Raw genomic sequence first — 57,671 nt, 5'->3', positions numbered from 1 at the left:
ATCCACAATGGCGGCCCTGTCCACCAAGATCCAATAGCTCGCTGAGCTGCCCTCATCGTTGGCGCCGGAGGTGGTGCCGAGATGAGCACGAGCAAGGGAAGCGCACGGAGCGCACTGGGCAGGTACGGCGAGACGCTGGCCGCACGGCGGCTGGCCGAGGCCGGGATGACGGTCCTGGAGCGCAACTGGCGCTGCGGCAGGACCGGTGAGATCGACATCGTGGCGCGGGACGGCGACGTCCTGGTCGTCTGCGAGGTCAAGACCCGCAGGACGGGTGCCTTCGAGCACCCCATGGCCGCGGTGACCCCGGACAAGGCACAGCGCCTTCGGAGCCTGGCGGAGAGCTGGCTCCACACCCATGGCGGAGCCCCACCCGGAGGCGTCCGCATCGACCTGGTGGGCGTCCTCCTGCCGGAACGCGGCGCCCCGGTCGTCGAGCACGCCCGAGGGGTGGCCTGACATGGGGTTCGCTCGCACATGCTCGGTGGCCCTGGTGGGGGTCGAGGGGGTTGTGGTCGAGGTCCAGGCGGACCTGGAGCCTGGGGTGGCTGCGTTCACATTGGTGGGGTTGCCGGACAAGAGTTTGACGGAGAGCAAGGACCGGGTGCGCGCCGCGGTGGTGAACTCCGGTGCCCCATGGCCGCAGAAGAAACTGACGATCGGCCTGAGCCCGGCGTCCGTACCGAAGAGCGGCAGCGGATTCGACCTCGCCGTCGCCGCGGCCATCCTCGGGGCTGCCGAGCGGATCGACCCTCGCGTGCTCGCCGACATCGTGATGATCGGGGAGCTGGGCCTGGACGGACGGGTCCGGCCGGTTCGGGGCGTCCTTCCGGCGGTACTCGCGGCGGCGGCCGCGGGGTACGAACAGGTGGTCGTACCCGAGTGTGCGGTGCCGGAGGCGTCGCTTGTTCCGGGTGTCTCGGTGCTGGGTGTGCGGAGCCTGCGCCAGCTGATCGCGGTCTTGACGGATGAACCGGTGCCGGACGAGGAACCCGTCTCGGGCGAGATCCGCCCGGATCCCTTCCTGGCGGGTCTGGCGCTCCCGGGCACCGGGCTCGGAGCGGTGCTCGGCGGCCACACCCCGGATCTGGCGGACGTGGCAGGCCAGCGGTTGGCCAGGGTGGCACTGGAGGTGGCTGCGGCCGGGCGACATCACGTCTTCTTCAAGGGTCCCCCGGGAGCCGGTAAGACGATGCTGGCCGAACGGCTGCCGGGTCTGTTGCCCGAGCTGAGCCGACAGGAATCGCTGGAGGTCACCGCGGTGCATTCGGTGGCGGGAGTGCTGCCACCCGGCCACCCTTTGGTCGACAAGCCGCCATACTGCGCGCCGCACCACTCGGCGACCATGGCCTCGCTCGTCGGCGGTGGGAACGGCTTTCCCCGACCGGGAGCGGTGTCCCTCGCACATCACGGAGTGTTGTTCCTCGACGAGGCAGCGGAGTTCCACAGCAGCGTGCTGGACTCGCTGCGTCAGCCGCTGGAATCGGGACACGTGGTGGTCGCCCGTGCCGCCGGGATACTGCGGATGCCCGCCAAGTTCCTCATGGTCCTCGCGGCCAATCCGTGCCCCTGCGGTCGTCATGGACGGGGGGAGGACACCTGCGAGTGCAGGCCCTCCTCGATCAAGCGATACCGGGCCCGGCTGTCCGGCCCTCTCATGGACCGCGTGGACCTGCGGGTGACGGTCGAGCCGGTGGCCCGGGCCGAACTGCTCCAGCTCCACACCGGGGCGGAGACGACGGCGATGGTGGCGGAACGAGTCAAGGCCGCTCGGGAGCGGGCGGCCGCCCGCTACGAAGGGACGCCCTGGCGAACGAACAGCGAGGTGCCGGGGCATGAGCTGCGTACTCGCTGGCCCGTCCAGCCGGGAGCCCTCCGCAAGGCCGAGGATGACCTGGACCGAGGCCTGCTCACGGCGCGGGGGCTGGACCGAGTCCTCCGCGTCGCCTGGACACTGGCCGACCTCGCCGGCCGCGCCCGCCCCTCGGCGAACGACGTGAACTGGGCCCTGGAGCTACGCACCGGTGTCCGGCGCGGTGCGGTCCTGGAAGGCATCGGCACATGACGGGCAACGAGGAGCCTCGCGGCGGGCCGAGGGCAGGGGCAACAAACGGGTGGGTGACGGATCCTGGCGGCAGCCGTGCCGCGCTGTATGGCCGCGAGGGAGCAGATACCGGTGTGGATGACCCCGTCGGGCTGAGCGGAGGCGCGGCAAGCGGCCGCATGGCAGGAGACGAGGACCTTCGTGGCGGGCCGGGTGGTCACCGACCGGGGGAGCGACACGTGACGGGAGAGGGGGACCTTCGTGCCGGACCGAGCAGCCTTGGGGCGACGGAGGGGCATCCGATGGGCGACGGCCGGCATCGCGGCGGGTTCTCAGGACCGGTGAGCGATGACGAGCTGCTCGACCGGGCCTTTCTCAGTCGCGTCGTCGAACCCGGCGACGAGGTGGTCGGACGGTGGGTGCGGGAGTTCGGGGTGGGGGAAGTGGTGCGGAGGTTGCGGGAGGGGGCGGAGGTGTTGCCCGGGGTGAGTTACAAGCGGTGGGACGGGTTGCGGGCCCGGGGAGCGCGGGCCGAGCCCGGGCGGGATCTTGCCGTGGCCCGGGAGGCCGGGGTGCGGTTTCTGTGCCCGGGGGACATCGAGTGGCCGCAGCAGCTCGATGATCTGGGGGATGCCCGGCCCGTCGGGCTGTGGGTGCGCGGGCGGGCCAGTCTGCGGATGTGGGCGTTGCGGTCCGTGGCCGTCGTCGGGGCCCGGGCCTGCACGGAGTACGGCGCGCACATGGCGGCCACCCTCGCCGGCGGGCTCGCCGAGCGGGGATGGGTGGTCGTGTCCGGCGGAGCCTACGGCGTCGACGGGGCCGCCCACCGGGGCGCCCTCGGCGCCGGCGGGGCCACCGTCGCCGTACTCGCCTGCGGGGTCGACCGGCCCTACCCGCGCGGGCACACCCAGTTGATCAACAGAATCGCGGAACAGGGTCTCGTGATCGGGGAGTTGCCCCCGGGCGATCATCCGACGCCCAGCAGATTCATCGTCCGGAACCGGGTGATCGCGGCGCTGACCCGGGGCACCGTCGTCGTCGAGGCCGCCCACCGCAGCGGCTCGCTCGTCACCGCTCGGGCGGCACAGCGACTGGGGCGTCACACGATGGGGGTGCCCGGCCCGGCCACCAGCGGACTCTCCGCCGGAGTGCACGAGCTCCTGCGCGCAGACGCCGCACTGGTCACCGACGCCGCGGAGGTCGTCGAACTCGTCGGCGACATGGGAGAGCTGGCGCCCGAGCGGCGCGGGCCCGTCCTGCCACGCGATCTGCTGGAGCCGGGCGCCCGCAGAGTCCTGGCCGCGTTGCCCGGTCGGCGGGCAGCGCGGGCGGACGAGGTCGCGCGCGGCGCGCAGACCACCGAGGACGACGCGATCGCCAGACTGTACGAACTCCGCTCACTCGGTTACGTCGAACGACACGGCGACAGCTGGAAGTTGACACGCCAGGCGATTATGTCCGCTCGGGGCGGTCGGAGTCGATGCTGACGGAACGTGTTCGGCCGTACGGGGGAACACGGACACCCTTGGAAATTCGCCCAGTTGGGGTGTTCGGGTGATCACGTAGAGCGACCGCCGTGCCCCGGTAGGACGTCCAGCGGAACGTATCTGCGTACGGCTTGCGCTCCGTCCTTCGCTCACCGCGACACCGTAGTCACGCTACGCTCACGTGGATTCCTGCGCAGACCGGCCCTCGACCCCGCAACAGCATCAGAACGTCATCACACCGACAGCTCCCCCAGGCACTCCCACTTCACGGCAGAACGGCACAAGGCAACGAATGCCCCAGCACACCTCCGGGTCCGACCGGGCGGCGCTCCCCCCAGCCGCCCGTGACGGTGGCAGCGTGCGGCCGCCCGCTCCATCGACACTCGATGAGCTGTGGCGGTCGTACAAGGCGACAGGGGACGAGCGGTTGCGCGAGCAGCTGATCCTGCACTACTCGCCGCTCGTCAAGTACGTGGCGGGCCGGGTGAGCGTCGGTCTGCCGCCCAACGTGGAACAGGCGGACTTCGTGTCGTCGGGGGTGTTCGGGCTGATCGACGCGATCGAGAAGTTCGACATCGACCGGGAGATCAAGTTCGAGACATACGCGATCACGCGGATCCGGGGCGCGATGATCGACGAGCTCCGGGCACTGGACTGGATCCCCCGGTCGGTGCGGCAGAAGGCGCGGAACGTGGAGCGGGCCTACGCGACGCTGGAGGCCCGGCTGCGGCGGACGCCCACGGAGTCCGAGGTGGCCGTCGAGATGGGGATCGCGGTGGACGAACTCCACTCGGTCTTCAGCCAGTTGTCGCTGGCGAACGTGGTGGCGCTGGAGGAGCTGCTGCACGTCGGGGGCGAGGGCGGCGACGGGCTGAGCGTCATGGACACGCTGGAGGACACCGCCGCCGACAATCCGGTCGAGGTCGCCGAGGACCGGGAACTGCGGCGGTTTCTGGCGCGGGCGATCAACACGTTGCCCGAGCGGGAGAAGACCGTGGTGACGCTGTACTACTACGAAGGTCTCACCCTCGCCGAGATCGGAAACGTGCTGGGTGTGACCGAGAGCCGGGTGAGTCAGATCCACACCAAGTCGGTGCTGCAGCTGCGCGCGAAACTGGCCGGCTTCGGTCGTTGACCTGGCCGGACGTGTCGGGGGATCCGTGGAGAGGCTCCCGATCGCGGTGGCACGTCCGTAGAGTGGTTGACGTGCCAAGGATTCGAGCGGCCTCCGTGGCCGAGCACCGGTCGATGCAGCGAGCCGCCCTGCTGGACGCGGCTCGATCCCTGTTGTCCGAGGGTGGGACGGAGGCGCTGACCTTCCCGGCTCTCGCCGAGCGGACGGGGCTCGCGCGGTCGTCCGTGTACGAGTACTTCCGGTCGCGGGCCGCCGTGGTCGAGGAGTTGTGCGAGGTCGACTTCCCTGTCTGGGCCGCGGAGGTTTCGGCGGCGATGGAGCGGGAGTCGACGGCCGACGGCAAGGTCGAGGCGTATGTGCGGCAGCAGCTCGCGCTGGTCGGGGACCGGCGGCACCGGGCTGTGGTGGCGATCTCCGCGAGCGAGCTGGACGCCGGGGCTCGGGAGAAGATCCGGGCGGCCCATGGCGGGCTCGTCGCGATGATCGTCGAGGCGCTGCGGGAGATGGGGCACGCGGAGCCTCGGCTGGCGGCGATGCTGTTGCAGGGCGTCGTGGATGCGGCCGTGCGGCGGATCGAGCTGGGGGCGGCGGAGGAGCCCGCGGCGATCACGGAGGCGGCGGTCTCGATGGCGCTGAGGGGCGTTCAGGGCTGAACCCGGCGAGGGCCGGCGTGGGGTGGGCCTCGGGTACCCGTGCCGACGGGACGCAGCCAGGCCGACCGAACGTACCCGAGCCGGTTTCCCCGCGCCCGCGCCGACGGGACGCAGCCAGGCCGACCGAACGCACCCGAGCCGGTTTCCCGCACCCGCGCGACGGGACGCACCCAGGCCGCCCTACTCAGAGGGCAACGGCACCCCCAGTACCGGCAGCAGCCTCGACGGGCCCCTGTGTAGCAGCCACGGGGGCATGAGGGACAGCGGGTCCAGGTATGTCCTCCCGCTCAGCAGGCCCCAGTGCACGCACATCGCCGTGCAATGTGACCCGCCTACCTCCACCGTCCCCACCACCTCACCCGCCGCCACCGCGTCCCCCTTCTTCACGGCCGCTCGCACCGGCTCGTACGTCGTCCGCAGTGGAGGATCCCCGGTACCTGTCAGCTCCAGCGACACGACGCCCTTTCCCGCGACCCGCCCCGCGAACGACACCCGCCCCGCAGCCACCGCCCGTACCGGTGCCCCGGCCGCGGCTGCCAGGTCCACGCCGCGATGACCCCGGCCGTACGTGGTCGCCGGGGGCTCCCAGCCGCGCAGGACCGGAGGGCGTACCCCCACGGGCCAGGCCCGGCCGACCGTCGGCACCGCTGGGTCCGGGGCCGGCGCGGCGGGCATGTCTGTGGCCGACAGCGTCAGTCGTGGGACCGGGGCCAACAGGGCGGTCGCCGTCAGGAGCAGCAGTAACACCAGCCGTACGCATGTCCTTGCCGTCCTGGCAGCCCTCGTCACCCTCACGCATCGCATCTCTCGCATGCGAGAACCGTCCCGCACCCCCGCAGATCATGGCCGGGATCTGTGGATAACTCCCGGGTTGTGGACAGCGGCGTCACCCAGGGCCTCGCGGGTCCCGTACACTTCTTCTGGCGATCCGGGTCACCGGGTCGACTTCGCACGCCCCGACACGGCCACCGGAAACGGTCCGTGTCAGCGCCCCTCGGTCCTTAGTGGCACGGCGCATGTGGGCGTCAGGCGCGGGAGCCATCCGGCCCCCGCGGCACAACCGAGAACCAAGGAGAACACGGCCATGGCCGTCGTCACGATGCGGGAGCTGCTGGAGAGCGGCGTCCACTTCGGTCACCAGACCCGTCGTTGGAACCCGAAGATGAAGCGCTTCATCTTCACGGAGCGCAACGGCATCTACATCATCGACCTGCTCCAGTCGCTGTCGTACATCGACCGCGCCTACGAGTTCGTCAAGGAGACCGTCGCCCACGGCGGCACGGTCATGTTCGTCGGTACGAAGAAGCAGGCGCAGGAGGCCATCGCCGAGCAGGCCACCCGCGTCGGCATGCCCTACGTCAACCAGCGCTGGCTGGGCGGCATGCTCACCAACTTCTCGACCGTCTACAAGCGTCTGCAGCGCCTCAAGGAGCTTGAGCAGATCGACTTCGAGGACGTCGCGTCCTCCGGTCTGACCAAGAAGGAGCTTCTCGTGCTCTCGCGCGAGAAGGCCAAGCTGGAGAAGACCCTCGGCGGTATCCGCGAGATGCAGAAGGTGCCCAGCGCCGTCTGGATCGTGGACACCAAGAAGGAGCACATCGCTGTCGGTGAGGCCCGGAAGCTCAACATTCCGGTTGTCGCCATCCTCGACACCAACTGTGACCCCGACGAGGTCGACTACAAGATCCCGGGCAACGACGACGCGATCCGCTCCGTCACCCTGCTCACCCGTGTGATCGCCGACGCCGTCGCCGAGGGCCTCATCGCCCGTTCCGGCGTGGCGACGGAGGGCAAGGGCGAGAAGGCCGCCGGCGAGCCGCTCGCCGAGTGGGAGCGCGACCTGCTTGAGGGCGAGAAGAAGGCCGACGAGGCTGCCGAGAAGCCGGCCGAGGCTCCGGCCGCCGAGGCTCCGGCTGCCGAGGCTCCGGCCGCCGAGGCTCCGGCTGCCGAGGCCCCCGCTGCCGAGGCTCCGGCCGCCGAGGGCGAGCAGGCCTGACACCGTCAGCGTTGACGGCGGGAGCGGTAGTGCATCCCACTGCGCCTCCGGCGCGGTGAACTCCGCTCCCGCCGTTCACCCGTAGGTCGACGGAATGTCGGCGGCCCCGGCTATTCCAGGGCGGTAGACCCCGTAGATCTTCGATCTTCCAGACTTCGAGAAAGATTCACAGAATCATGGCGAACTACACCGCCGCCGACGTCAAGAAGCTCCGCGAGCTCACCGGCGCCGGCATGATGGACTGCAAGAAGGCGCTGGACGAGGCCGAGGGCAACGTCGAGAAGGCCGTCGAGGCGCTCCGTATCAAGGGCCAGAAGGGCGTCGCCAAGCGCGAGGGCCGCTCCGCCGAGAACGGCGCCGTGGTCTCGATCATCGCCGACGACAACTCCTCCGGCGTCATCGTCGAGCTGAAGTGCGAGACGGACTTCGTCGCCAAGGGCGAGAAGTTCCAGGCCGTCGCGAACCAGATCGCGCAGCACGTCGCCGCGACCTCCCCGGCCGACCTCGACGCCCTGCTCGCCTCCGAGATCGAGGCCGGCAAGACCGTCCAGGCGTTCGTGGACGAGGCCAACGCCAACCTCGGCGAGAAGATCGTCCTGGACCGCTTCGCGCAGTACGCCGACGGCTTCGTCCTCGCCTACATGCACCGCACGATGCCCGACCTGCCCCCGCAGATCGGTGTCCTCGTCGAGCTGGACAAGCCGAACGCCGACGTCGCCAAGGGCATCGCCCAGCACATCGCCGCCTTCGCGCCGAAGTACCTCTCCAAGGAGGACGTGCCGGCCGAGGTCGTCGAGTCCGAGCGCCGCGTCGCCGAGGAGACCACCCGCGCCGAGGGCAAGCCCGAGGCCGCCCTGCCGAAGATCGTCGAGGGTCGCCTCAACGGCTTCTTCAAGGACGCCACGCTGCTCGGTCAGCCGTACGCGCTCGACAACAAGAAGTCCGTCCAGAAGGTTCTGGACGAGGCCGGTGTCACCCTGAAGCGCTTCGCGCGCATCAAGGTCGGCATCTGAGTCCGTACCGCGATCGGCGCCCGACCCCGATAGGGTCTGGGGCAGTCGTTGGCGGACGCCGTCACCGCGCACGCGCGCGTGACGGACGACAGCAGATCTGACGAGGAGGCCATTGCCGCGCATGGGATGCGAAACACGCCCGGGCCGGCAGTGGCCTTCTTCGTATGTGCACCACGTAACAAAGGCGGGATCTCGATGACCACCAAGGCCCAGAAGAGCGACGACGGCAAAGTACGCGGCCGGTTTCTGCTGAAGCTGTCCGGAGAGGCCTTCTCCGGTGGCGGGGGCCTCGGCGTCGACCCGGACGTGGTGCACAAGATCGCCCGCGAGATCGCCGCGGTCGTACGCGACGGGGCGCAGGTCGCGGTCGTCATCGGCGGCGGCAACTTCTTCCGCGGCGCCGAACTCCAGCAGCGCGGCATGGACCGGGCCCGCTCCGACTACATGGGCATGCTCGGCACCGTGATGAACTGCCTCGCCCTCCAGGACTTCCTGGAGAAGGAGGGCATCGACAGCCGGGTCCAGACCGCCATCACCATGGGTCAGGTCGCCGAGCCCTACATCCCGCTGCGTGCCGTACGGCACCTGGAGAAGGGCCGCGTGGTCATCTTCGGCGCCGGTATGGGCATGCCGTACTTCTCCACCGACACCACCGCCGCCCAGCGCGCCCTGGAGATCGACGCCGAGGCGCTGCTCATGGGCAAGAACGGCGTGGACGGGGTCTACGACTCCGACCCGAAGACCAACCCCGACGCGGTCAAGTTCGACTCCCTCGGCTACGGCGAGGTCATCACCCGCGATCTCAAGGTCGCCGATGCCACCGCCGTCACCCTGTGCCGTGACAACAAGCTCCCGATCCTCGTCTTCGAGCTCCTGGCGGAGGGCAATATCGCACGCGCCGTCAAGGGTGAGAAGATCGGCACGCTTGTGGGTGAGCAGGGCAGCCAGGGCTGACGCCCGAGAACAACCCCGTCCGGGGGACGGACGGGACGGACCCTGACCGGGGGATGGACAATGTCCTGCCGGTCGGGAACCGTGCAGGAAGAAGACGCGACGCAGCCGGCCGCCGCCCCCACCTTGGAACCGCAGCCGGGCCTTTACTCAAGACACGCAGGAGCAAGTGGTGATCGAAGAGACCCTCCTCGAAGCCGAGGAGAAGATGGAGAAGGCCGTCGTGGTCGCCAAGGAGGACTTCGCCGCGATCCGTACCGGTCGTGCGCACCCGGCGATGTTCAACAAGATCGTGGCCGACTACTACGGCGCGCCGACGCCGATCAACCAGCTGGCTTCGTTCTCCGTGCCGGAGCCGCGCATGGCGGTCGTGACCCCGTTCGACAAGAGCGCCCTGCGCAACATCGAGCAGGCGATCCGGGACTCCGACCTCGGCGTCAACCCGAGCAACGACGGCAACATCATCCGAGTGGTGTTCCCCGAGCTCACCGAGGAGCGTCGCCGCGACTACATCAAGGTCGCCAAGGGCAAGGCCGAGGACGCGCGTGTGTCCATCCGCTCCGTGCGCCGCAAGGCCAAGGACGCCATCGACAAGCTGATCAAGGACGGCGAGATCGGTGAGGACGAGGGCCGCCGTGCGGAGAAGGAGCTCGACGACACCACGCACAAGTACGTCGCCCAGGTGGACGAGCTCCTGAAGCACAAGGAAGCGGAGCTGCTTGAGGTCTGATGAACGACTCTTCCTGGGGGGCACCGCCACAAGCCGGCGACGCCGGTCAAGCCGGGTACTGGGGGGCCGCCGCGCGTGGACCTGTCCAGGGGGCTGCCCCGGCGGGTCCCGCGTACGATGCGCCTCAGGCGCAGCAGACTCGCCCCATGCCCATCGTGCCCGACGTACCCGCGTATGGCGGAGACCAGGATGACGATCGGGGGGCCGCTCGGCTGAGCGGCCCCTTGTTCCGCGAACAGCCGCCGCATGCGCGGCCGTACGACACGCCGCAGGCGCGGCCCTTCGAGGCGGCGCAGCAGAATCCGGAGCCCATGCCCGACGCCTCGCAGCCGGCGCCCCCGCCGCAGAAGAAGAGCGCGGGGCGTGACCTGAGTGCTGCCATAGGGGTCGGTGTCGGGCTGGGCGTGGTGATCGTCGCGTCGCTGTTCGTCGTCAAGGCCGTGTTCGTCGGAGTCGTAGCGGTCGCCGTCGTCGTGGGTCTGTGGGAGCTGACCAAGCGGCTTGAGGAGCGCAAGGGCATCAAGGCGCCGCTGGTCCCGCTCGCGCTCGGCGGTGCGGCCATGGTCGTCGCCGGGTACGTCCGGGGTGCCGAGGGCGCCTGGGTGGCGATGGCGCTGACCGCGTTGGCCGTGCTGGTCTGGCGGATGACGGAGCCGCCGGAGGGCTACCTCAAGGACGTCACCGCGGGCGTCTTCGCGGCGTTCTACGTGCCGTTCCTGGCGACGTTCGTCGCGATGATGCTGACGGCCGACGACGGGGCGTGGCGTGTCCTGACGTTCCTGCTGCTGACGGTCGTCAGCGACACCGGTGCGTACGCCATCGGCTGGCGCTTCGGCAAGACCAAGCTCGCCCCGCGCATCAGCCCCGGCAAGACCCGCGAGGGCCTGCTGGGCGCGGTCAGCTTCGCGATGGTGGCGGGCGCCCTGTGCATGCACTTCCTGATCGACGACGGCACTTGGTGGCAGGGCCTGCTGCTGGGCCTCGCGGTCGCGGCCAGCGCGACGCTGGGTGACCTCGGCGAGTCGATGATCAAGCGCGACCTGGGCATCAAGGACATGGGCACGCTGCTGCCGGGTCATGGCGGGATCATGGACCGGTTGGACTCGTTGCTGCCTACCGCTCCGGTGGTGTGGCTGCTGCTGGTGCTGTTCGTGGGGTCGGGCTGACGGGTCGGGTCTGCGTCTGGTCGGCCGGCGTCTGGTCGGCCGGCGTCTGATCGGTCAGCGTCTGGTTGGTCGGTGTCCGAGGAGCCTCCGTTCTTGCAGAGCGGAGGCTCCTTGGTGTGTGGGACGATTCCCGTGTACGCCGTCAAAGGCACTCGAAGGGGGTCATCATGGCCATCATCCGAGAGAGCGTCGACGTCGATCGAGCCCCGGCCGATGTCTACGCGTACGTGACGGACCCCTCTCATCTGCCGGAATGGCAGCTGAGTGCGGTCTCGGTCGAGTCGCTCGACGAGGGACCGATCCATGCCGGCTCCCGGGTCCGGGTCACCCGGCGCGTCGGGAACCGTCAGATTCCGATGACCGTGCAGTTCGACGAGCTCGACCCTCCCCACAGCTGGGATCTGCACGGGACGGACGGCCCCGTCAGGGCCCGCGCCCACGGTGAGATCGAGCCGCTCGACGACGGGCGCCGTTCTCGCGTGACGATCGACCTCGACTTCGAGGGGCACGGCGTCGGCAAGGTCCTGGTACCCCTCGTCGTCCGCCCGCAGGTCCGCAAGGAACTGCCACGCGACGAGCAACTCCTCAAGGACCGGCTGGAGGGCAAGAACGACTAGGCCGTTCCACTGTCTCCGCTGCTCAGAAGCTGCAGATGCGCCAGCAGCTCATGACGTTGGTGTGCGCTCGTAGCCTGTTCGGCCGCCATGGACTGCATGAGGTCACGCGCCTGGTCGCGGTAGGGGGCGCCGAGTTCGCTCAGGGCCGCCATTGCCGCGTACCGATCGTCGAACGCGTTGGTCCTGTCCGTCGCCAGCTTCAGCAGAACCTCAGCGACGTGCGACAGATGCTCACCGTCGAAGTCCAGTAGCGACTCCGCTGCCTGAATTCGTGTCGCAGGGTCGGCCCGGGGCGAGTTCGTGATCTCAAGCAGGTGCCGGGTCGCGTGATCGGCCCACTTGGGAGCCAAGGCGTAAAGGGTGTCGATGAGGGCCATGCGGTCCACGAGGGGCTCAAGCCCTAGATGGCACACGAGAGAACAGAACAGGTATGTGTCGTCACCCGGATCCGGTTCGTCGTTACAACCGAGCGTGCCGAGCAGCGATCTGATGACCGATTGCTCGCGGATGGACAGAGGCTCGTCCGCGATCGGGTAGTGGGCGACCGACTCTGCGTGGGCGAGGGTCTTCGACGCGGGGACTTGATGCGCGAGGTATGCCTGGGCCAGGGGGTCCGACAGCTGACTGGCGACGCGCCGGCTCGCCGCGGGCAGACGAGGCAGGGCCGACAAGAACGTCTGCAACTGGGCCGGCGTGTACGGGCTGCCCTCAGCCATCAGAAGTCCCGCGACATGCTGATGCCCCGCGCTGCCCTCCAGCAGCCAGGTCAGCAGGGCCTCCGCCGCCAAAGGGTGCCGATGGGCGTAGTGAACGAGTGCGGTGCGGTGGTCGCGCCCTTTGCGCCCTGAGAGACGTGCGGCCTCGAATGTGAACCTCTGCCAGTCCTTGGAGCTTCCGTCGAAATGATCGGGGAGATCCATGGAGCGAGCCTCGGCCGCCAGGAATTCAGCGAAGCTGGCATGCAGGAACCGGATCGATCCCTCGGTCGCCATGAGAAGCCCACTCGATGTCAGCAGGGCGGCGACGTATTCCCCCCAACCGGGAATGCTCGTCTGAGCACGCGGACCGACGCTCGGACGCAGCCATTCCAGCGCGACCGTGAGGAGGTTGAACGGGGCCCGTTGACCGGATTCCTCGGAGTGGCCCAAGGGCTCTGAAAAGTGCCGAACCGCCTCAGTGGCGATATGCCGTAGGACGGCGTCGAGGTTCTCCTGCAGAAACCGGACGGCCTCCAGGGCCCGTGGGTCCCTGCCCGCGTGAGCACGCAACCGGCTGAACAGGCCTTCGCGCTGGGTGGCCTTCGCGCTCATGAGATAGGTCCGGTATTGGTCGAAGAGAGCGTACTGATTGTTGGGCAGGCGTTGTCCGGGCCAGGCTTCGAACACGGCGGCGGCCACGGCTGCGAGCAACGGCACTGCCACCAGATCCCGCAGTTCCGCGGCGTCGACCTGCCGCAGGAATTCCTGGGCCTGACGACGTGCGGGAACGCTCGTCCCGAACCAGCGCTCGGCGAATATCTCCAGCTGTGAGCGGTCGAAGGGCAACAGGGAGCAAACGAGGAATCCACTTTCGATGAAGCGGTCCCGTTCCACCGGGTGCAGCGGACGGCACGAATTGATGATCTTGATGTGCCCGGCTCGGCCGGCCTCGCTCCGGGCGATGGTGCTGAGGTGCAGGGCCAGGCGGTTACGTGCCTCCATGGGGATCTCGTCGAACCCGTCCACCAGAAGGAGCCAGGAGTATCCGTCCGGCAGCAGTCCTTTTGAGGCGTCGAGAAATCGTCGTTCATAGCGCTCGGTCGTGGCGAAGACGAGCCGGGACAACTCCTGATCCACTGCGCCCGGGCCGCTCGTCAGTTGTTCGGCAGTCGCCCAGACCGGGACGCAGGTGTGGTGCGTGACTGTCGCGTCGAGGATTTCGGCGGACAGGCGCCCGGCGAGTCTGGCGAGCAAGGTCGACTTCCCGCTGCCCGGGCCGGACTCCAGTAGGAGATGACAGCCGGCGGGATCATCGAGAAAGTCCTCGACAGGTCCCCGCTTCGCTTCTGTCCCGGCTTCATCGGCTGACGGCGATTCGTCGAGCCGTTGCTGAACGTGTACGGCCGACAGCGGCCGTCGCGCACCGGTGCCACCGTGGACGACATAGGGCCAGTCCTCTCCCCGCTCCATCTGGTCCACCAGCAGCGGGAGCAGGAAGGACGGAATCGGTGGCGAAGCCCCGACGGTGCGTCGGACGGGCTGGGCCGATTCGAGGAGTTCGTTGAGATGTCGTCGGTCGGGCTGCTCCCCGGCCCAACGCGACCAGAGTCGTACCAGGGCCCAGAGCTTCGGCTCATTGGACGGGGTGGGTGCCTGGCGGCTCTGCGGGTCGTCGGTCAGCCAGTTGCTCAGCCTGCGGGCATCCAGATCGACCTCGAATTCCTTGCCGAGGATCTTCGCTGTCTCGCGACGGGAGTACACCGCTCCCTGCCGGATCCGGTTCGCCCTGGCCCTGCCCTCCAAGCCCCGCAGGTACTCGTGGAGTGCGTGGTCCGGATGCTCCACGTCCTCCCGTCCCCTCCTGACGACCCTTCCGCTGCCCGCTGCGGGCACCGCCGGGCAGCCCGTGAACTGCAGAGTAAGAGCGTTGCCGCCCGGTTCGCCCGTGCTTCCTCCGGATTCGATCTGCGAGCACGCACCGTTTGGAGGCGAAACACCCGACGCCATCAGGGAGGGACAATGAGGCGCGACAACCGCCCCACCATCAAGCGCCTGTACCGCGCCGCGCTGTTTGCGGCAGTTCGCGGAGCGGCCGCCGCAGCGGGGTCGTCCGTGGTGGCCCTCGCGGTGTGGGCATGGCAACGCTGACAGTCGTGCGGCTTCGACCAGATCAAGACGGTTCGGGCGACTGCGCTGCCGTGGGGGCGACGTCCCGCCACTGTGCGAAAGTGCCGCCCATCCTTCGTCTCAACCCTTGCCTTACCTATCGAATATCGATAGATTCTCATCGTGATTCGATGGAAGGGTGGGTCATGGGCAAGTTGACCGTGCATGCGCTGCGCGCCGTGCTCGTGGTGGTGCTCGCCGGCACCGTGTTCGTGCAGTCGTTGATGGTGTGGACGCTGGTCAGCGGGAGTGACCCGGAGGACGGGTCGCTCCCGCTGACCGCGCTGCGCGTGATCACGGTCCTGGGCATGGTGTCGGCCCAGGTCGCCCTGGTCTGTGTAGGGCGGCTGGTGACGATGGTGCGACGCGGAACCGTGTTCTCCCACGCCGCCTTCCGGTACGTGGACGGCGTGATCGGCGCGATCGTGGCGGCTGCCCTCCTGTGGTTCGCGGTCACCGCCGTCAACGCACCCGGCCAGCGGGACGACCCGGGCGTCACCGTCATCATGGGCGGGGTCGGCGTGGCCATCCTGGGGGTCGCGCTCATCGTGCTCGTGCTGCGGATGCTGCTCGCCCAGGCCGTCGCGCGCGACGTCGAAGCGGCGCAGATGCAGGCCGAGTTGGACGAGGTGATCTGATGCCGATCGCCGTCGACATCGACGTGATGCTGGCCAGGCGGAAGATGTCCGTGGGCGAGCTCGCGGACCGCGTGGGGATCACGCCCGCCAACCTGGCGGTACTCAAGAACGGCCGCGCCAAGGCGGTGCGCTTCGCGACGCTCGCCGCGCTCTGCGAGGTGCTCAAGTGCCAGCCGGGAGACCTGCTGCGCTGGGAGGCCGAGGACGCCGCAGGCGAATGACGTGCCCTTCCGAGATCATGGAGTGCTCGACGTCCTCGCGATCCGCGCGGCGTACGGCACGCTCGCTCAGTGGCGACCGGCTACGACTACTAACGACAGCCGTAGCCACGGCAGCCACAGGTCACCCGAGTGGATCTGCGACACTGGGAGAGTTATGCCTGCACCCGGAGAACTCACTTTCGTCGCCCCGCGCGGAGCCAAGAAGCCGCCGCGGCATCTTGCCGATCTCACGCCCGGTGAGCGTAAGGACGCTGTCGCTGCGATCGGTGAGAAGCCGTTTCGTGCCAAGCAGCTGTCGCAGCACTACTTCGCGCGGTACACGCACGACCCGGAGCAGTGGACCGACATCCCCGCCGGGTCGCGTGCCAAGTTGCGGGAGGAGCTCTTTCCCGAGCTCATGACCGTCGTACGGCACCTGTCGACCGACCAGGGCGACACGCGCAAGACACTGTGGCGGCTGTTCGACGGGACGCTCGTCGAGTCGGTGCTGATGCGGTACCCGGACCGGGTGACCATGTGCATCAGCTCACAGGCCGGGTGCGGGATGAACTGTCCCTTCTGCGCCACCGGGCAGGCCGGGCTGGACCGTAATCTGTCCACCGCCGAGATCGTGCATCAGATCGTGGACGGGATGCGGGCGCTCAGGGACGGGGATGTGCCCGGCGGGCCCGCTCGGCTGTCCAACATCGTCTTCATGGGGATGGGGGAGCCGCTCGCCAACTACAACCGGGTCGTGGGCGCCATCCGGCGGCTCACCGACCCCGAGCCCGACGGGCTGGGGCTGTCGCAGCGTGGGATCACCGTGTCGACGGTCGGGCTCGTCCCGGCCATCCACCGGTTCTCCGACGAGGGCTTCAAGTGCCGGCTCGCGATCTCGCTGCACGCGCCCGACGACGAGCTGCGCGACACCCTCGTGCCCGTGAACACGCGGTGGAAGGTGCGCGAGGTGCTGGAGGCCGGGTTCGACTACGTCGCGAAGTCCGGGCGCCGGCTGTCCATCGAGTACGCGCTGATCCGGGACATCAACGATCAGGCCTGGCGCGGTGACCGGCTCGGGCGGCTGCTCAAGGGCAAGCCGGTGCATGTGAACCTGATTCCGCTGAACCCGACCCCGGGCTCGAAGTGGACCGCGTCCCGGCCCGAGGACGAGAAGGCGTTCGTCGAGGCCATCGCCGCCCATGGGGTGCCGGTGACCATTCGGGACACCCGTGGTCAGGAGATCGACGGGGCGTGTGGGCAGCTCGCCGCGACCGAGCGGTAGTCTGGCCACCGTAAGGTCGCCGTAAGCACATCTTCATATTCCGACAGGGGAGCGCCACAGCGCTGAGAGTGCGGCACCGGCCGCAGACCCTCTGAACCTTGCCCAGGTCATTCTGGGTAGGAAGTTCGGTCATCACTCAAGCTGTTGCGCCCTGCCCGGGAGTCGAAAGCGGACTTCCGGGCAGGGCCGCGTCTCTTCCTGGTCAACCCCAGGAGGAATTCAGTGAGCATCACCAAGAAGGCCACGGTCTTCGCCGTCGGGCTCGGTCTCGTCACGCTGTCCGCGTGCGGTTCGTCCGACTCGGGCGGCGGCGATGGCGGGGCCAGGAGCAAGACCGTGACGCTTGTCAGTCACAACTCGTGGTCCGTCTCGAAGGGTGTCCTCGCCGCGTTCGAGAAGCAGTCCGGCTACAAGGTCAAGGTCCTGGAGGACGGCGACGCCGGGCAGGCCGTCAACAAGGCGATCCTGACCAAGGACAACCCCCAGGGCGACGTCTTCTTCGGCGTCGACAACACCCTGCTCTCGCGGGCGCTCGACAACGGGCTGTTCCAGTCGTACGAGCCCAAGGGCTCCGACCTGATCCTGCCCGAGTACCGGGTCGACCAGGACAAGCACCGGGTCACCCCCATCGACACCGGCGACATCTGCGTCAACTACGACAAGGCGTACTTCAGCGAGCACAAGCTGACCCCGCCCAGCTCGTTCGACGATCTGATCAAGCCCGCGTACAAGAACCTCCTGGTCACCGAGAACGCCTCCACCTCCTCGCCCGGCCTCGGCTTCCTGCTCGGCACCGCCGCCCAGTACGGCGACGACGGCTGGCAGGACTACTGGAAGAAGCTGAAGGCCAACGGCGTGAAGGTGGTCGACGGCTGGGAGCAGGCCTACAACAACGAGTTCTCCGGGTCCGCCGGCGGCAAGAAGGCGGGGGCCGACCGGCCGCTCGTCGTGTCGTACGCCTCCTCGCCGCCCGCCGAGGTGATCTACGCCAAGCCCAAGCCGACCAGCGCGCCGACGGGCGTCGCGACGGGTACGTGCTTCCGGCAGGTCGAGTACGCGGGCCTGCTCAGCAACGCCAGGAACACCGAGGGCGGCAAGGCGCTCCTCGACTTCCTGCTGACCAAGACGTTCCAGGACGACATGCCGCTGAACATGTTCGTCTACCCGGTGCGGGAGGCCGCCCAGGTCCCGCCGGAGTTCGTGAAGTACGGCCCGCAGGCCAAGAACCCCGAGACCATGGACCCGGCGAAGATCGCCGACAATCGTGACGACTGGGTCAAGTCGTGGACCTCGCTCGTACTGAAGTAGCCCCGCGCAAGGGCCGTACAAGAGCCTCCAAGGGCGGCGCGGCGGCGCGGCTCGGCCTCATCGCCGTGCCCGTCGCGTTCTTCGCGGTCTTCTTCGCCTACCCCGTCGCCGCGATCGTCGCGCGCGGTCTGAAGGTCGACGGGGTGTGGCGGTTCGGGCGGCTCTGGGACGTGCTCGGGGAGTCGGACATCCGGCACGTCCTGTGGTTCACCACCTGGCAGGCGCTCGCCTCCACCGCGCTCACCCTGCTGATCGCGCTGCCGGGCGCCTACGTCTTCGCCCGCTTCGACTTCCCCGGCAAGCAGGTCCTGCGGGCTGTGGTGACGGTGCCCTTCGTGCTGCCGACGGTCGTCGTCGGCACGGCGTTCCTCGCGCTCGTCGGGCGCGGCGGACTCCTCGACGAGCTGTGGGGCGTACGGCTCGACACCACCGTGTGGGCCATCCTGCTCGCGCACGTCTTCTTCAACTACGCCGTCGTCGTACGGACGGTGGGCGGACTGTGGTCCCAGCTCGACCCGCGGCAGGAGGAGGCCGCGCGGATGCTCGGGGCGTCGCCCCTGAAGGCCTGGCGGCAGGTCACCCTCCCGGCGCTCGGGCCCGCCGTGGCCGCCGCCGCGCTCATGGTCTTCCTGTTCACCTTCACCTCTTTCGGGGTGGTGCAGATCCTCGGCGGGCCGACCTTCTCGACCCTCGAAGTGGAGATCTACCGGCAGACCTCCGAGATCTTCGACCTGTCCACCGCCGCCGTCCTGACGATCATCCAGTTCCTGGCCGTGTCCGCGATCCTCGCCGTGCACGCCTGGACGGTACGGCGGCGGGAGAGCGCCCTGCGCCTGGTGGACGCCTCGGTGACCGCCCGGCGGCCGCGCGGCGCGGGGCAGTGGGCGCTGCTGGCCGGTGTCCTGGCCGTCATCGTCGTACTCCTGCTGCTGCCGCTCGCCGTGCTGGTGCAGCGATCGTTCGACGCCCCCGACCTCGGCTACTACCGGGCGCTGACCAGCGCCGACGGCGGGGTCTTCCTCGTCGCGCCGATCGAGGCGATCGGGAATTCGCTCCAGTACGCCGTCGTCGCGACCCTCATCGCCGTGCTGATCGGCGGTCTGGCCGCCGCCGCGCTGACCCGGCGGGACGCGGGCAGGTTCGTCCGCGGCTTCGACGCGCTGTTGATGCTGCCGCTCGGGGTGTCGGCGGTGACCGTCGGGTTCGGGTTCCTGATCGCCCTGGACGAGCCGCCGCTCGATCTGCGGTCCTCCTGGATCCTCGTGCCGCTGGCGCAGGCGCTGGTCGGGGTGCCGTTCGTCGTACGGACCATGCTGCCGGTGCTGCGGGCCGTGGACCAGCGGCTGCGCGAGGCGGCGTCGGTGCTGGGTGCTTCGCCCTGGCGGGTCTGGCGCGAGGTCGATCTGCCGATGGTGCGGCGGGCCCTGCTGGTCGCGGCCGGTTTCGCCTTCGCGGTGTCGCTGGGGGAGTTCGGGGCGACGGTGTTCATCGCCCGGCCCGACAACCCGACCCTGCCGGTGGCCGTGGCGCGGCTGCTGGGGCGGGCCGGTGAGCTCAACTACGGCCAGGCGATGGCCCTTTCGACGGTACTGATGGTGGTGTGCGCGGTGGCGTTGCTGGTGCTGGAGCGGCTTCGCACGGATCGGACGGGGGAGTTCTGAGATGACGCCGGGTGTGCTGAGTGTGCCGCGTACGCCGAGTACGCCGAGTCTGCTGGGTCTGGAAGGCGCGACCGTACGGTTCGGCGGTCGGCCCGTGCTCGACGCCGTCGACCTCGATGTCGCCGAGCACGAGATCGTGTGCGTGCTCGGGCCGAGCGGCAGTGGCAAGTCGACGCTGCTGCGAGCCGTGGCGGGGCTGCAGCCGCTCGACGCCGGGCGGGTCTCGCTCGACGGGCGGGACCAGACCGGGGTGCCGGCGCACAAGCGGGGTGTCGGGCTGATGTTCCAGGATCATCAGCTGTTCCCGCAGCGGGACGTCGGCGGCAACGTCGCCTTCGGGGCGCGGATGCGCGGCGCCTCGAAGCGTGAACAGGCTGAACGGGTGCGGGAGTTGCTCGAACTCGTCGGACTGCCGGGCGCCGCTCACCGTGCCGTCGCCTCCCTCTCCGGCGGGGAGCAGCAGCGGGTCGCGCTGGCCCGTGCGCTCGCGCCCCGCCCCCGGCTGCTGATGCTGGACGAGCCGTTGGGCCAGCTCGACCGCTCGCTGCGGGAGCGGCTCGTGGTCGAACTCCGGGAGCTGTTCGGGCGGTTGGGCACCACCGTGCTGGCCGTGACGCACGACCAGGGGGAGGCCTTCGCGCTCGCCGACCGGGTCGTGGTGATGCGGGACGGGCGGATCGCCCAGACCGGGACGCCGCTTGAGGTGTGGCAGCGGCCGGTGGACGAGTTCGTGGCCCGCTTCCTCGGCTTCGACAACGTGGTCGAGGGCACTGTCGCCGGGGAGGCCGCGGACACGCCCTGGGGCAAGCTCCCGGTCGGTGAGGGCGCGGCACAGGGCACGCGGACGCTGCTCGTACGGCCGGCCGGGGTGCGGCTCGTGGCACCGGACGCGGGCCTGCGCTGCACGGTCGCCGCGCGGACGTTCAAGGGCACGCATGTCGCCGTGCACGTCCAGCCGGAGGATGCGCCGCGCCTGGAGGCGGCGTGTGCGCTGCGGGACGCGCCCGGCGTCGGGGACGAGGTCGGTGTGGAGTTCGACGCGGCCGAAATTGTCGTCCTGGGCTGATCGCGCGGCCCGTAGGGTGCGGAGCATGACGCTGCTCGCACATGATCGTTACTGCGACGAAATCGCCCACCAGGTAGGCCTGTTGAGGTCCGTGGTGACCTCCGGCGCCGATCTGTCGGCCACCGTGCCGACCTGCCCGGAATGGTCGCTGGAACAGCTCGTACGGCACACCGGCGGCGCCCTGCGCTGGGTGGAGCTGATGGTGCGGACGCGGGCGCAGGAGGAGGTCCCGGAGGAGAGGGTCCCGCTGCACGGCGGGCCGGAGGAGCGAGGTGACCCCGCCGCCCTGGACGCCTGGCTCGCGGAGACCGGCGAGGCGATCGTCGCCGCACTGCGGGAGGCCGGTCCCGACGCGAAGGTGTGGGGCTGGACAGGGGTTCTCACCGCCGGGTTCTGGGCCCGCCGTATGACTCACGAGATCACGGTCCACCGGGCGGACGCCACGCTCGCGGCCGGGCTGCCGTACGAGGTCGCGCCGGACGTGGCCGCCGACGCGATCGACGAGTGGCTGGAGATCGTGGAGTGGGCGCAGCGGACGCTGCCGGACGACCCGGCGAGGGATCTGCGCCGGCCGGGCAGCAGCATCCATCTGCACGCGACGGATGACACCGGGGCGGTCGACGCAGGGCGAAGCGAGATGGAGGTTCCGCCGCCCGAAGGGTGGGGGAGGGTCATCGAACTGGGCGAGGACGTCATCGCGTGGCGGCACGGCCATGAGAGGGCGACCGTCGAGCTCCGCGGGCCTCTCACCGCCGTACTCCTCGCTTTCTACCGTCGACTGCCGCTGGACAGCCCGGAGTTGGAGGTCCTCGGCGAGCGGGAACTGCTGGAGTTCTGGCTGGAGCGGGCGACGTTCGGCTGACACGGGTGTGGCCCGCCTCCGGAGAAGAGGGCGGGCCACAAGGATGTTGCGGTGCGGGCGGGTCAGCGGTCGCTGCTCGCCCCGCGGCGGCGCAGGCCGAAGAAGACGGCACCGCCACCGATCGCCACGAGCGCGACCGCGATGCCGGCGATCAGGCCGGTGTTGGAGTTCGCACCGGTCTCGGCGAGGTTGGAGTCGTCGTTCGCCGGGGACGGAGCGTTGCTCTCGGTGCCCGCGGGAGGCGTGCTCGCGCTGTCCGACGGCGTCGGGCTCGGGCTGTCGGTCTCCTCGGCCGGGGTCGAGACGGAGGCCGAGGGGGTCGGGGGCTCGGACGGAGCCGGCGGCTCCTCTTCCTTCTTGCAGGAGGTGGACGGCGTCGTCAGGTTCGGCTTGATGTCTGTGTCGACATAGCCCGCGGCCTTGACGTGGACGCGGTACTCCGCGTCCGGCTTCCAGTTCTCGGCGAAGGTGATGGTGACACCCTCGCGCGAGCCCTTGACCACCTGCTCGCCGATCTTCTTCAGGTCGGCGCCGTTGTTCTGCAGGAACACGCTGACGGTCGCCGGGACCCCGCTCGGGTCCACGTCGGTGACGGTGATGACGCCCTTGTCGCCGTCGCACTTGGCTTCGGCGGAGAATTCACTGATGTCGCACGCGAGTGCGTTGCCCGCGAGCCCGAGCGCGAGCGCGGCCGAGGCGGAGGCAACACCCAGGGCACGCACGGAACGTGCGACGGTACGGCGGTTTATGGACACGTTTGTCCTTACGAGTTGCACCACTGAGGGGGGTTTGACGAGGTCGGTGACGTGAGATCACCGTCCCCAGGAGTCTCACAGGTTTATAAGCGTGACATAAGTACTGTCAACGTGTATGCGGCTCATGGGCGTTGGCTTTGCCCTCTTATTAACTGCCGAGACGTTTCAACGCCTCCGGCGCCTCCTCGATCCGGTCAACCAGGGCGATACGGGACTCCATCGAGCGGTCCCGCGCGAGCGACTGGAGCAGGGGCCAAGTCGGCAGTTTCTCCGTCCAGTGCGTGCGATCGACCAGGACCATGGGCGTGGGCTCACCGCGCGACTCGTAGTAGTTCGGCGTCGCGTTGTCGAAGATCTCCTGTACGGTCCCGGCGGCGCCCGGCAGGAAGACGACGCCCGCGCCGGAGCGGGCCAGGAGGCCGTCCTCGCGGGTGGCGTTGGCGAAGTACTTGGCGATGTGGGAGGCGAAGGGGTTCGGCGGCTCGTGGCCGTAGAACCAGGTCGGGATGCCGACGGAACGGCCGCCCTTCGGCCAGCGGGCGCGCACCTCGAAGGCGGCCGTCGCCCACGCGGTGACGGAGGGCGTGAACCCGGGTGCCTTCGCCAGCAGCCGGAGGGCGTCGGTGAGCATCTCGTCGTCGTACGGGGCGGCGTACGCACCGAGGTTGGCCGCCTCCATCGCACCCGGGCCGCCGCCGGTGGCGACCGTGAGACCGGCGCGGGCCAGCTCCCGGCCGAGCCGTGCGGCACCCTCGTAGGCCTGCGTGCCGCGCCGCATCGCGTGGCCGCCCATGACGCCCACCACCCGGGCGCCGGACAGGAGTTCGTCGAGGGCGTCGGAGACGGAGTCGTCGTGCACCGCGCGGAGCATGGAGGCGTAGATGTCGCCGTCCGCCTTGGTCCGCTGGAACCAGGCGTACGCGCGGGCGTCGGGCGTGTTCTCGTAGCCGTCCGGGCCGTCCGTCAGGGAGGCGAAGAGTTCGTCGGGGGAGTAGACCAGGCCGCGGTAAGGGTCGAAGGGGAGGCCGGGGACCGGCGGGAAGACCAGGGCGCCGTCGGTGCGTATCTTCGCGGCGGCCTCCTCGCGCATCGGGCAGCCGAGGAAGACGGCGCCCGCCGTGTCCGTGCCGAGCAGTTCGCGCGTACGGTCCGTCAGATCGACGGCCTGGACGCGGAATCCGGTGAGGGTGCCGCGCGCGGAGACCGTCGCGTCGAACTCCTCCAGCGTCTCTATCTCACGGTCGTTGTGGTGGGCCGCATGGGCGGGCATCGTCTGCACCCGCCCATGCTAGGCACCGCGTGCCGCACGGCTGTTGTCAGCCCCCGATGGCCGCCGGGTCCATCCACACGACCTCCCAGGTGTGGCCGTCGAGGTCGTCGAAGGCGCGGCCGTACATGAAGCCCATGTCCTGGATCTTGGCCGAGGCCGTACCGCCGGCGGCGACGGCCTTCTCGACCAGCTCGTCGACCTTGTCGCGGCTCTCGGCGCTCAGACAGACCAGCACCTCGCTGGTCTTCGTGGCGTCCGCGATCTCCTTGTCGGTGAAGGTCGCGTAGAAGGGCTTGGTGAGCAGCATCGCGACGATGGTGTCGCTGATCACGACGGACGCCGCGTTGTCGTCGCTGAACTGCGGGTTGATCGAGTAGCCCAGCTCCGTGAAGAACTTCTTCGAGGCGTCGAGGTCGTTCACGGGCAGGTTCACGAAGATCATCTGCTGGTAGGCGGGGGCGGTCATCGCGGTCTCTCCCATCGGGGTGGTTGCTGTTCGGTGGGGTAGACCGGGGGTCCGGGCGGAACTCATCGCCGAACGGAGATTTTTTCGTACGGGATTTTCGGCGCGGTTCCGCGACGGCCTCAGCGCGCCAGCGGCAGCGCCGCCAGCTCGGCCACGATCAGGGTGAGCGGGCCGAAGAAGGCGACCAGGACGCCGGCGCGCAGGGCGGCCGCGCTGCGCAGCATCGAGGTGGGGGCGCCGAGGCGGAGCAGTGCGGCGGTGGTGTCGGCGCGGGCCTGCTTGGCCTCCACGGCGGCCGTGAGAAGCGTGGCCGTGGTGCAGCCGGTGACCAGACCGACCCCGACCGGGGTGAGCGGACCGAAGGCGGAGGCGGCGTCCGGGGCGGAGAGCATGGCCATGGCGTACGCGCCGGATACCGCGGCGCAGACGATGCCGAGGGGGCGTCCGATGCGGACGGCCTCCGCCATGAGCACCCGGCCCGCCAGGAGGCGCAGCGCTCCGGGGCGTACGGCCTGGAGCAGCCGGCCGCAGAGGTGGGCGAGGCCGGGGGCGGCCAGGGTGAGCCCGAGGGCGGTGAGCAGCCAGCCGAACAGGATGCCGGCGGAGCCGGTGGGGAGGGCGGCGGGCAGGGTGAGGGTGGTGCCGTTCGCCGCGCGGACCGCGTAGGCCTCGACGGTCAGGCCCGCGGCGATCACCGTGATGCCCCAGGGGAGGCCGGCCGGGGGCTTGCGGGGGACCGGGGGGAGGGTGAGGTCCGGGGCGGCGGGGTCGGCAACCGCTTCGGTCCAGTCGGTCGTCGGGTGGTCCGGGGCGGGGCCGGGCGTGAGGGCCGGATCGCCCGGCCGAGCGGACGGCGCCTTGTGAACGGGCGTGGGCTGCTCGGCTCTGCCGCTCTCCGCACGCGCTGCGGCACCCGTGCCGTCCGCCGCCGTGTCCGACGCACCCTCACCGCCGCGTCCACCCCGCCTCAAGTGGGCCCCGAACCTGCCGTACGTCCCGAACGTCTCCCGGGCCACCGCCCTGCCGTACGCGCCGAAGCGGCGGTACGCCCGTGCCGTGCCCCGGTTCTCGGCGCGGTGCGCCTTCGGGCGCAGTGCCAGTGCCACCGTCAGGGAGGCGATCGCCGGTGCGGCTGCCAGGAGGGTCAGGGTGGCCGGGAGCGGCAGGGAGGCGTCCGCGGCGAGGAAGTCCGCTGCCGCGCCGTCGAAGGGCATGCCGGTCAGGTCGCCCCGCAGATGGAGGAAGAACAGCAGGGCGACCATCGAGCCGAGGGTGCAGGACAGGGCGGTGGTCGTCGCCGAGACGGCCATCAGACGGAGCGGGCCCAGACCGATCGCGGAGAGGCCGGGGCGGGGCTTGGTGCCGGGGTCGGTGCGGGCCACGGCCAGCGCGAAGTGGACCGTCGCGGCCAGCGGGGGTGCGCACCAGACCAGGCGCAGGAGGGACGAGCCGGTGGAGTCCGGGTGGGACAGGGCGTACCCCAGGGCACACAGCAGCAGGAAGCCCGTGCCCGCGGAGGCCGTCGCCACCAGCAGGCGGCGCAGCTGTACGGCGGATCGGGCGCTGCGCGTCAGGCGGAGAGCGAGCACGCGGCCCGGCCTTCCGACTCGGTGACCGGGGGCAGCTGCACGGTGTTCACCCGCCGGCCGTCGAGAAGGGTGATCCTGCGGTCGGCGAGGGGCGCCGCGTCCGGGTCGTAGGTGGCCAGGACGACCGTGATGCCGTGCGAGCGGGCCGCCGTCGTCAGGGTGCGCAGAACCTGTGTGCGGTCGCTGCGGTGCAGGGGCGCCGTCGGCTCGTCCGCGAACAGGACCGTGGGCGAGGGGGCCAACGCCCGGGCGATGCAGACGCGCTGGCGTTCGGCCTGGACCAGCTGGTGCGGGCGCTTGCGGGCCACCTCGCCGACGTCCAGGCGCTCCAGCCACTCCAGCGCGACCGCCTTGGCGCGCCGGCGGCTGGTGCCGCGCAGCATCAACGGCAGGGCGGCGTTCTCCCAGACGTTCAGCTCGGGGACGAGAGTCGGGGTCGGGTCGATCCACCCGAAGCGGTCGCGGCGGAGCTGCTCACGGGCCATCGGGCCCATCTTGTGCACCGGCACGCTGTTGAACCAGACTTCGCCGCGCCGCACCGGGAGCAGACCGAACAGACAGTGCAGGAGGGTCGTCTTGCCGCTGCCGCGCGCACCGATGACCGCGAGGACCTCGCCCTCCTGGACCCCGAGAGAGACACCGCTGAGCGCGGGCGAGCCGTCCTTGTACGTGAAGTGCAGGGCGCGCGCCCAGAGCACGTCGTTGTCCGGCGGGGCCACCATGACGTACACCTCGCTTCTGATCCGTTTCCGTACCTGATCCCCCGTGCGGGGGAACGAAGGCTCGGCCGATCGGTCACTTGCACGCTAGGCAGACGTCGCCCCGGAGCCCGGACAGCACACGGCCCCGGGCCGCCGTTTCTCACTCGAACGGGCGGCACCGGGGCCGGTGTTGATCATCCAGACGGAAGATCAACTTCCGCCTGTCGGAGGGGGTGCCGGAAACGCCGGTGGCGTCACAGCTTGGTCCACGCCTCCGAGAGCGTCGCGCGCAGGATCTGCTCGATCTCGTCGAACGTCTCCTGGTTGGAGATCAGCGGCGGGGCCAGCTGCACGACCGGGTCACCACGGTCGTCGGCACGGCAGTACAGGCCGTTGTCGAAGAGCGCCTTGGAGAGGAAGCCGTACAGGACGCGCTCGGTCTCCTCCTCGTTGAAGGACTCCTTGGTGTGCTTGTCCTTCACCAGCTCGATGCCGTAGAAGAAGCCGTTGCCACGGACGTCGCCGACGATCGGGAGGTCGTACAGCTTCTCCAGCGTCGCGCGGAACGCGGCCTCGTTGTCGAGGACGTGCTGGTTGAGACCCTCGCGCTCGAACAGGTCGAGGTTGGCCAGGCCCACCGCGGCCGACACGGGGTGGCCGCCGAAGGTGTAGCCGTGCAGGAAGGTGTTGTCGCCCTTGTAGAAGGGCTCGGCGAGGCGGTCGGAGATGATGCAGGCGCCGATGGGGGAGTAGCCGGACGTCATGCCCTTGGCGCAGGTGATCATGTCCGGGACGTAGCCGAACTTGTCGCAGGCGAACATCGTGCCCAGGCGGCCGAAGGCGCAGATGACCTCGTCGGAGACCAGGAGTACGTCGTACTTGTCGCAGATCTCGCGCACGCGCTGGAAGTAGCCGGGCGGGGGCGGGAAGCAGCCGCCCGCGTTCTGCACCGGCTCCAGGAAGACCGCGGCGACCGTGTCCGGGCCCTCGAAGAGGATCTGCTGCTCGATCTGGTCGGCGGCCCAGCGGCCGAAGGCCTCCGGGTCGTCGCCGAAGATCGGGGCGCGGTAGATGTTGGTGTTCGGGACCTTGTGGGCACCGGGGACGAGCGGCTCGAACGGCGCCTTCAGGGCCGGCAGGCCCGTGATGGACAGGGCGCCCTGCGGGGTGCCGTGGTAGGCGACCGCGCGCGAGATGACCTTGTGCTTGGTGGGCTTGCCGACCAGCTTGAAGTACTGCTTGGCGAGCTTCCAGGCGGTCTCCACCGCCTCACCGCCGCCGGTGGTGAAGAAGACCTTGTTGAGGTCGCCCGGAGCGTGGTCCGCGAGACGCTCGGCGAGTTCGACGGCCGCCGGGTGCGCGTAGGACCAGATCGGGAAGAACGCCAGCTCCTGCGCCTGCTTGGACGCGGTCTCGGCCAGCTCCACGCGGCCGTGCCCGGCCTGGACCACGAACAGGCCGGCGAGACCGTCGAGGTACCGCTTGCCCTTGTCGTCGTAGATGTAGGTGCCCTCGCCCCGGACGATGGTGGGGACAGGGGCCTTCTCGTACGAGGACATGCGCGTGAAGTGCATCCACAGGTGGTCGTACGCGGTCCTGCTGAGGTCCTGAGGGGTGTCGGTGCTCACGGTTATCGGGTCCTCACGGTTATCGGGTTCCCCACATGTAGGTCTGCTTCTTGAGCTTGAGGTAGACGAAGCTCTCGGTGGAGCGCACTCCGGGGACGGCCCGGATGCGTCGGTTGATGACGTCCAGGAGGTGGTCGTCGTCCTCGCAGACGATTTCCACCATCAGGTCGAAGGACCCGGCTGTCATCACCACGTACTCGCATTCGGACATGGCGGTCAGGGCGTCGGCCACGGACTCCACGTCGCCCTCGACGTTGACCCCGACCATCGCCTGACGCCGGAAGCCCACGGTGAGTGGGTCCGTGACGGCGACGATCTGCATCACGCCCTGGTCGAGCAGCTTCTGGACGCGCTGGCGCACGGCCGCCTCGGACAGGCCCACGGCCTTGCCGATCGCGGCGTACGGCCGGCGGCCGTCCTCTTGAAGTTGTTCGATGATGGCGAGGGAGACGGCGTCCAGCTGGGGACCGCCGTTCCTGGACTCGCGGGAGTCCCTGTGCTCTGCGCTTCGACTGGCCACGACGTCACTGTGCACGACGTCTCGACAGTTCCGCAAGGTCGCGGCGATGAAATTCGTCGTTTACGTGACTGAGACCTGCGGATTTCGCAGATGTGGCCCCAGTGGGGGTGTTGAAAACGTGGGCCAGCCGATTAGGGTGTGTGTCTCAGAGAGTGGACAGTCACAAACAGTGAAGACCTGACAGGAGGCCGGCAGTGAGCACCGAGCTGCGTCGTCTGCGCAACTACATCAACGGTGAGTTCCGGGACGCCGCCGACGGACGCACCACCGAGGTGGTCAACCCCGCGACGGGCGAGGCGTATGCGACCGCGCCGCTGTCCGGGCAGGCGGACGTGGACGCCGCCATGGAGGCCGCCGCAGCGGCCTTCCCCGCCTGGCGTGACACGACCCCCGCCGAGCGCCAGAAGGCTCTGCTGAAGATCGCGGACGCCTTCGAGGAGCGCGCCGAGGAACTGATCGCCGCCGAGGTGGAGAACACCGGCAAGCCGACCGGGCTCACCCGGTCGGAGGAGATCCCTCCCATGGTCGACCAGATCCGCTTCTTCGCGGGCGCGGCGCGCATGCTGGAGGGCCGCTCGGCCGGCGAGTACATGGAGGGCCTGACCTCGATCGTCCGCCGTGAGCCGATCGGCGTCTGCGCGCAGGTCGCGCCCTGGAACTACCCGATGATGATGGCCGTGTGGAAGTTCGCCCCGGCCCTCGCGGCGGGCAACACCGTCGTGCTGAAGCCGTCGGACACCACCCCGGCGTCGACCGTCCTGATCGCCGACATCATCGGCTCGATCCTGCCCAAGGGCGTCTTCAACGTCATCACCGGTGACCGCGAGACCGGCCGGATGATGGTCGAGCACGACACCCCGGCCATGGCGTCCATCACCGGTTCGGTGCGGGCGGGCATGCAGGTCGCCGAGTCGGCGTCCAAGGACCTCAAGCGGGTCCACCTGGAGCTGGGCGGCAAGGCGCCGGTCGTCGTCTTCGAGGACACCGACATCGCCAAGGCCGTCGAGGACATCTCGGTCGCGGGCTTCTTCAACGCCGGGCAGGACTGTACGGCCGCCTGCCGCGTCCTCGTCCACGAGGCCATCCACGACGAGTTCGTGGCGGCGCTGGCGAAGGCCGCCGCCGACACCAAGACCGGTCAGCCGGACGACGAGGACGTCCTCTTCGGCCCGCTGAACAATCCCAACCAGCTCAAGCAGGTCGAGGGCTTCATCGAGCGGCTGCCGGCGCACGCGCGCGTGGAGGCCGGTGGCAAGCGGGTCGGTGAGAAGGGCTACTTCTTCGCGCCGACCGTCGTGTCCGGGCTGAAGCAGGACGACGAGATCATCCAGAAGGAGGTCTTCGGCCCGGTCATCACCGTGCAGTCCTTCTCCGACGAGGCGCAGGCCGTGAAGTGGGCGAACGGCGTCGAGTACGCGCTGGCGTCCTCGGTGTGGACCAAGGACCACGGGCGTGCGATGCGGATGTCCAAGGCGCTGGACTTCGGGTGTGTGTGGATCAACACGCACATCCCGCTGGTCGCGGAGATGCCGCACGGCGGGTTCAAGAAGTCGGGCTACGGCAAGGACCTTTCGGCCTACGGCTTCGACGACTACACGCGGATCAAGCACGTGATGACTTCGCTGGATTCGTAGTTTCTTGCCTGCGGGTGCGTGGGGGGCTGGTCGCGCAGTTCCCCGCGCCCCTTCACCGGCGTGATCGACAGGGTGTCTGGTGGGGGCCCTTTCGTTCGACGGGGCGTCCATTGCCCGGCCCTCGGCAGCGGCGGCATGCTTCCGCAATGGCCCTCCCCCCGATGAACTCCCAGCCGTCCCGTCGGACCCTGTTGCGCGCCGTCGGTGGGGGCGCGTTGGCCGGCGGGCTCGCCGGATGCGGTGTGCGGCCCGCCTATGTGTCGCCCGGCGACCGGGCCGCCGCCGATCTCTCCGCCACCGACAAGCGGCTGACCTGGGCGAACTGGCCGCTGTACATCGACACCGATGACGAGGACGCGCGGCGGCGGCCGACGCTGGAGGCGTTCGAGAAGCGCACCGGCATCGCCGTCGACTACGTCGAGGAGATCAACGACAACGACGAGTTCTTCGGCAAGATCAGCCCCGCCCTGATGAACCATCAGGGCACCGGTCGCGACCTCATCGTCATCAGCGACTGGATGTGCGCCCGGTTCGTACGGCTGGGCTGGGTGCAGGAGATGGACCGCGCACGTCAGCCGAACGTGACCAAATACCTGGACCCACAGCTGCGGTCACCGGCCTTCGACCCCGGACGCAAGTACACCGTGCCGTGGCAGTCCGGCATCACCGGCATCGCGTACAACCACCGCAGGCTCGGCCGCGAGATACGCCATGTCTCCGACCTGTGGGCGAGCGACCTCAAGGGCCGGGTGACCCTGCTCTCCGGCCTGGACGAGGCCTTCGCGCTGCTCATGCAGGGCAACGGCGTCGACATCACGCGCTGGACCGCGGACGACTTCCACACCGTGTGCGACCAGGTCGAGAAGCAGGTGGGCAAGGGCCAGATCCGCCGCTTCACCGGCAACGACTACATCAAGGACCTGTCGAGCGGCGACGTACTGGCCTGCCAGGCCTACTCGGGCGACGTCATCCAGCTCCAGGCCGACGACCCCGACATCCGCTTCGTCGTCCCCGAGGAGGGCGCCGAGCTCTGGTCGGAATCCCTGATGATCCCCAATCTGGCCCGCCACAAGACCAACGCCGAGCGGCTGATCGACTGTTACTACGAGCCCGAGGTCGCAGCGGAGTTGGCCGCCTGGGTCAATTACGTCTGCCCGGTCCCGGCTGCCCAGGACGTCCTCGCCTCCGCCAAGGACGAGGAGACGGCCGCCCTGGCCGAGGACCCGCTGGTCTTCCCGGACACGGCGATGCGCGAGCGGCTGGCGATCGCGCGGGACATCACTTCCGGGGAGCGGGCGGAGTTCGCGAAGCGGTGGAACGCGATCGCGGGGTTGTAGGGGCGCGGGGTCGTCAGCCTGACCGGCTTGCACGAATGCACCAGGACCGACCTGGTCAAGCTCGTCTCGCACTTGGTGGACATGATCTGGCACCACGAACGCCGCTCATCCGCTCTGCGCTGCACCAGGCCGCCGAGCGAGCCGTCGCCGAGGTCGCCGCACGGCTCGCCCAGACCCCGCTGAAACCGCAGCACGAACAGCTCAGCCTCGACGCAACGGCTCCGGTTACTTCCGGACGATGGAGTAGTAGTTCGTGGCGGGGAAGGTGAGTTTGAACACCATCCCGTACTCGCGGCGCAGGTCCGCGACACTGGTGGCGGCCGGCTCACGCAGGCACCGCCGCATCGGAGGATCGCTGGGGGAGCACGGACGTAATTCCTCGATCAGTTGGCGAGTACCGCTCTGACGCACCTGATCCCAGTTGAGCGTGACCGTACCGGCGCTGAACAACTCCTTCGGTTCGCCGGCCCCCGGCCCTTGCGGGTCGCCTGTCTTGCCCCGGTAGTAATCGACGACTTTGCGCGCGTATATGAAGTCATGGCCGAAGGGGATGGGCGACACCTCGGGGTCGCCTGCGGCGAGGATGCCGTCGATCGTGTCGGCCACACCTTTGGGGTCGGCACCGAAGTACGCGGTGACGTACATCGTGCAGCGGATCTTGTACGTGTCGTCGCCGGTGGGGAAGAACCACTCCTTGTCCTTCCCTCCGCCGCACGCGTCCTCCAGGGCGACCACACCGAGCGTGAGCGGAGTGTGAGCATCCCAGTAGGCGATGGCGTTCCGGATATCTTCTTCGACCTGCTGTCTGGCCCTGACGGCCTCAGGGCTGTCCGCCAGCTTGCGGACGGACTTCTCGCTGGGCGCACGCCCACAGCTGGCGAGGGCGAGGACCAGGATGATGGTCACAGGGAAGAAGAGCACGCGGCGTACGCGGGATCTCGACCGTGGGCGCAGCGATAACGAGCCGGGCCACGCTGCGACGACAGATGCCGGCACAACAGCCGCCGCCAGTGTCACGGTCCACGAGGTGGTCGCCATGGCGGCCATCCTCTTCCGAGTGCGTGAACTGCTGCTATCCGTACAGAAACTCAAAGAGCGCGGGGGCTGTTCCATGGCCTCAGGGAACAGCCCCGCGCGTTGACGGGGGGGGGCAGCCTTGGTCAGCTCTTGGGCCATGCCCCCAGCGCAGCCTCAAGGGTGTCGGCGTACAGGCGTGCTCCGGCGATCTTGGGATGGAACGCTGCGGAAACTCCGGATACTCGCCGTCCGCCACCAAGCTACCGTCCTCATCGCAGCCATCAACGAGTAGCTGTGACCAGCACCTTCGTGATCAGCCTGGGGCCCTTCACTGATCCTGCGCCTCGAATGCCTGGGCGACGGCGAGGCTGTCCTCGTAGACATGGTGCCGGGTGACAAGGCCGTCTTCAACGGTGAGGTGCAGGGCGAACCGCGCGCGATACGCACGTCTGGTGGACCGGGCGGTCTGGCGGATCTCGCCGAGCACGACCGCGTCGCTTCCGTCGATGAGGATGCGCTCGACCTGGGTCGCCACATGCTCCGGCATGTGGTGCTCGGCAATCTCACGATAGTGAGCAGCCGCGTCGGCCCGGGTTAACCGGTGACGGATCCATGGCGTGGCAGCACGACCATGCTCAGCCTCCGGCCAGTCCAGCTTCCAATCGCCGTGCTCGGCATACAACTCGGCAATGCGCTCGGCGTCACCTTCACCGATCCTGCGCAGCAGCTCTTCAACCACGGTGCGCGTGTTCGTAGGTGCGGCTATGGACATGGCTGACCTCTCCATCCTGGCCCGCGTCCTGTCGACGCAGAGAGATCGCCCAGCTTGCCAACGCAGCCAGGCTGAGGCCATTACCTCTGAAGTAAGGCGAGCGAGCACATCACCAAGATCCACTTTCGATACACGCCCTGGTGCCAAACCATCGATCCTGGTCACACAGGGCCACGGGGCCGCAGGAGCCGCGGAGTTGTAGGGATTTCGGACGGAGACGGGCAGGAGAGGCTGCGCTGTCATGCTGACGCACGCCCGCCGTGCCAGGTGGGCCCATGCGGTCACATGCCCACGCTGTGGGCATGATCTCCTGAAAGAGACAGGAAGTTGAGACGCAGACGCAGCATGTCGTATGCGCGAGTTCCGGTGACCATGGCCGTCGCGCTGGCGGTGGCCTTCGGCGTCGGGACGACGCAGGCCTACGCCAATCCCCTGCCCCGTACGGCCAACGAGGAGCCCACTCCCCGGGCCTCCTCCGAGAAGAAGACGAACCCGACACCCCGACCCGACGCCATCCCCGAGAAGAAGCGCGCCGCGATCCTCGGCAAGGACTACCGGACCTCCACGGACCGGGCGTTCACCACCTCCGGCGACGGCACGGGCTTCCATGTGATGGTGGCCGACGAGAGATACGGCTACCAGTGGAAGACGGCCGCCTCGCTGTCCGAGCCCGGGTTCGAGGCCGACACCTGGATCGGCAACGCCTGTGTGACCGAGTCCGGCAAGTACGCCGCCGTGGCGTACGCGCCGCGCACGTTCACCAACAAGCCGGAGCTGATGAGCCGCGGTGCCTTCACTGCCCTGGTGAACCTCACCAACGGCGAGGTGCGCAAACTGCCGTACACGGCCACGCTCGGCTACTTCTCGCCGGGCTGCGGCACCGGTGACCAGGCAGTGTTCACCCAACTCACCGACGAGAACACCTCCGAGAAGGTGGAGACCCGCCTGGTCACCACCGACGCCCGCACGGGCAGGGCCGAGAAATCGACAGTGGCCGGCCAGGTCACCTCGGCCGTCCCGGCCGGCGACCACATCGTGGCGGCCCGCGGCAAGGCGATCGTACGGATCGACGGGGCGAGCGTGAAGACCGTCGCTCCCACGCACGCCGTGCCGTTCCAGCTCAAGCCGGACGCCGACGGCGGGGTCACCTTCATCGACCGACTGCCCGTCGTGAACGAGGCGGGCAAGAAGGCGGGCAAGCAGTCCCCGGCCGCCGACCAGGCCGCCGTCTCGCGCGTCACCGAGCAGGCCGTCGAGACGGCCGACGGCAAGGCGCGCGCCGCACAGCTCGCCCAGGGTCCGCTGACCCGCTTCGACCTCGACCGGACCCCGCAGGGCGCGGTCTACGTCACCGGTGAGGCGAAGAACAAGGGCGCCTTGCCGCGTGCCGTGCACAACCCGGGCGGCCTCGCCAAGGACGCCCGTATCTCCAGCCGCGGCGCGGCCGCGCTGACCACGGCCTGGGCCGACGGCAAGGACTCGCGGATCTCGCAGAAGGACGCCTTCTCGGCGCGCGGCGCCCGCATCACCATGAAGGCCCTGGACACCGGGAAGACGACGGTGCTGGACGCGGCTCCGGGCAACCGGATCGGCAGCGCCGGCGCGCAGCGGGCCGCCACCGCGCAGAGCCCGGCGCTGACCGGCAAGGCCGCCGCTGCCTCCTCCTCCGCCTCCGGTAAAGCATCGACGCTGGCGTCTCCCGTCGACGACGACCGCACCTGCTCCGTCCCCCGCAACGACCCGAAGAAGCAGGCGTTCCAGCCGACCCCGCGGCAGATCGAGTGGGCCGTGGACCAGGCGATCGTCGGCAACCTCAACGCGTCCGCGAGCCGGCCGGCGAACTGGAAGAACACCGGCATGTCGGCCTACGCGCCGCAGAGCCTGTTCCCGCTGACCTCCCTGAACGGCGGCAGCGGAGCCGACTGGCACGTTCCGGCCCAGGTGATGCTCGGCATCACCGCCCAGGAGTCGAACATGTGGCAGGCGACCCGGTTCGCCGTGCCCGGTGTCACCGCCAACCCGCTGATCGGCAACTTCTACGGCATCGAGTACGCCTCCGACGGCCAGCAGACCGACCCCTGGGCGATCAACTGGTCCAAGTCGGACTGCGGTTACGGCGTCACCCAGGTCACCGACGGCATGCGGCTGCCCGGCCACGGACAGCCCACGAAGACCGTCGTCCAGCAGGAGGCGATCGCCCTCGACTACGCGGCGAACATCGCCGCCGGCGTGAACATCCTGATCGAGAAGTGGAACCAGACCCGCGCCGACGGCATGCTCGTCAACGACGGTGCGCCCAAGTACATCGAGAACTGGTTCTACGCACTGTGGGCCTACAACAGCGGCTACTACCCGAAGTCCAACTCCGGGAACACCTCCGGCAAGTGGGGCGTGGGCTGGACGAACAACCCGGCCAACCCGCTGTGGAAGGAGAACCGCACCCCCTTCCTGGAGGACGCGGCCGGCGCGGACGACTACAGCCACGCCGCGCACCCGCAGGACTGGCCCTACGAGGAGAAGGTGATCGGCTGGGCGGCACGGCCGATCTCGGCGATGTTCAAGCCCGGTGACTTCCAGCCCGGCTACCGCCCCGCCTGGTGGAACACCAACGCCTACCGCACCAGCGCCAAGCCGCCGATCGGCCTGTTCTGCGACAGCAGCAACGACTGCGACGCCTCGAAGATCGGCGAGGGCGCGAACAACAACACCGGCGGCGGCCCCTGCCTGCTGCCGGGCGACCCGAACGAATCCGACCCGCTCTACCTCAAGTGCTGGTACCACCAGCCCGCCACCTGGAAGAATTGCACGTCCAGCGCCCAGTGCGGCAACCCCATCCACCGGTTCGACACCACCTATCCGGAACAGGCGGACGCCAACTCCTATCCGCCGCAGTGCTCGGCCGACGTGCCCTCCGGCACGTACATCGTCGAGGACCTGGCCAACGGCATCACACCCGCCGGGTCCAGTTCCCGCTCGTGCAGTTCGGTCTCGTCCGCCGGCTCGTTCAACTTCGACTTCGGTTCGGCGTCGGCCCGCATCGACCTGCACCAGATCGGCGCGGGATACGGCAACCACTTCTGGTTCTCGCACACCAACAAGCAGGGCACGACGGACGCGAGCCGGCTGCAGACCACCGGCACCTGGACGCTGAACAAGTCCGACCGCGGCTGGATGCGCGTGTGGGTGCAACTGCCCGACCACGGCGCGCACACCCGACAGGCCGTGTACCGGGTGGGCGGCACCGACTCCACCGGCCCGAACCGGGCCCTGCCGCAACGCGTGGGGGCCAACAAGTGGGTGCCGATCGGCGTGTTCAACTTCACCGGCACGCCCACCGTCTCCCTGTCGAACGTGACCCAGGACGGCAAGGGCACCGAGGACGTCGCCTGGGACGCGGTGGGCTTCCAGCCGCTGGCGAACAAACCCACCCACCAGATCGTCGCGATGGGCGACTCCTACTCCTCGGGTGAGGGCGCCTCGGAGAACGGCGGTGACGACTACTACCCCGAGTCCGACTACTACGACGAGCAGCAGCCGGACACCGAGAACAAATGTCACCGCTCCACGAAGGCCTGGTCGCGTCAGGCCGTGCTGCCGGGGGCGTCGAAGTCCATCGGGGCCATGGCGGACGACCGTGACTCCTCCATGGACTTCCAGTTCATCGCCTGCTCCGGCGCCCGCCACTACAACATCCTGCGCAGCGGCCAGTACGGCGAGCTGGGGCAGCTCGACAAGGGCTACCTGGACCAGAACACCACGATGGTCATGCTGTCGATCGGCGGCAACGACGCCCGGTTCACCGACATCTTCATCCACTGCATCACGGCCCTGACCGTGTGCAACGACGACTCCATCGAGAACAAGGACCCCGACACCGGAGGGACGGTGGACGGGGAGACCGGCCCGATGGACCAGTGGGCGCCGAAGTGGCTCCATGACCAGGTCCGGCCGCGTCTCGTCACCACGCTCAACGAGATCCACAAGCGGGCGCCGAAGGCGAGGATCGTCCTGATGGGCTATCCGGTGCTGCTTGAGGGCAACGGCCAGTGCATCCCGGGTGTCGGCACCGAGGAGGCGCCCTGGCTGAACGAGATGGCGAACGTCATGGTCGGCGAGATGCAGGGCGCCGTCAACGACGCCAACGGCCAGTACAACACCAACGCGGTCTTCTCCGACCCGCGCGACGAGTTCGCCGGGAAGGCGATCTGTGGTGACCCCGAGTCGGTCCACGGCATCGTCCTGTCCGGTCACTCGAAGGCGGACAACCGCGACTGGGACTGGCTGCCGGGCAATGTGGCACCGTCCATGAAGTCCTTCCACCCGAAGGTCTCCGGCGCCGGCCTGTACGCCGACGCACTGGAGCACACGCTCGGCTGATCACCGGCCGGCAAGGATCGAACGGGGTCTGAGCGCGCGTGCTCAGGCCCCGTTCACCGCATCGTGAAACGGTGAGGGCATGACGAGGACCAGGGTCCCGCGCTGGCTCAAGGGCCTGCTGGTGTCGGCGGCGGCCGCCGCCCTCTGCTACTGGATCTGGACATCGGCACGGGAGTGGGCCGATCGCGCGCAGGCCGGGCCCGACTCCAACTTCGGTACCGGATTCCTGGAGGCAGTGCTGGCGCAGATCGCCGGCGTGGCGTCGATGCCGCTGCTGCTGTGGGCGGGGATGCGCGCGGTGCGCGAGCGGGGCAACCATCTGCTCGTGTTCGGCGGCGCGCTGGCCTGGCCGTTCATCGGCGGCCACATCATCGAGGACGCGGGCGTCCCAGCCACCGAAACCGTCCTGTACTGCGCCCTGTTCGCCGTGCTCGGGGGCCTGCTCTCCCTCGCCGAGGTACCGAAGAACTGAACGGGGCACACGGCAGGCCGGGCGGCGGCGTTGGACGAACGGCGTACATGGCAGGCCGAGTTGCGGCGTCAGATGAACGGGGCGCGCGGCAGGCCGAGTTGCGGCGTCAGATGAACGGCGTACACGGCAGGCCGGGCGGTGGTGTCAGATGAACGGCCCTCGGCGATGCACCGCCGTGCGACCCACCGTCGCGGCCAGTTTGCGCAGGCGGCGCCAGTCCAGCCGCGGTGCGCGCGGCGGGACGCCGGGGCGTTTGCGGGGTACCCGGACGCGCAGGGCGCCGGGGGTGATGCGGCAGTGGACGGGGGCGGGCAGCACGAGGGCCTCGCCGTCGATACCGGCCTCGATCTCCTCGCGGTCGGCCTCGATGACCACCTCGGTCGCGGTCAGGATGGTCAGGCCGCTCGGGGCGGGGTCCAGAAGCAGTGCGGCGGCCTCGGCCGCGCTGTCCACCCTGATGCCCAGGACGCCCAGGACGGCCGCGTCGAGGCGGTCGCGCCGCCCCAGCCCGAAGGGGTCGTCCGTGCGGTAGGGGTTGTTGCTGACCAGCACGGCATGCGGGGCGTCGAGCGTCGTGCCCGACGCACGGGCCGTCAGTCGCGCTCCCTGCTGGCGGGTGAGCAGGTCGGGGAGCAGCTCCAGGCTGGTGCCGATCTTGTCGTCGCGATAGCCGGGGCTCTGCACGATGGCCGCGTACGCCCCGAAGGAGGCGTTGTTGACGAAGGGCCGGCCGCTCGCGAACCCGAGGTCGACGCGCAGCTCCACGCCGTCGGTGAGGGCGTCGAGGCAGGCGGCGGGGTCCTCGCGGTCGAGGCCGAGGTCCATGGCGAAGTGGTTGCGGGTCCCGGCGCTGATCACCAGGAACGGGATGTCGTACGCGGCGGCCACGGCCGCGACCCGCGCCTGGGTGCCGTCCCCGCCCGCGACGCCCAGCAGGTCCGCACCGTCCGCCACGGCCTTGCGGGCCAGGGCGGTGACGTCCTGATGATGATCGGGGTCGAGGAGGATCACCTCGGCGCCGAGCCGCTCGGCCTTCTCCTTGAGCGCGAAGCGGTCCACCTTCCCGCCGCCCGAGCGGGGGTTCATGATCAGGACCGCCCGCTGCGGTGGCGCCGCCCTGCGCTCCCGCATCACCCGCACCCGCGTGCCGCCCGCGCCCCGCAGCGCGTACCGGCCGCTCCACACGGCCAGCGTCCACAACGCCACGGACATCAGCAGCGCCCAGAACAGGGTGGCCGCGAACAGCGCGATGAGGGCCGCCGGCAGGGCCACGGCCAGCACGGCCGCCGCCCAGCGCACCGGACCGCGCAGGGTCAGCGTCCACCACACCGCGACCGCGCTGAGCCCCAGGCCCGCAGCCCCAGCCACCAGCAGCAGGACGCCGCCGACACCGCCATAGGCGAGCGGTACGAGCACCGCGAGCCCTGCCGCGGCGAGCGCCGTCCGCGCCGCCCACCGCTGGGCCCGGTAGGCCCGCCCGCTCAAGTCCAGGCCCATGCGTCCTCCCTCGTCGGCGGACATCGTAGGTCCGGAGGGGCGTGGGCCGCACGGCAGCGGGCGGGAAAGGGGCCGGCTCTGCGGGGCCCTCTTTTGAACGCGTTCAACTCCAGGCGTACGCTACGGCCATGAGCGACAGAGCCGCCCTGCTGAAGGGCATCCGTGTCTGGCTGGCCTTCTTCGTCGTCTGCCTGGTGCTCAGCGGCGCCACGGCCTTCCCCCTCGTCCATGAACTGCGCTGGACCGAGGACCTGTTGCGCGCCCTGTCCGTGCCGGAGCACCTGCCCGGCCTCATGGACTGGATCGAGCGCGTCCGGCACGGGCTCGACACCGCCGACGCCGACCACCCCTTCCTCCTCTACGGCACGGACTGGCTGGCCTTCGCCCACCTCGTCATCGCGGTCGCCTTCTACGGCCCGTACCGCGACCCCGTCCGCAACGTCTGGGTCGTCGAGTTCGGGATGATCGCCTGCGCCGGCATCATTCCGCTCGCCCTGATCTGCGGCCCGATCCGCGGCATCCCCTTCTGGTGGACGGTGATCGACATGTCCTTCGGCGTCTTCGGGGTGATCCCGCTGTACGCCGTACGGAAGAGGATCAAGCGGCTGGAGGCGCTGACCGGATCGCCGGCGCCCCAGGCCGCTGCCGCCGCCGTCAGCGGTTGAACGCCGGGAACGCGAAACGCTGGGCGATGGCCAGGCCGTCGCCCTTCGCGTCGGTGGAGTTGACCGAGTAGACCACCGTCCGGGACAGGTCGGGGGTGGCCGCGACCACGGTGTGATAGCCGGGGCGGGCGCCGGTCTTGCCCCAGATCACCTTGCCGCCCAGCTCGTAGCGCTCCAGCGCGGCACCCATGGTGGCCCCCTCGATGTCCGGGACCGTGAACATCTCCTTCAGCTGCGGCTCGGGTACCACCTGCCCCCGGAAAAGGGCGAAGACCAGCCGCTCCAGGTCGGCCGTCGTCGAGATCATGTCGCCGGCCGCGAACCGGTCGGACATGTTCCACTCGGTCACGTCGACCAGCTTGCCGTCGATCCAGTCGTAGCCGCGGTTGTGCGGCCCGTGGATCCGGGGGTCCGGGCCGGCCGGGAACGAGGTGTGCCGCATGCCGAGCGGGCGGAAGATCCGTACGGCCGCCTGGTGCGCGTAGGAGTCGCCGGTGACCTTCTCGACCAGCATGCCGAGCACGGTGTAGTGGATGTTGCCGTACCGCTGGTGCTCGCCGGGTGCGTGGTCCGGGTCCGGGCCGTTGGCGACCGATGCGGCCACCACCTCCTCGGGGGGCAGCGTCTCGAAGCGGTGCGGATAGCCGTCGTCGACGTCCTCGCCGAGGGACGCCCCGGGCTGCAGCCCGCTGGTGAAGTTCAGCAACTGCCGTACGGTGATGGGCGCGAAGTCCTTCGTGAGCAGGCCCGGCAGGTACTGCTGCACCGTGCCGTCCAGCGAGATCCGCCCCTCGGCGGCGAGTTGCAGCACCATCGCCGCGGTCACGATCTTCGTCGTCGAACCGGCCCGGAAGCGGGCGTTCTCCAGTGCCGGCGCCCCGCTTCTCATGTCCCGCACCCCGGCCACCCCGTGCCAGCTCCCCTTGCCGCCGACGCGGATCAGCGCGGCCGTCGCGTCCTTGTCGGGCAGCCCGGCAAGCGCGGCGCACAGGGCCTTGACGTCGGGGCCGTCCGGGGTGGCGGCCTCGATCGCCTCCGCGGAGCACGACGATGCGGCCGACGAAGAGGGCGACGCGGACGACGACGCAGACGACGACGCGGGTCGCGCGGACGCCGTCCCGGCCAGCGGCAGCGCGGTCAGGGTCAGGGCGAGCGCGGAGGTGAGGAGGGCGGGAAGCGGGCGTACGGGCATGGGCTGCTCCTGAGGTCGACGGGGTGTGCGGTGAAGGTGCGTGATCATCGTCCGGCGACAGGGGTCCGGCCGGATCGTCGCTGAGGAGGGGCCCGCACCCTGAAGAGGCCCGGAGCAAGTGCCGCACAGAACAGGGGAGTTGTCGGGGATCGCCCTTACGGGCCCCGCCCGCCGAAAAAGTGTTATCGCCGCCCCCTTCACCGCGTCTCCACTCGCGTCCCTCCGTCCCCCACACCCGGGAGCGCCCCCATGCCTCGCCCGCACCGGAAGCGGAATGTGATCTCCGACATAGCCGACAGTGCAGGTCAGGCTGAGAAGGTGCGTACGGGCAGCAAGTGACCCTGGAGAGGACGTACGTGGACGAGGCAGCCGGCCGGCAGTGGCACCCCACCATCGCGGCGGCGCAGGCCGGTGACCGGCAGGCGCTGGACGAGCTGGTCGAGGGCTGGCTGCCGCTGGTCTACAACGTGGTCGGGCGCGCCCTGAACGGTCATGCCGATGTCGACGACGTCGTCCAGGAGACGATGCTGCGCGCCGTCGACCAGCTCGGCTCGCTGCGGGACCCGGACAGCTTCCGCTCCTGGCTCGTCGCCATCGCCATGCGGCAGATACGCGACCGGGCCCGCCGCAGACAGCCCGTCCACCTCGACGAATCGGCCGCGCACGAGGCCGCCGACTTCGCCGAACTCACCGTGTTGCGGCTCCAGTTGGCGGGGCAGCGGCGCGAGGTCGCGGAGGCGGTGCGCTGGCTGGACGACGAGGACCGGCAGCTGCTGTCGCTGTGGTGGCTGGAGGTCGCGGGCGAGCTGACCCGGCGCGAACTGGCCGCCGCCGCCGGGATCAGCAGGCAGCACGCTGCCGTCCGCGTCCAACGGGTCAAGGAGCGACTCGAAACCGCGCGCGGCATCGTCCGGGCCCTCGACGGCGCCTGCCCCGAGCTGCGCGATCGGACCGCCCGCTGGAACGGCCGCCCCGACTCGGTCTGGCGCAAGCGGCTGGCCCGGCACATCAGGGGCTGCGGCTACTGCGGCGACACCCGCGAGGCCGTCGTACCGGCGGAACGCCTCCTCGTCGGCATCGCGCTCGTCCCGATCCCCGTCGGCTTCACCCTCTCGCTGGCCTTCGGCGGCAAGACGGCGGTCGCGGCCACGGCCACGGCGACCTCCGTCGGCTGGTCCGCGAAGGTGATGGCCGCGATCACCCAGCCCGCCGTGGCGGTCACGGCCGGCGCGACGTTCGTGGCGGGCGGCGCCTACGTCGTCACCCAGACCCCGGACACCCCGCCACGCGCGGCCGCCCCCACGGCGGCGAGCACGGCCCGCCCGCCGTCGCCCACACCGACCGTGTCCCCGTCTGCCACGCCCTCACCATCACCGTCACCCTCACCGTCGCCGTCTCGGACACCCAAGACCGAGCTGTACGGCACGGTCGTCGACGCCGTCGACCGGGCCCCCGATCCGAACACCAAGCCCGCAGCCCTGCCGCGCCGCCCCGAGGCCGGCATCACCAGCACGGGCGGTGCGTTCGCCGTGATGAACCACCGCGGCGACAGCGTCACCCTCACCGGGCAGGGATATGTCCGCGTCCGCTGGCAGATCGCGCCGCAGTACCGGGCGGGCGGCCTCGTCATGCCGACCTGGACCGGCCTGAAGGGCAAGCTCTTCCACGTGGCCTCGGGCGGCGGCCGCCGCATGGACGACCGCGTCAGCAGCACCGACAGCTCCGCCACCGGCATGGGCAGCACGACCACCGGGTACACCGTCCTGCCGCCCGGCGCCCAGCAGATGTGGCAGAACGAGTACTTCTACCTGGATGGCAGCGTCGCCCTCACCGTCAACGAGAGCGGCGCCGACTACAACCTCAGCGTCTTCCCCTCCAGCTGGGACGCCGCGAACAAGGACATCAACCAGGGACCGCCCGACGGCGCGATCCGCTACGGCCTGGTCCGCGACACCGGCAAGGACGACACCCCCGTCCCGCAGTACCTCACGCGCACGACCCCCGCGGACGCGGCGACCGTGCCTCAGGAGTCCCGGGTGCGGCGCTCCTGAGGTCCGCCCTCACTCCGTCGCCGTGCGCAGACCCAGCAGGACGTCGAGGCGGTTCGTCGTGATCGAGTCGACGCCGGCGTCCAGGAGACGGCGCATGGAGCGGCGGGTGTCCGGGGTCCAGACGGAGAGCAGATAGCCGTCGCGATGGACGCGCTCGGCGAGGGCGTGATCGACCAGGCCGAAGCGGTAGTTGAGCCAGTGCGGGCGCACCGCGGCCAGCAGCGCGGGGCGCGGCGGCGCCAGCGTCGTCCAGGTCAGGGCGATCTCGGCGGCCGGGTCGGCGGCGCGTACGGCGAGCATGGCGGGGGCGCCCGCGCAGTAGTACACGCGGTCCTGGGCCCCGCACTCCCGCACGACGTCCACGATCCGGCGCGCCACCCGCACATCGGGGGTGCCCGGCAGATCGAGCATGACCCGGCTCCCGTCGCACACCGCCAGCGCCTCCTGGAGCGTCGGCACCCCGCCCGCCGTGAGCCCCCGCACCTCGGCCGCCGACAGCGCGAGCAGCGGACGGTCCTGCTCCCACAGCCGCTTCAGCGTGTCGTCGTGCAGCAGCACCGGCACGCCGTCCCTGGTGAGCCGTACGTCGATCTCCACCGCGTCCGCGCCGAGTTCGAGTGCGGAGCGCAGCGAGTCGAGGGTGTTCTCGCGGACACGGTAGGGGTCGCCGCGGTGGGCGACGGCGGTCACGTTCTGCATGAGGACATTCTGGGGGTGCGGTGGCGGGGCGGGGTGCTCCGGGCGCGCGGGTTGCGCGAGCTGAACAAGGCGCGCGGGGTGCGTGGGGTGCCTCGGTTGCTCAGGGGGCGAGCCACCCGGCGGTGTAGGTGTCGATCTCCTCCGCGATCCGGGCCTTGCCGGGCTCGTCGAGGAAGGACGCGGTGACGGCGTTCTTGGCGAGGTCGGCCAGACCGCGTTCGTCGAGGTCGAGGAGGCGGGCTGCGACCGCGTACTCGTTGTTGAGGTCGGTGCCGAACATCGGCGGGTCGTCGGAGTTGACGGTGACGACGACCCCGGCCTTCGCGAACTCCTTGATCGGGTGCTCGTCGATCGTGCGGACCGCGCGCGTGGCGATGTTGGAGGTCGGGCACACCTCCAGCGCGATCCGGTGCTCGGCGAGGTGCGCGAGCAGCTTCGGGTCCTGCGCCGAACTGGTGCCGTGCCCGATGCGCTCGGCGCGCAGATGAGTGAGGGCGTCCCAGACCGTCTCCGGGCCGGTGGTCTCACCGGCGTGCGGCACGGAGTGCAGCCCGGCTGCGATGGCCCGGTCGAAGTACGGCTTGAACTGCGGCCTCGGTACACCGATCTCGGGACCGCCGAGTCCGAAGGAGACCAGGCCCTCCGGGCGCAGCCGGTCGTCGGTGGCGAGCCGCGCGGTCTCCTCGGCGGACTCCAGACCGGCCTCGCCGGGGATGTCGAAGCACCAGCGCAGCACGGTCCCGAACTCGGCCTCGGCCGCCTTGCGGGCGTCCTCGATCGCCGCCATGAAGGCCTGCTCGTCGATGCCGCGGCGGGTGGAGGAGAACGGGGTGATGGTCAGCTCGGCGTAGCGCACCTGCTGTCGGGCCAGGTCGCGGGCCACCTCGAAGGTCAGCAGCCGTACGTCCTCCGGGGTGCGGATCAGGTCCACGACGGACAGGTACACGTCGATGAAGTGCGCGAAGTCCGTGAACGTGAAGTAGTCCACCAGTGCCTCCGGGTCCGTCGGGACCTTGGAGTCGGGGTGGCGGGCGGCGAGTTCCGCGACGATGCGGGGGGAGGCGGAGCCGACGTGGTGGACGTGCAGTTCGGCCTTCGGTAGTCCGGCGATGAAGGCGTGCAGATCGCGCGGGGCGCGGGCGTCGACGAGACGGTCGGTCAAGGTTCCTCCCCAGGAACGGCGTCCCCGCCGGTGTGCGTGGCGGCGGGGCGCGGGTGATCGGCTGATCGGTGACTCGGGGATCATCGTAGGCCGGGCCCGCTCCGCCGGAGCCGGGGCCCTAGCATGACGACACGTACGACAGAGGGGGGCCTGCGCATGTCCGAGGACGCGCAGCCGAGGGTGTCGTTCGACAAGAACGACGGCAGGAACGACGGCAGGAACGACGACAAGAACGACGACAAGAACGACGACAAGAACGACGACAAGAACGGCAATACGCACGACGGCAGGACCGGCGACGGGGCGTCCGTCGGACCCTCCACTTCCGAGGGCCCCGGACAGACCCTCGCCGCACAGCAGCCGCCGGCCTGGCCCGCCCCGTCCGTGCACGACCAGCGGACGGTCACGTCGATGCCTTCGACGGGGTCTTCCGCGGGGTCTCCGACAGGGGGTCCCCTGGACGCGCCGCCGGTGTCGCCCTGGACGAACCCCTCGGGCGGGCCGGGCACCGCCACGCCGCCGCACGGCTCGACGGCCGACCCCTTCGCTCCACCCGCTCCCACGCCTCCCGTACGGCATGGCTCGACGGCCGACCCCTTCGCTCCACCCGCTCCCACGCCTCCCGTACGGCATGGCTCGACGGCCGACCCCTTCGCCCCGCCCGCTCCCACGCCTCCCGCACCGCACGGCTCACACGCCCATCCCTTCACACCCCCGGCCGTGCCCGGCGGCCCCTACGCCGTGCCCGGTGAGCCCGTGCCTCCGCCACCCATCGCGCCCGACGGGCCGGGGCAGCTCCCGTACGGCTATCCCGTGGGCCACGGCTACCCTCCGGGCCCGGGGCCGGGCGCGGCGGGCTACTACGGCTGGCCCGGTGGGCATGCCATGCCGAGCAACGGGTTGGGTACGGCGGGGCTGGTGCTCGGGATCATCTCCGCCGCGATCTTCTGCCTGTGGCCGGTGGCCATCATCCTGGGTGTGCTGGCGTTGATCTTCGGCACGATCGGCCGCGGCAAGGCGCGGCGCGGCGAGGCGACGAACGGGGGGCAGGCCCTCGCCGGGATCATCTGCGGTGCGGCGGGACTGGTCCTCGGGCTGGGCATGCTGGCGCTCGTGATCGCGACGGCGTAGGCGGCGCCGGGAAGGGCTCGGCTCCACGGCTCCGGTCGGCCTGCTCCAGCCCGTCCGGCGTTTGAGGATCAGGCCCCTTCAGGGCCGAAGCGGGGTCTGGGGGCGCAGCCCCCAGCGGGGGTCCGGGGCAGCGCTCCGGGATGGGACGGGTAAGGGCGGCGGGGGCGAGGAACCGCCTACCCCCGCAGCTGCTCCCGAGCCTCCATCAGCGCGAACCCCAACAAGTTGGGCCCCTGCCACCGCTCCGGATCCTCCGCCCCGTCATCCCCCGCAGCCAGCCCGATCCCCCACACCCGGTCCACCGGACTCGCCTCCACGAGCACCCGGTCCCCGGTCCCCACCAGTAACCCCCGCAGATCCGCATGCGCGGCGAACTTGTGGACCGAGCCCTCGACCACGATCCGGAACCGCTCCCGCTGCCAAACCCCCTCGTCGAACCCCCGCACCAACCGCCCCGCCTTCTTCGCCCCCGCCGGATGCCCGGCCTCCAGCACCCCGCGCTCCGCCTCCACGTCCCCGAACAGCCGGGCCTTCCCGGCCATCATCCAGTGCTCGGCGGTCGCGTACTCCACCCCGTCCACCGTGAACGGCGACGGCCACCACTGGCTCAGACAGCTCGTGCCGACCCGCCCGTCGGGCAGCGGCTGGTGACCCCAGAAGTGCAGATACTTGACTCTCGCCCCCGCACGGACCTCCCTGACCAGGACATCCAAAGAATCGATCTTCGCCATGCCCCCGAGCATGGCACGCACCACCGACAATCCGTCCCGCGTTTATCCGGCCGACTCGACACCTGGTCGACAGATTCCGTCGCGTAACCAAAAGGCAACAACGGAATCACTTGTTGGAGTCCTCCTGCTCTGTCAGGATCGGCACTCAAATCGAGCCTGAGCCACGCTGGCCCCCTCGCGGGACACGGAGGAGAGCGACATGCAGAACCCGGGCACCTCCACCCCGGAAAGCGCCACCTCGGAACGATTCCCGGCCCAGGACCGCTTCGCGGACGGCGCGCAGTACATCGCGGGCCGCCTCGTGAAGGGGACCTCGGGACGTACCCACGCCGTGGTCGACCCCGCCACCGGTGAGGAGGTGTACACCTACGACCTGGCCGGCCCGGATGACGTCGACGCGGCCGTCGCCGCCGCACGCGAGGCGTTCCCCGCCTGGTCCGCCGCCACCCCGGGCGAGCGCTCCGACGCGCTGCACCGATTCGCCGCCGTCCTCGCCGACCGCGCCGAGGACTTCGCCCGCGCCGAGTCCCTGCAGTGCGGCAAGCCGCTGAAGCTGACCCGCGAGTTCGACGTCCCGGGCACCGTGGACAACATCGCCTTCTTCGCCGGCGCCGCCCGCCATCTCCAGGGCCAGTCCGCCGGTGAGTACTCCGGCGACCACACCTCCTACGTCCGCCGCGAACCCATCGGCGTCGTCGGCTCCATCGCCCCCTGGAACTACCCCCTCCAGATGGCCGCCTGGAAGATCCTCCCGGCGATCGCCGCGGGCAACACCATCGTGCTCAAGCCCGCCGAGCTCACCCCCCTCACCTCGCTCCTCTTCGCTCAGGCCGCGACCGACGCCGGGATCCCGGACGGTGTCATCAACATCGTCACCGGGACCGGGAAGGAGGCCGGAGAGCATCTCGTCGGCCATCCCGACGTGGCCATGACCTCCTTCACCGGCTCCACGGCCGTGGGCAGGCGCGTCGCCGAGATCGCCACCGCCACCGTCAAGCGGATCCATCTGGAGCTGGGCGGCAAGGCCCCCTTCGTCGTCTTCGACGACGCCGATCTCGAAGCCGCCGCCAACGGAGCCGTCGCGGGCGCGCTGATCAACACCGGGCAGGACTGCACGGCCGCCACGCGCGCGTACGTGCAGCGACCGCTCTACGAAGCCTTCGTGGAGCGGACCGCCGCCCTCATGGACAGCGTCCGGCTGGGCGACCCCTTCGCCCCGGGGACCGACCTGGGCCCGCTGATCTCCCATGTGCAGCGCGACCGGGTCGCCGGGTTCGTCGAGCGTGCGCGTGCCTACGCGCGCGTGGTGGCCGGCGGCGACGCTCCCCAGGGGGAGCTGAAGAACGGCGCCTACTATCGCCCCACCCTGGTCGCGGACGCCGCCCAGGACAGCGAGATCGTCCAGTCGGAGATCTTCGGACCGGTCCTGGTCGTGCTGCCCTTCGACAGCGACGACGAGGGGATCCGGCTGGCCAACGACACCCCGTACGGGCTCGCCGCCTCCGCCTGGAGCCGCGACGTCTACCGGGCGAACCGCGCCACCCGCGAGATCAAGGCGGGCTGTGTGTGGGTGAACGATCACATCCCGATCATCAGCGAGATGCCGCACGGCGGCTACAAGGCCTCCGGCTTCGGCAAGGACATGTCGGCGTACTCCTTCGAGGAATACACCCAGATCAAGCACGTCATGTTCGACAACACCGCGGTCGCCAGGAAGGACTGGCACCGCACCGTCTTCGGGGACCGCTAGCCGGATCAGTAACCGGATCAGAAAGGGGCGGCCGACGCCCGACCAGCGACCGGCCTCCCCTCCCTCCCGATCTCCCGAAAGGGCACCAAGCGCATGGAGCAGTACGAGCCCGACCGTCTTTCCCCGGCCCAAGTGGCCGCCATGCGGCGCAGCCTCCGTAACGGCCGGGCCGCCATGACCCGCCGTTCCCTGCTGCGCGCCTCCACCGGCGGCGCGCTCGCGCTGGGCGGACTGGGGACGCTCAGCGCCTGCGGGATTCCCGCGGCCGGCAAGACCGAGGGCGGCACGTCCGCCGAGGACCACTCGGCGAAGGAGAAGCAGGTCAGCTTCTCCAACTGGACCGAGTACATGGACGTCGACGACAGCGCCAAGCATCATCCGACGCTGGAGCAGTTCACCAGGCGGACCGGCATCAAGGTCAAGTACACCGAGGACATCAACGACAACAACGAGTTCTTCGGGAAGATCAAGCCGCAGCTGGCGGCCGGTCAGGACACCGGCCGGGACATCATCGTCCTCACCGACTGGCTCGCGGGGCGGCTCATCCGCCTGGGCTGGGTCCAGAAACTCGACCCGTCCAACCTGCCGCACGCCTTCGCCAACCTGTCCCAGCAGTTCCGCAGCCCCGACTGGGACCCGGGACGGGCGTACTCCTACCCCTGGCAGGGCATCTCGACGGTCATCGCCTACAACAAGAAGGCGCTCGACGGCGTCGAGGTGAAGACGGTCTCCGACCTGCTCGACAACCCCAAGCTCAAGGGCCGCGTCGGCTTCCTCACCGAGATGCGCGACACGATCGGGATGACCCTGCTCGACATGGGCAAGGACCCGGCGAAGTTCACGGACGACGACTACGACGCCGCGGTCGCCCGCCTGCAGAAGGCCGTCGACAAGAAGCAGATCCGCCGCTTCACCGGCAACGACTACACCTCCGACCTCACCAGCGGAGACTTCGCGGCCTGTCTCGCCTGGGCCGGTGACGTCGTACAGCTGAAGGCCGACAGCCCGGACATCGACTTCCTGATCCCGGACAGCGGCTACATGACGTCCAGCGACAACCTGCTGATCCCCAACAAGGCCCGTCACAAGACGAACGCCGAGCGGCTCATCGACTACTACTACGAGCCGAAGGCCGCCGCCGAGCTCGCCGCCTACATCAACTACGTCTGTCCCGTGGACGGCGTGAAGGAAGAGCTCGCGAAGATCGACGAGGACGCGGCGAACAACCCGCTGATCCTCCCCGACAAGGCCATGCAGGCCCAGTCCCACGCCTTCCGCTCACTGAGCTCGAAGGAAGAGACGGCCTACGAAGAGAAGTTCGCGAAGCTCACAGGGGCGTGACCACACCATGACGAACGACACCAGCGGCGACGTCCGCCTCTCCGGCATCAGCAAGACCTACGGCTCCTTCACCGCCGTCCACCCGCTCGACCTGACCGTGCCCCAGGGCTCCTTCTTCGCCCTGCTCGGCGCCTCCGGCTGCGGCAAGACCACCACCCTGCGCATGATCGCCGGCCTGGAGGAGCCCAGCGGCGGCACCGTCCACCTCGGCGCGCAGGACGTGACCGCGCTCCCGCCGTACAAGCGGCCGGTGAACACGGTCTTCCAGTCGTACGCCCTTTTCCCGCACCTCGACATATTTGAGAACGTCGCCTTCGGCCTGCGCCGGCGCGGCATCAAGTCGGTGAAGAAGCAGGTCGAGGAGATGCTCGACCTCGTGCAGCTCGGCGAGCAGGCGCGCAAGAAGCCGCACCAGCTCTCGGGCGGCCAGCAGCAGCGCGTCGCCGTCGCCAGAGCGCTGATCAACCACCCCAAGGTGCTCCTGCTCGACGAGCCCCTCGGCGCCCTCGACCTGAAGCTGCGCCGCCAGATGCAGCTGGAGCTCAAGCGCATCCAGACCGAGGTCGGCATCACCTTCGTCCATGTCACGCACGACCAGGAGGAGGCCATGACCATGGCCGACACGGTCGCGGTGATGAACGCGGGCCGAGTCGAGCAGCTCGGTTCGCCGACCGATCTGTACGAGAACCCGAACACGACCTTCGTCGCCAACTTCCTCGGCACCTCGAACTTCATCGAGGCCGAGGTCGACACGAAGAACGGCGACGACATCGTGCTGAAGGCGGGCGGCGGCAAGCTCGTGCTCCCCGAGGCGCGATGTTCCGCCCCCACGACGACCGGCGGCAAGGTCCTGGTCGGCGTACGCCCCGAGAAGATCTCCCTCACGCACGCGGACGAGGCCGGCGAGATACCCGAGGGCCGCAACCGGATCACCGGCAGGATCGCGGACTCCTCGTTCATCGGCGTCTCCACGCAGTACGTCGTCGACAGCCCCGTCTGCCCCGAGTTCGAGGTCTACGCCCAGAACATCGACCGCGACGCCCGGCTCGTGCCCGGCGCCGAGGTCGTCCTGCACTGGAACCCGGCGCACACCTTCGGCCTCGACGCCGCCCAGGACATCGACGCGGGCATCCAGGAAGAGGCGGCGGTCTGATGGCGACTCTGACCGAGGCGCCACCGCCTCTCTCCCCGACGGCTCCCGAGAAGAAGCCCCCGCGCAAACGCGGCCGCCTCGTCCCGTACTGGCTCCTGCTCCCCGGCATCCTCTGGCTGCTGGTCTTCTTCGCGCTGCCGATGATCTACCAGGCCTCCACGTCCGTGCAGACGGGCTCCCTGGAGGAGGGCTACAAGGTCGCCTGGCACTTCGCGACCTACTGGGACGCCCTGGCCGAGTACTACCCGCAGTTCCTGCGCTCGGTGCTCTACGCCGGCTCGGCGACCATCCTGTGCCTGATCCTCGGCTACCCGCTCGCGTACCTGATCGCCTTCCGCGCGGGACGCTGGAAGAACCTGATCATGATCCTGGTGATCGCGCCGTTCTTCACCAGCTTCCTGATCCGCACCCTCGCCTGGAAGACGATCCTCGCGGACGGCGGCCCGGTCGTCGGCGCCCTCAACACGCTGCACGTCCTGGACGTCACCAGCTGGCTCGGCATGACCCAGGGCGACCGAGTGCTGGCCACGCCGCTCGCCGTGGTCTGCGGTCTGACGTACAACTTCCTGCCGTTCATGGTCCTGCCGCTCTACACCTCGCTGGAACGCATCGACCCACGGCTGCACGAGGCGGCGAACGACCTGTACGCCAAGCCGGTCACCACCTTCCGGAAGGTCACCTTCCCGCTGTCGATGCCGGGCGTCGTCTCCGGCACGCTGCTGACCTTCATCCCGGCGGCCGGTGACTACGTCAACGCGGACCTGCTGGGCTCCACCGACACCCGCATGGTCGGAAACGTCATCCAGACGCAGTTCCTGCGGATCCTGGACTATCCGACCGCCGCGGCTCTCTCCTTCATTCTCATGGCCGCCATCCTCGTCATGGTGACGCTCTATATCCGCAGGTCGGGAACGGAGGATCTGGTTTAAATGACCTTCGTCAACTGGCTCAAGCGCAATCTCGTCGTCATCGCGGGACTGCTGACGCTCGCTTATCTCCTGCTGCCCAACGCCGTCGTGACGATCTTCTCCTTCAACAAACCGAAGGGGCGTTTCAACTACGAATGGCAGGAGTTCTCCACGGCCGCCTGGCAGGACCCGTGCGGAGTCTCCGACCTGTGCGGCTCGCTGTCGGTCAGCCTCCAGATCGCGTTCTGGGCGACCCTCGGCGCCACGCTCCTCGGCACGATGATCGCGTTCGCGCTGGTCCGCTACCGCTTCCGCGCCCGCGGCGCCGTGAACTCGCTGATCTTCCTGCCGATGGCGATGCCCGAGGTCGTCATGGCCGCCTCGCTGCTCACCCTGTTCCTCAACATGGGAGCCCAGCTCGGCTTCTGGACGATCCTGATCGCCCACATCATGTTCTGCCTGAGCTTCGTCGTGACGGCGGTCAAGGCACGGGTGATGTCGATGGACCCGAGGCTGGAGCAGGCCGCTCAGGACCTGTACGCCGGCCCGTTCCAGACGTTCGTCCGGGTCACCCTGCCGATCGCCGCCCCCGGAATCGCTGCGGGCGCGCTGCTCGCCTTCGCGCTTTCCTTCGACGATTTCATCATCACCAATTTCAACGCGGGCTCCACCGTCACCTTCCCGATGTTCGTCTGGGGCTCGGCCCAGCGCGGAACGCCCGTTCAGATCAATGTCATCGGTACGGCCATGTTCATCGTCGCCGTACTGTTCGTCCTGGCCTCCATGGTCATCAGTAATCGCCGCACCAAGCAAAAGGCATAAGCCAAGGGGAAATCCCCTGTAGGGAGTTGAAATCATGGCCCCAAGCGCCATGAGCCGTGGCAACAACTGGACGCGATCCCTCTCCGAAGCCCAGCCGGTCCCGTACTGGCTGGAAGACCCCGGCAAGCCCCACCCCGAGCCCGCTCTCACCACCGCCGAGACCTGTGACCTTCTCGTCGTCGGCGGCGGCTACAGCGGACTGTGGACCGCGCTCATCGCCAAGGAGCGCGATCCGCAGCGGGACGTGGTCCTGCTCGAAGGCCGCGAGGTGGGCTGGGCCGCCTCGGGCCGCAACGGCGGCTTCTGCGCCGCCTCCCTCACCCACGGTCTGCCCAACGGGCTCGCCCGCTGGCCGGACGAGATCCACAAGCTGGAGGAGCTGGGCGCCCGCAACCTCGACGAGATCGAGAAGGCGGTCGCCCGCTACTCCCTAGACTGCGACTTCGAGCGCACCGGCGAGATCGACGTCGCCACCGAGACCTACCAGGCGTGGGAACTGCGCGACTGGTACGAGGAACTGCGGGACAAGGGCCTCGCCGAGGGCATCGAGTTCCTGGACGCCGAGGCGGTGCGGGCACAGGTCGACTCACCGACATTCCAGGCCGGCCTCTACGACCGCCGGGGCGTGGCCATGCTCCACCCGGCCAAGCTGGCCTGGGGCCTGAAGCGGGCCTGTCTGGAACTCGGCGTCCGCATCCACGAGCACACCCCCGCCCTCACCCTGAAGCCGTACGGCGCCGGCATGGCGGTGCGCACCCCGTACGGCTCGGTCCGCGCCCGCAAGGTCGCCCTCGGCACCAACATCTTCCCGAACCTGGTCAAGCGAGTACGGTCGTACACCGTCCCGGTCTACGACTACGCCCTGATGACCGAGCCGCTCAGCGCGGAGCAGCTGGCCGCGATCGGCTGGAAGAACCGCCAGGGCCTCGGCGACTCGGCGAACCAGTTCCACTACTTCCGCCTCTCCGCCGACAACCGCATCCTCTGGGGCGGCTACGACGCCGTCTACCAGTACGGCGGCCGGGTGCGCGCCGAGTACGACGACCGCCCGGAGACGTACGCCAAGCTCGCCGGGCACTTCTTCACCTGCTTCCCGCAGCTGGAGGGCATCCGCTTCACGCACGCGTGGGGCGGCGCCATCGACACCTGCTCGCGCTTCTCGGCGTTCTTCGGTACGGCCCACCAGGGCAAGGTGGCGTACGCGGCGGGCTTCACGGGACTCGGCGTCGGCGCGACCCGGTTCGGCGCGGACGTGATGCTGGATCTGCTGGCGGGGGAGAGCACGGAGCGGACGCGGCTGGAGATGGTCCGCAGGAAGCCGTTGCCCTTCCCGCCCGAGCCCTTCGCCTGGACCGGTATCGCGCTCACCAAGTGGTCGCTGGCCCGCGCCGACGCGCACGGCGGGCGGCGGAACCTGTGGCTGAGGGCGATGGACCGACTGGGCCTCGGCTTCGACAGCTGAACGCCACTCAGTTGAGAGTGACTCAGATCACTTCAAACTGGCGGGGAAAACCCGCGTAATGCCTGCCGGTGACCTCCCTCTCTCCCGTGACGCGACCAGCGTCCACGACAGAGAGGGAGGTCACCGTCATGACAGGGTCGACGACGGCGGTCGAGTGGCTGGCATCCGTTGCTCCGAATCCCGAGGCCTGCCGCTGGGAGTGGGAGCGCAACCCCCTCGGGGTCACGCTGCTCCCGGCCGGCAAGGCCTGGGACGTACTCATCCTGCCGGGCGAGCTCGGCTATCCGACCCTCGACGTCCTCACCCGCATCCTCGATCAACTCGGCCCGGTCCTGGTCGACTTCGGAGACTCCCGCATGGGCTTCTTCGTGCCGCCAGGCACGGCCGCCCGCTGGCTCGGCACCGGCATCCGTACGGCCGGGGCCGGCACCTGGATCGTCGTCCCGTACCCGGGGCGCGCCACCGGCGGCGTCCGCTGGCTCGTCCCGCCGGACGGCAGCGGCACCCTCACCGACCCGGCCCTTCTCGAACTGGCCATGCACGAGGCGGCGGCGGGCCTGGCGGCGGAGGGGGATCGTTAGTCGCGATCACGCTTGAGCTGCGAGAACTCTTGACAAGGCGGATTGGTCTGGACCAAGTTGTGGGGCGGTGCCACGGCTCCACCCTCCAATTCCCCCATGCCTGGAGGCACTTGTGGATCGCTTCAGACCTCTCGCCCTCCTCACGGCCGCGGCCCTGACCCTGCCCGGCCTCACCGCACTCTCGTCGGCCGCCCGTGCGGCCGACGCGGAACTCGCCCGCAACGGCGGCTTCGAGTCCGGTCTCGACGGCTGGACCTGCACGGCCGGAACGACCGTCAACTCGCCTGTGCGCAGCGGAAGTTCCGCGCTGCAGGCGACCCCGGCCGGCAGCGACAACGCCCGGTGCGCGCAGACGGTGACCGTGAAACCGGACTCCCAGTACACGCTGTCCGGTTACGTCCGCGGCGCCTACGTCTACCTCGGCGCGAGCGACACCGGCACCACCGACGTCTCCACCTGGACCCAGTCGGCCCCCACCTGGCAGCAGCTCACGACGACCTTCCGCACCGGCCCCGCCACCACCCGCGTCACCATCCACACCCACGGCTGGTACGGCACGGGCGCCTACCACGCCGACGACATCTCGCTCGTCGGACCCGGCGTCGACACGGGCCGGCCGCCCGCCGCACCGACCGACCTCAAGACGGGCACGGTCACCTCGTCCAGCGTCGCCCTGTCCTGGTCACCGGTCCCCGGCGCGACGGGCTACGCCGTCTACCGCGACGGCGTCAAAGTCCAGACGGCGACCGGCACTTCGGCGACGATCGGCGGCCTGTCGCCCTCCACCGCGTACAGCTTCCAGGTCGCCGCGGTGAACGACGCGGGCGAGTCCGCGAAGTCGGCCACGGTGACGGCCACGACCACCGCCCGGCCGGGCGGCGGGGGCACGGAGCTCCCGCCCCACGCCCTGGTCGGCTACCTCCACGCGAGCTTCGCCAACGGCTCCGGCTACACCCGCATGGCCGACGTCCCCGACAGCTGGGACGTCATCGACCTGGCCTTCGGCGAACCCACCTCGGTCACCTCAGGCGACATCCGCTTCAACCGCTGCCCGGCCACCGAGTGCCCGAACGTCGAGAGCGACGCCGACTTCAAGGCCGCCGTCAAGGCCAAGCAGGCGGCCGGCAAGAAGGTGCTGATCTCCATCGGCGGCCAGAACGGCCAGGTCCAGCTGACGACCACAGGGGCACGGGACGCCTTCGTGACGTCGGTGTCGAAGATCATCGACGAGTACGGCCTCGACGGCCTGGACATCGACTTCGAGGGCCACTCGCTCTCCCTGAACGCCGACGACACCGACTTCAAGAACCCGAAGACCCCGGTGATCGTCAATCTGATCTCGGCCGTGAAGACCCTGAAGGCCAAGTACGGCGACGACTTCGTGCTGACGATGGCCCCGGAGACCTTCTTCGTCCAGCTCGGCTACCAGTACTACGGCACCGGCCAGTGGGGCGGCCAGGACCCGAGGGCGGGGGCGTACCTCCCGGTCATCCACGCCCTGCGCGACGACCTGACGCTTCTGCATGTCCAGGACTACAACTCGGGCCCGATCATGGGCCTCGACAACCAGTACCACTCCATGGGCGGCGCCGACTTCCACATCGCCATGACGGACATGCTGCTGACCGGCTTCCCGGTCGCCGGCAACGCGAACAACGTCTTCCCGCCACTGCGCCCCGACCAGGTGGCGATCGGCATGCCCGCCTCCACCAACGCGGGCAACGGCTACGTCCCTCCGGCCGAGGTCACCAAGACCCTCGACTGCCTGACGAAGAAGACGAACTGCGGCTCGTACGCCACCCACGGCACCTGGCCCGCGCTGCGCGGCCTGATGACGTGGTCGATCAACTGGGACCGGTACGGCGGCTGGGAGTTCCAGCGGACGTTCGACGGCTACTTCGGCTGAGGAACAGCCACAGCAGGCCGAGCAGCACCGCGCACAGGCACCAACTGGCCACGACGTCCAGTGGCCAGTGGTAGCCGCGCCGGACCAGACCGAAGCCGACGCCGAGGTTGAGGACGGCGCACATGACGAGCACCGCTCGACGGGCATACGTCGAGCTCAGCCGGGGGAGCAGCAGCAGGGTCGCGGCGCCGTAGGCGATGGCGGCCGTGGCGGTGTGACCGGACGGGTAGTAGCCGGTGGCGGGCGGTACGGCCGGGGTGCCGGGGCGGTCGGTGAGTTCCTTGAGGGGGACGATCAGGGCCGGGACCAGCGCCATGAGGACGGCGGCCGCGGTGGCCGGCAACCACCAGTGGTCTGTACCGGTGCCGGGGGGGGGGGGGGGGGGGGGGGGGGGGGGGGGGGGGGGGGT

Annotated in this window: 50 protein-coding genes; 33 read left to right on the top strand and 17 right to left on the bottom strand. The window is 69.7% G+C overall.

The features are described 5' to 3' along the window. Positions 1-81: 81 nt before the first annotated feature. The 5 genes from POF73_RS26045 (at position 82) to POF73_RS26025 (ending at position 5,319) form a co-directional block, all read left to right on the top strand. A complete protein-coding gene (locus tag POF73_RS26045) occupies positions 82-459 on the top strand; it encodes a YraN family protein (protein WP_272119924.1) in 378 nt (125 codons plus the stop codon). A 1-nt stretch (position 460) separates the two neighbouring features. After that, on the top strand, positions 461-2,065 hold the full coding sequence (locus POF73_RS26040; protein WP_272119922.1) for a YifB family Mg chelatase-like AAA ATPase: 1,605 nt from the start codon (positions 461-463) through the stop codon (positions 2,063-2,065). A gap of 281 nt (positions 2,066-2,346) precedes the next feature. Continuing rightward, positions 2,347-3,531: a DNA-processing protein DprA gene (dprA, locus tag POF73_RS26035; protein WP_272119920.1), complete on the top strand. Its 1,185-nt coding sequence runs from the start codon at positions 2,347-2,349 to the stop codon at positions 3,529-3,531. A 292-nt stretch (positions 3,532-3,823) separates the two neighbouring features. Further along, entirely contained in the window at positions 3,824-4,666 is an 843-nt protein-coding gene (whiG, locus tag POF73_RS26030; RefSeq protein WP_272119918.1) for an RNA polymerase sigma factor WhiG, read from the top strand. A gap of 95 nt (positions 4,667-4,761) precedes the next feature. Beyond that, positions 4,762-5,319 carry a TetR/AcrR family transcriptional regulator gene (locus POF73_RS26025; protein WP_272120216.1) on the top strand — a complete coding sequence of 186 codons (558 nt, stop codon included), beginning with the start codon at positions 4,762-4,764 and terminating at the stop codon, positions 5,317-5,319. 180 nt (positions 5,320-5,499) lie between these two features. Here POF73_RS26025 and POF73_RS26020 read toward each other — a convergent pair whose 3' ends face one another. Next, positions 5,500-6,066, bottom strand: coding sequence for a M23 family metallopeptidase (locus POF73_RS26020; RefSeq protein WP_272119916.1), 567 nt, complete (start codon positions 6,064-6,066; stop codon positions 5,500-5,502). A 337-nt stretch (positions 6,067-6,403) separates the two neighbouring features. Between POF73_RS26020 and rpsB the strand changes: the two genes are divergently transcribed. The 6 genes from rpsB (at position 6,404) to POF73_RS25990 (ending at position 11,792) form a co-directional block, all read left to right on the top strand. Then, positions 6,404-7,315 carry a 30S ribosomal protein S2 gene (gene rpsB / locus POF73_RS26015; RefSeq protein WP_272119914.1) on the top strand — a complete coding sequence of 304 codons (912 nt, stop codon included), beginning with the start codon at positions 6,404-6,406 and terminating at the stop codon, positions 7,313-7,315. A 176-nt stretch (positions 7,316-7,491) separates the two neighbouring features. Then, on the top strand, positions 7,492-8,328 hold the full coding sequence (gene tsf, locus POF73_RS26010) for a translation elongation factor Ts (protein WP_272119912.1): 837 nt from the start codon (positions 7,492-7,494) through the stop codon (positions 8,326-8,328). A gap of 195 nt (positions 8,329-8,523) precedes the next feature. After that, positions 8,524-9,282, top strand: a complete 759-nt coding sequence (gene pyrH, locus POF73_RS26005; RefSeq protein ID WP_272119911.1) for a UMP kinase — start codon at positions 8,524-8,526, stop codon at positions 9,280-9,282. 169 nt (positions 9,283-9,451) lie between these two features. After that, entirely contained in the window at positions 9,452-10,009 is a 558-nt protein-coding gene (gene frr / locus POF73_RS26000; protein ID WP_147994035.1) for a ribosome recycling factor, read from the top strand. Next, positions 10,009-11,175, top strand: coding sequence for a phosphatidate cytidylyltransferase (locus POF73_RS25995; protein ID WP_272119905.1), 1,167 nt, complete (start codon positions 10,009-10,011; stop codon positions 11,173-11,175). Before frr ends, POF73_RS25995 begins: the two co-directional genes overlap by 1 nt. A 167-nt stretch (positions 11,176-11,342) precedes the next feature. Beyond that, entirely contained in the window at positions 11,343-11,792 is a 450-nt protein-coding gene (locus POF73_RS25990; protein ID WP_272119903.1) for an SRPBCC family protein, read from the top strand. Here POF73_RS25990 and POF73_RS25985 read toward each other — a convergent pair. Continuing rightward, positions 11,789-14,335, bottom strand: coding sequence for an NACHT domain-containing protein (locus POF73_RS25985; protein WP_272119901.1), 2,547 nt, complete (start codon positions 14,333-14,335; stop codon positions 11,789-11,791). The two genes, POF73_RS25990 and POF73_RS25985, sit on opposite strands and share 4 nt — an antisense overlap. Positions 14,336-14,802: 467 nt before the next feature. On the opposite strand from POF73_RS25985, the gene POF73_RS25980 reads away from it, so the two are divergent. The 7 genes from POF73_RS25980 to POF73_RS25950 all read left to right on the top strand — a co-directional run bounded on the left by POF73_RS25980 (position 14,803) and on the right by POF73_RS25950 (position 21,673). Next, positions 14,803-15,294, top strand: a complete 492-nt coding sequence (locus tag POF73_RS25980) for a DUF2975 domain-containing protein (RefSeq protein ID WP_272119899.1) — start codon at positions 14,803-14,805, stop codon at positions 15,292-15,294. After that, on the top strand, positions 15,294-15,515 hold the full coding sequence (locus POF73_RS25975) for a helix-turn-helix domain-containing protein (RefSeq protein ID WP_057613216.1): 222 nt from the start codon (positions 15,294-15,296) through the stop codon (positions 15,513-15,515). Before POF73_RS25980 ends, POF73_RS25975 begins: the two co-directional genes overlap by 1 nt. 154 nt (positions 15,516-15,669) lie before the next feature. Beyond that, on the top strand, positions 15,670-16,776 hold the full coding sequence (gene rlmN / locus POF73_RS25970) for a 23S rRNA (adenine(2503)-C(2))-methyltransferase RlmN (RefSeq protein WP_272119894.1): 1,107 nt from the start codon (positions 15,670-15,672) through the stop codon (positions 16,774-16,776). Positions 16,777-16,998: 222 nt separating this feature from the next. After that, positions 16,999-18,084, top strand: coding sequence for a thiamine ABC transporter substrate-binding protein (locus tag POF73_RS25965; protein ID WP_272119892.1), 1,086 nt, complete (start codon positions 16,999-17,001; stop codon positions 18,082-18,084). Next, entirely contained in the window at positions 18,060-19,745 is a 1,686-nt protein-coding gene (locus tag POF73_RS25960; protein WP_272119890.1) for an ABC transporter permease, read from the top strand. Before POF73_RS25965 ends, POF73_RS25960 begins: the two co-directional genes overlap by 25 nt. A 1-nt stretch (position 19,746) precedes the next feature. Next, positions 19,747-20,811, top strand: coding sequence for an ABC transporter ATP-binding protein (locus POF73_RS25955; protein WP_272119888.1), 1,065 nt, complete (start codon positions 19,747-19,749; stop codon positions 20,809-20,811). A gap of 25 nt (positions 20,812-20,836) precedes the next feature. Next, positions 20,837-21,673, top strand: a complete 837-nt coding sequence (locus tag POF73_RS25950; protein WP_272119886.1) for a maleylpyruvate isomerase family mycothiol-dependent enzyme — start codon at positions 20,837-20,839, stop codon at positions 21,671-21,673. A gap of 62 nt (positions 21,674-21,735) precedes the next feature. Here POF73_RS25950 and POF73_RS25945 read toward each other — a convergent pair whose 3' ends face one another. The 7 genes from POF73_RS25945 to POF73_RS25915 form a co-directional block, all read right to left on the bottom strand. Next, complete coding sequence (locus POF73_RS25945) at positions 21,736-22,395, bottom strand: LAETG motif-containing sortase-dependent surface protein (RefSeq protein ID WP_272119884.1); 660 nt, start codon at positions 22,393-22,395, stop codon at positions 21,736-21,738. Positions 22,396-22,576: 181 nt separating this feature from the next. Further along, the gene (locus POF73_RS25940; RefSeq protein WP_272119883.1) at positions 22,577-23,707 is read right to left on the bottom strand and encodes an LOG family protein; all 1,131 of its coding nucleotides are present in this window, start codon (positions 23,705-23,707) and stop codon (positions 22,577-22,579) included. Between the two features lie 37 nt (positions 23,708-23,744). Then, entirely contained in the window at positions 23,745-24,164 is a 420-nt protein-coding gene (locus tag POF73_RS25935; protein ID WP_272119881.1) for a VOC family protein, read from the bottom strand. A 119-nt stretch (positions 24,165-24,283) separates the two neighbouring features. Beyond that, positions 24,284-25,753, bottom strand: a complete 1,470-nt coding sequence (locus tag POF73_RS25930; RefSeq protein WP_272119878.1) for a hypothetical protein — start codon at positions 25,751-25,753, stop codon at positions 24,284-24,286. After that, the gene (locus POF73_RS25925; protein ID WP_272119877.1) at positions 25,735-26,475 is read right to left on the bottom strand and encodes an ABC transporter ATP-binding protein; all 741 of its coding nucleotides are present in this window, start codon (positions 26,473-26,475) and stop codon (positions 25,735-25,737) included. Before POF73_RS25925 ends, POF73_RS25930 begins: the two co-directional genes overlap by 19 nt. Positions 26,476-26,708: 233 nt before the next feature. Then, on the bottom strand, positions 26,709-28,082 hold the full coding sequence (locus POF73_RS25920; protein ID WP_272119875.1) for an aspartate aminotransferase family protein: 1,374 nt from the start codon (positions 28,080-28,082) through the stop codon (positions 26,709-26,711). A 19-nt stretch (positions 28,083-28,101) separates the two neighbouring features. Beyond that, positions 28,102-28,617: an Lrp/AsnC family transcriptional regulator gene (locus POF73_RS25915; protein ID WP_272119874.1), complete on the bottom strand. Its 516-nt coding sequence runs from the start codon at positions 28,615-28,617 to the stop codon at positions 28,102-28,104. 179 nt (positions 28,618-28,796) lie between these two features. On the opposite strand from POF73_RS25915, the gene POF73_RS25910 reads away from it, so the two are divergent. Both POF73_RS25910 and POF73_RS25905 read left to right on the top strand, forming a co-directional pair. Then, positions 28,797-30,236, top strand: a complete 1,440-nt coding sequence (locus tag POF73_RS25910) for a gamma-aminobutyraldehyde dehydrogenase (protein WP_272119872.1) — start codon at positions 28,797-28,799, stop codon at positions 30,234-30,236. A gap of 146 nt (positions 30,237-30,382) precedes the next feature. Then, positions 30,383-31,573, top strand: coding sequence for a polyamine ABC transporter substrate-binding protein (locus POF73_RS25905; RefSeq protein ID WP_272119870.1), 1,191 nt, complete (start codon positions 30,383-30,385; stop codon positions 31,571-31,573). A gap of 225 nt (positions 31,574-31,798) precedes the next feature. Here POF73_RS25905 and POF73_RS25900 read toward each other — a convergent pair whose 3' ends face one another. Both POF73_RS25900 and POF73_RS25895 read right to left on the bottom strand, forming a co-directional pair. Beyond that, on the bottom strand, positions 31,799-32,620 hold the full coding sequence (locus tag POF73_RS25900; RefSeq protein WP_272119868.1) for a hypothetical protein: 822 nt from the start codon (positions 32,618-32,620) through the stop codon (positions 31,799-31,801). A 298-nt stretch (positions 32,621-32,918) separates the two neighbouring features. Continuing rightward, on the bottom strand, positions 32,919-33,362 hold the full coding sequence (locus POF73_RS25895; RefSeq protein ID WP_272119866.1) for a nuclear transport factor 2 family protein: 444 nt from the start codon (positions 33,360-33,362) through the stop codon (positions 32,919-32,921). Between the two features lie 345 nt (positions 33,363-33,707). Between POF73_RS25895 and POF73_RS25890 the strand changes: the two genes are divergently transcribed. Both POF73_RS25890 and POF73_RS25885 read left to right on the top strand, forming a co-directional pair. After that, positions 33,708-37,739, top strand: coding sequence for an SGNH/GDSL hydrolase family protein (locus tag POF73_RS25890; RefSeq protein WP_272119864.1), 4,032 nt, complete (start codon positions 33,708-33,710; stop codon positions 37,737-37,739). A 79-nt stretch (positions 37,740-37,818) separates the two neighbouring features. Next, on the top strand, positions 37,819-38,211 hold the full coding sequence (locus POF73_RS25885) for a hypothetical protein (protein WP_272119861.1): 393 nt from the start codon (positions 37,819-37,821) through the stop codon (positions 38,209-38,211). Positions 38,212-38,355: 144 nt separating this feature from the next. Here POF73_RS25885 and POF73_RS25880 read toward each other — a convergent pair whose 3' ends face one another. Next, complete coding sequence (locus POF73_RS25880) at positions 38,356-39,708, bottom strand: diacylglycerol/lipid kinase family protein (RefSeq protein WP_272119859.1); 1,353 nt, start codon at positions 39,706-39,708, stop codon at positions 38,356-38,358. A 128-nt stretch (positions 39,709-39,836) separates the two neighbouring features. On the opposite strand from POF73_RS25880, the gene POF73_RS25875 reads away from it, so the two are divergent. Continuing rightward, positions 39,837-40,373, top strand: a complete 537-nt coding sequence (locus POF73_RS25875; RefSeq protein WP_272119856.1) for a hypothetical protein — start codon at positions 39,837-39,839, stop codon at positions 40,371-40,373. On the opposite strand, the gene POF73_RS25870 is transcribed toward POF73_RS25875, so the two are convergent. Continuing rightward, on the bottom strand, positions 40,363-41,565 hold the full coding sequence (locus POF73_RS25870; RefSeq protein WP_272119854.1) for a serine hydrolase domain-containing protein: 1,203 nt from the start codon (positions 41,563-41,565) through the stop codon (positions 40,363-40,365). The two genes, POF73_RS25875 and POF73_RS25870, sit on opposite strands and share 11 nt — an antisense overlap. 335 nt (positions 41,566-41,900) lie before the next feature. Here POF73_RS25870 and POF73_RS25865 point away from each other — a divergent pair, with 335 nt between their 5' ends. After that, complete coding sequence (locus tag POF73_RS25865; protein ID WP_272119852.1) at positions 41,901-43,616, top strand: RNA polymerase sigma factor; 1,716 nt, start codon at positions 41,901-41,903, stop codon at positions 43,614-43,616. Between the two features lie 9 nt (positions 43,617-43,625). Here the strand turns inward: POF73_RS25865 and POF73_RS25860 are convergent, their stop codons facing one another. Continuing rightward, on the bottom strand, positions 43,626-44,315 hold the full coding sequence (locus POF73_RS25860) for a glycerophosphodiester phosphodiesterase (protein WP_272119850.1): 690 nt from the start codon (positions 44,313-44,315) through the stop codon (positions 43,626-43,628). 100 nt (positions 44,316-44,415) lie between these two features. Continuing rightward, a complete protein-coding gene (locus POF73_RS25855; RefSeq protein WP_272119848.1) occupies positions 44,416-45,477 on the bottom strand; it encodes an adenosine deaminase in 1,062 nt (353 codons plus the stop codon). A 156-nt stretch (positions 45,478-45,633) separates the two neighbouring features. Here POF73_RS25855 and POF73_RS25850 point away from each other — a divergent pair, with 156 nt between their 5' ends. Next, the gene (locus tag POF73_RS25850) at positions 45,634-46,608 is read left to right on the top strand and encodes a DUF4190 domain-containing protein (RefSeq protein ID WP_272119846.1); all 975 of its coding nucleotides are present in this window, start codon (positions 45,634-45,636) and stop codon (positions 46,606-46,608) included. Positions 46,609-46,784: 176 nt separating this feature from the next. Here the strand turns inward: POF73_RS25850 and POF73_RS25845 are convergent, their stop codons facing one another. Continuing rightward, positions 46,785-47,339, bottom strand: coding sequence for an NADAR family protein (locus tag POF73_RS25845; protein WP_272119844.1), 555 nt, complete (start codon positions 47,337-47,339; stop codon positions 46,785-46,787). A gap of 199 nt (positions 47,340-47,538) precedes the next feature. Between POF73_RS25845 and POF73_RS25840 the strand changes: the two genes are divergently transcribed. From POF73_RS25840 to POF73_RS25805, 8 genes are all read left to right on the top strand, one after another. After that, entirely contained in the window at positions 47,539-49,089 is a 1,551-nt protein-coding gene (locus POF73_RS25840; RefSeq protein WP_272119842.1) for a gamma-aminobutyraldehyde dehydrogenase, read from the top strand. 93 nt (positions 49,090-49,182) lie between these two features. Then, positions 49,183-50,430 carry an ABC transporter substrate-binding protein gene (locus POF73_RS25835; RefSeq protein ID WP_272119840.1) on the top strand — a complete coding sequence of 416 codons (1,248 nt, stop codon included), beginning with the start codon at positions 49,183-49,185 and terminating at the stop codon, positions 50,428-50,430. 7 nt (positions 50,431-50,437) lie between these two features. Next, positions 50,438-51,583 (top strand): ABC transporter ATP-binding protein, encoded by a 1,146-nt coding sequence (locus POF73_RS25830; RefSeq protein ID WP_272119838.1) that lies wholly within the window; start codon positions 50,438-50,440, stop codon positions 51,581-51,583. Further along, positions 51,583-52,512: an ABC transporter permease gene (locus tag POF73_RS25825; RefSeq protein WP_272119836.1), complete on the top strand. Its 930-nt coding sequence runs from the start codon at positions 51,583-51,585 to the stop codon at positions 52,510-52,512. The genes POF73_RS25830 and POF73_RS25825 overlap by 1 nt, the downstream gene beginning before the upstream one ends. After that, the gene (locus POF73_RS25820) at positions 52,513-53,313 is read left to right on the top strand and encodes an ABC transporter permease (protein WP_272119834.1); all 801 of its coding nucleotides are present in this window, start codon (positions 52,513-52,515) and stop codon (positions 53,311-53,313) included. A 34-nt stretch (positions 53,314-53,347) separates the two neighbouring features. After that, complete coding sequence (locus POF73_RS25815) at positions 53,348-54,775, top strand: NAD(P)/FAD-dependent oxidoreductase (protein ID WP_272119832.1); 1,428 nt, start codon at positions 53,348-53,350, stop codon at positions 54,773-54,775. Between the two features lie 128 nt (positions 54,776-54,903). Next, entirely contained in the window at positions 54,904-55,356 is a 453-nt protein-coding gene (locus POF73_RS25810) for a hypothetical protein (RefSeq protein ID WP_272119830.1), read from the top strand. A gap of 112 nt (positions 55,357-55,468) precedes the next feature. After that, positions 55,469-57,262 carry a chitinase gene (locus POF73_RS25805; protein WP_272119828.1) on the top strand — a complete coding sequence of 598 codons (1,794 nt, stop codon included), beginning with the start codon at positions 55,469-55,471 and terminating at the stop codon, positions 57,260-57,262. Here the strand turns inward: POF73_RS25805 and POF73_RS25800 are convergent. Then, a partial coding sequence (locus POF73_RS25800) for a phosphatase PAP2 family protein (RefSeq protein ID WP_272119826.1) occupies positions 57,201-57,671 on the bottom strand: 471 nt, incomplete at its 5' end. The two genes, POF73_RS25805 and POF73_RS25800, sit on opposite strands and share 62 nt — an antisense overlap.

The sequence above is a fragment of the Streptomyces sp. HD genome, from assembly GCF_028369295.1.
Lineage (GTDB): Bacteria > Actinomycetota > Actinomycetes > Streptomycetales > Streptomycetaceae > Streptomyces.
The sequence above is the reverse complement of the archived record's forward strand: the minus strand, read 5'-3'. Positions and strand labels throughout refer to the sequence as shown.

Bases quoted from the DNA above. Each gene is read 5' to 3' on its own strand.
- whiG (WP_272119918.1), top strand. From the start codon at position 3,824: ATGCCCCAGCACACCTCCGGGTCCGACCGGGCGGCGCTCCCCCCAGCC.
- POF73_RS25875 (WP_272119856.1), top strand. From the start codon at position 39,837: ATGAGCGACAGAGCCGCCCTGCTGAAGGGCATCCGTGTCTGGCTGGCC.
- POF73_RS25885 (WP_272119861.1), top strand. From the start codon at position 37,819: ATGACGAGGACCAGGGTCCCGCGCTGGCTCAAGGGCCTGCTGGTGTCG.
- POF73_RS25845 (WP_272119844.1), bottom strand. From the start codon at position 47,339: ATGGCGAAGATCGATTCTTTGGATGTCCTGGTCAGGGAGGTCCGTGCG.
- rpsB (WP_272119914.1), top strand. From the start codon at position 6,404: ATGGCCGTCGTCACGATGCGGGAGCTGCTGGAGAGCGGCGTCCACTTC.
- rlmN (WP_272119894.1), top strand. From the start codon at position 15,670: ATGCCTGCACCCGGAGAACTCACTTTCGTCGCCCCGCGCGGAGCCAAG.
- POF73_RS25905 (WP_272119870.1), top strand. From the start codon at position 30,383: ATGGCCCTCCCCCCGATGAACTCCCAGCCGTCCCGTCGGACCCTGTTG.
- dprA (WP_272119920.1), top strand. From the start codon at position 2,347: ATGGGCGACGGCCGGCATCGCGGCGGGTTCTCAGGACCGGTGAGCGAT.
- POF73_RS25925 (WP_272119877.1), bottom strand. From the start codon at position 26,475: ATGGTGGCCCCGCCGGACAACGACGTGCTCTGGGCGCGCGCCCTGCAC.
- POF73_RS25840 (WP_272119842.1), top strand. From the start codon at position 47,539: ATGCAGAACCCGGGCACCTCCACCCCGGAAAGCGCCACCTCGGAACGA.
- POF73_RS25955 (WP_272119888.1), top strand. From the start codon at position 19,747: ATGACGCCGGGTGTGCTGAGTGTGCCGCGTACGCCGAGTACGCCGAGT.
- POF73_RS25950 (WP_272119886.1), top strand. From the start codon at position 20,837: ATGACGCTGCTCGCACATGATCGTTACTGCGACGAAATCGCCCACCAG.
- POF73_RS25810 (WP_272119830.1), top strand. From the start codon at position 54,904: ATGACAGGGTCGACGACGGCGGTCGAGTGGCTGGCATCCGTTGCTCCG.
- POF73_RS25850 (WP_272119846.1), top strand. From the start codon at position 45,634: ATGTCCGAGGACGCGCAGCCGAGGGTGTCGTTCGACAAGAACGACGGC.
- POF73_RS25995 (WP_272119905.1), top strand. From the start codon at position 10,009: ATGAACGACTCTTCCTGGGGGGCACCGCCACAAGCCGGCGACGCCGGT.
- POF73_RS25980 (WP_272119899.1), top strand. From the start codon at position 14,803: ATGGGCAAGTTGACCGTGCATGCGCTGCGCGCCGTGCTCGTGGTGGTG.
- POF73_RS25835 (WP_272119840.1), top strand. From the start codon at position 49,183: ATGGAGCAGTACGAGCCCGACCGTCTTTCCCCGGCCCAAGTGGCCGCC.
- pyrH (WP_272119911.1), top strand. From the start codon at position 8,524: ATGACCACCAAGGCCCAGAAGAGCGACGACGGCAAAGTACGCGGCCGG.
- POF73_RS25860 (WP_272119850.1), bottom strand. From the start codon at position 44,315: ATGCAGAACGTGACCGCCGTCGCCCACCGCGGCGACCCCTACCGTGTC.
- POF73_RS26040 (WP_272119922.1), top strand. From the start codon at position 461: ATGGGGTTCGCTCGCACATGCTCGGTGGCCCTGGTGGGGGTCGAGGGG.
- POF73_RS25820 (WP_272119834.1), top strand. From the start codon at position 52,513: ATGACCTTCGTCAACTGGCTCAAGCGCAATCTCGTCGTCATCGCGGGA.
- POF73_RS25830 (WP_272119838.1), top strand. From the start codon at position 50,438: ATGACGAACGACACCAGCGGCGACGTCCGCCTCTCCGGCATCAGCAAG.
- POF73_RS25975 (WP_057613216.1), top strand. From the start codon at position 15,294: ATGCCGATCGCCGTCGACATCGACGTGATGCTGGCCAGGCGGAAGATG.
- POF73_RS25880 (WP_272119859.1), bottom strand. From the start codon at position 39,708: ATGGGCCTGGACTTGAGCGGGCGGGCCTACCGGGCCCAGCGGTGGGCG.
- POF73_RS25870 (WP_272119854.1), bottom strand. From the start codon at position 41,565: ATGCCCGTACGCCCGCTTCCCGCCCTCCTCACCTCCGCGCTCGCCCTG.
- POF73_RS25990 (WP_272119903.1), top strand. From the start codon at position 11,343: ATGGCCATCATCCGAGAGAGCGTCGACGTCGATCGAGCCCCGGCCGAT.
- POF73_RS25900 (WP_272119868.1), bottom strand. From the start codon at position 32,620: ATGGCCGCCATGGCGACCACCTCGTGGACCGTGACACTGGCGGCGGCT.
- POF73_RS25815 (WP_272119832.1), top strand. From the start codon at position 53,348: ATGGCCCCAAGCGCCATGAGCCGTGGCAACAACTGGACGCGATCCCTC.
- POF73_RS25890 (WP_272119864.1), top strand. From the start codon at position 33,708: ATGTCGTATGCGCGAGTTCCGGTGACCATGGCCGTCGCGCTGGCGGTG.
- POF73_RS25895 (WP_272119866.1), bottom strand. From the start codon at position 33,362: ATGTCCATAGCCGCACCTACGAACACGCGCACCGTGGTTGAAGAGCTG.
- POF73_RS26045 (WP_272119924.1), top strand. From the start codon at position 82: ATGAGCACGAGCAAGGGAAGCGCACGGAGCGCACTGGGCAGGTACGGC.
- POF73_RS25825 (WP_272119836.1), top strand. From the start codon at position 51,583: ATGGCGACTCTGACCGAGGCGCCACCGCCTCTCTCCCCGACGGCTCCC.
- tsf (WP_272119912.1), top strand. From the start codon at position 7,492: ATGGCGAACTACACCGCCGCCGACGTCAAGAAGCTCCGCGAGCTCACC.
- POF73_RS25935 (WP_272119881.1), bottom strand. From the start codon at position 24,164: ATGACCGCCCCCGCCTACCAGCAGATGATCTTCGTGAACCTGCCCGTG.